This window comes from Microbulbifer sp. 2205BS26-8, assembly GCF_030731025.1.
Taxonomy (GTDB): Bacteria; Pseudomonadota; Gammaproteobacteria; order Pseudomonadales; family Cellvibrionaceae; genus Microbulbifer; species Microbulbifer spongiae.
Genome location: NZ_JAVAMR010000021.1, coordinates 1 through 57671 on the forward strand (window position 1 = coordinate 1; position 57671 = coordinate 57671).

Below are 57671 nucleotides of genomic sequence, written 5' to 3' on the forward strand. Positions count from 1 at the left end.
TGCGATGAAGTGGCATTTACCTACAGTGCCAGCCGCGGACGCGCGCATATCGAAAAAATACTCATATACGGATTTTACCGGAACCCTGCTGAGCGACGGCTACGCCGCCTATGCACGCTTTGCCGAAGAGAATGCCAACATCACCCACGCCCAGTGTTGGGTACACAGCCGCCGTTACTTTATTGATGCGGAACAGCAAGAGCCGCAGGCGGTACGTTACGCACTAGACCATATTGCCCGTCTGTACAAGATCGAAGAAGAGATTGCTGAATCAAACCTCACTGGCGACAAGAAATGTGTATATTAAGGCGACCGGCGATTTGTGAGGGATTGTTCTATGTCCGCGTTGGCCGGCGAGGCTGCAACGCGGTTTACTCTACGGCTATTACAAATCAGTCTGTAAATTGTACAGCTACAATCTGCGGTCTATCGGCAGAGCATCCTCCATTCCAGATTGCAAGCCTCACCGGTCTGCCCGCAATATATGCGGATAGCAACATCGAACGCGCTATATCTGATGAATCTGAAGGCAAATGGTAGCTGGTAGTATTGGAACAATCTGCGGGATTAGTGAGACTACTTTGATCGGTTGCAAGCATTACACCATCACTGGCTGTCCAATTTTGCAGAAAGTTCATTTTAACCTGTCCAGTCCACTCGTTAGCGAGCGCACTGGTCGGAAAGGCTAGTGCTATTGCGGCTATAAGACGGAAGATCGAAGATTTAGACATTTTATTTACCTTTTTTTTCACTATTTTTTTGCGCCTGCAAGCAGGTTCCTACAAGGTTTTTGGCAACCTAGCAGACTGTTTATTTGCAATCAAGCGAATTGACAAAGGCGCAGTTGTGTTTAAGTGGACCCCATTCCCGACTGTCGGGTAAACATTCGTTACGGGGTAGAGATCCTCGGCCACCCGATTAGCTCCTTAGGTTAATCATAAACCCTGATTCCTCTTATTACAGCTTTATCAACATTGCTACAGGTATCAGAGGTCAACCAAACCACAGATTTTCCGCTGATCATTGCAGACATGGCTAGGCTCATTATTAAGTCGCGGTTGGTCATATCATTTGAAACTTCGACAGATGATTTATCTGTGCAGGTAGTGGCATTGCCAATATCCGGGGAGAAATATATCCAAGTTCTGTTATCTTGCGCCACAATACTCGTAATTTTTGTTCCAACGCTGGTTCCTGCTATAGCTGCTTGTGCAGCTATAATTTGTGCAATGAATATACACATTGACACCTTCTTAAAAATCATAGTGATACATACCTCCATTAAGTTAAGACCCAGATTCAACTTCGCGGATTCAGGTAATAAATGCAATTTCATTATGCAGCGAGTAAATCCATTCTCTGCCCCATAAAATGAACTGAATCCGCGTGCATTCGACTTCACCGTCTGTATTCGGGATTCACTTCAATAAAAAAACTGATAAGGCGGATAAGCAATCCGTAACATCCGTATAACTAGAGCTATAGATTGAGATGCGATTCCCAGATACTAGCGCCGTAGTCGCCAGAGTGAATGATCGTTCAAATGATCCTGTAGTCCCAATTAAACTTTTATCAAATTTCACCTTTCCAGAACATTGATCATCAGTTGCATCAGTGTAATAAACCCAAAAGGCATCTTGCCCACTCGAGGTTGATGTAATTTTTGTTACGGTTGCGGTTTTTGCTACATATCCGTGATCAGAAAATGCCTGAGATGAGAAGAATCCTGTAGAAATCGCGAGCACAAAGAATATTGCGGTAGTATATTTTTTCATTAGGGCCTGTCCTTTTCGATAAGTAGATATTTCGATAGCTTGCTAGTTTGTTTCACATGACTCCAGATAGGTCTTACTTTCAAACATCGCATAAGGTACAATGGCCGCTCCATAATGATACAGCATAATATCGTTGTCATACCAACTAATCAGCCCACCCTTATTAAATACTGAATCGTCACAGACTACATCCTTACCGGTATAAAAAAGTTCAACCCACGCTTCGGCAAAAATTGGCCTGGTACCCTGATAGTAAAGCACTTCCGGATTATAGTAATTACAAACGGTAACATCATAAACTGTCTTGGTTGCTGATAGTGAGCCACAGTTTACTTGCGTACGATCTGGACCAATCTTTATTGGTATAGTAATATTTTTGTTTACTATTAGGACATATTTTTCAGATTCAGCTAGGGCTTTGGCGCTAAAACAGAATATGGTAATTATTGTAGCTATAAAAAAACGTAAAAACATACTATCTTCCTCGGCATTTTCTCTGTTCTTAGGTCAGGAAAGACACTGATTTCTCTCAAGCGTAACTGTGTGTGCGCCACTTCGCTCTAGAGCTGACGTCGGTGCCCTCACGTTGCTTGACAAAGAGCCAATTAGCTAAAACCGACTATTTTGCAAGGCAAGCAAGTCTGCCTCACAAGTGCCATCATTTGAATACGCCCTAATTTTTTTCTGCGCCATATAAGCCGCCAGTGCAATACTTAGCATTTGATTTAGCGCCTCTTCGGAGCGCAGTGAGTGGCGTAATGTCGCAACACCATTGCATCCCTCGTTCTGGTGAGTAGCATCTGCCGAAAAGACAATTTTTGTAACTTTGCCATCTGATTGGTCATAGACCTTGATACCCTTCACAGTGCCAAACGCAATATCATCAGCTAAGCTATTCGCCGCAAACAGTGAAAACAGAAATAGCCATATTTTTTTCATATACCATCCCCTTAGCCAGAAAACCTATTAGCCCTTTGTATATTTACGCGAATAGCTTGAGCTGACGTCTTCACGTTGTTTTACGAAGAACTTTAACATATCAAAACCACGTTACATTTTGAAATAATGTCAGAGCAGCAATAGCAATAGCAATAGCAATAGCAACCATAGCAGTAGGTATTTTACGCCAAATATAAAATATTAGCCAAAGGCGCGTTTGAATTTTGGCATCAACAATTAGTAAGCAGTTCCGAACTCACCTTCCTATATTCATTAAATTTGTACGATCGAACAATTGTAGTGGCATAGTGAATTTGACCACCTGACTTTAAGTGATAATATCCCTCACGACGAAGTTCAGGTGAATAAATGACCGGTTCAAAAAGAAGAGTTAGCCCAACAAGAGGACACGTTGTGAAAGTCCCATAAAGCCACTTAAAGACCGGAGCCGGGAGGGGCTTTTATAAAACTGCTTTTTTGAATGCCTCTAGGGCCTTGTCAAAACTGTAGAAACCTTCGAGCGCTTGATGCTTCTGATCCGCCACAAATTGCGCCTTGTGAAGGATCAACGCATCTGGAAAATCCAGCGCCTTGCCACGCACAGGCTTTGCTTCTTCATAATCTATTAATGCAGACCACACCACTTGGTTGTCCTCAAACAGAAATGCCCCGTCACCAACCAGCCCCCGTACAACTTCGCAGAGTGAAGATTCAGGGAGTGCAGCGAGTAGAGCCCGACGCAGAGCAGGGATTCGCGAGGCGATCTCTCTTATATCGGTATTGATGTTTTATATCTAATACTGTTTAGTATTTGACATAACCTGTTGGAGCAACTTAAATATGTCCACTATCGAAAAACTGGACTTCAGGCCCCTTCATGGCAATTCCAAAACCTGTTTCGCTGTATCCAACCTATGCTGAACTCAAGAATTTCAGCTTCAATGACTACGCAGATCTTCAAGAGTTTTTGCAATCTGGTGATTCCTGGTGGATGTCTCACTGGCGCTGGGGACAGGAATTCCTGAGCTACACGGGCCGCAACAAGTCCGAGCATACCTTTACACGTTTCCGCAATGAAACCGAACGCTTCTTAGCGTGGGTATTCCTGGTTAAATGCACACCTATGGAGCGACTGCGCAAGGCCGACATCCTAGAATACGCAGATTTCTGCTGGCAACCGCCAGTATCCTGGATCTGCTTGGCTAATCATGAAAAATTCCTGGTCAATAACGGACAGTATATACAGAACCCTTCCTGGGCTCCGTTTAGGCTCAAACAGCCGAAAAGGAGTAACAACTCAGGCCCCAAGCCAGACAAAAAAAAATACAAGCCATCACAGCAAACCTTAGTAGCGATGTTTACTGCAATCATTGCTTTCTATAGGTACTTAATGAACGAGGAGTTCCTGTACGGAAACCCCGCACAGATCGCTAAACCGGATTGTCGCCATTTCATCAAGGATGCTCAGGTCAAAGAGATTCGACGACTGACCTCAGATCAGTGGCAATATGTATTCAACGTTGTAATGACCATGGCCGAGGAAAATCCAATCTATGAGCGAAGTCTATTCGTAATTTGTACCCTAAAGACATTGTTTCTGCGAATTTCGGAATTGTCTGAACGCCCCCAATGGACTCCGATCATGAGCCACTTTTGGCAAGACTCAGATGGTAGTTGGTGGCTAAAAATCTTCGGTAAAGGTCGGAAATTGCGCGATATTACCGTTCCAGACAGTTTTATCCCCTTCCTGAAGCGCTACCGTTCCTATAGAAACTTAAGTCCACTGCCAGCATCAGGAGAAAATCAACCTATCGTTGAGAAAATTCGTGGACGAGGCGGCATGACATCCAGGCAACTTAACCGGATAGTTCAGCAAGTTTTTGATCGTGCCTATGATGAAATGCGGCGAATGGAGAATGAAGACAAGGCACACAGGTTAAAAGTAGCTTCTACTCATTGGTTAAGACACACTGGCGCTAGTATGGAGATCGAACGTGGCCGCGCTCTCAAAGATCTATCTGAGGACTTGGGGCACTCTAGCATGGCCACTACCGATACTATTTATGTCCACACAGAAAGCCAGGTTCGAGCAGAAAGTGGAAAAGAGCGTGATGTGAAGTGAGTTCATAATAGCACTACACCAAAATATCCCCACTAGCTGGGATTGAAGCTGCCGGGGTTTCATCGAGCTATCGCCTCGCTACGCTCGTTGCTGACCTACAGCAACGGCGTAACGAACCTGGCCTACGGCTAGAACCCTTACACCGTCACTTGCAGGTGAAATTTCTTTACAACTACAATAAAACAGCTTTTTTCAATGACTCTAGTGCTTTGTCAAAACTGTAGAAACCTTCGAGCGCTTGATGCTTCTGACCCGCCACAAATTGCGCCTTGTGAAGGATCAACGCATCTGGAAAAGCTGTCTTGCCAATGGGGTCCACTTAACTGAACTACTACAAATTACAACAGGCTCAAAGTTTGATGCCTTACCCCTTTGCCAAGAAAATCATCTAAGCTGACCGCATTACATTCAGCAGGATCTGTAGGTAATGGCAACTCTACATAACTCTTATGTACTGATTTGTAATTTACATTCCATATCTGGCCTGAGACACTCACATAGTTGTTATTAAAATATCTTGAAAATTTACCTAAGCTTCTACCGAACATAGCTAAGTCTGCATCGTATGAAAAGCTACCAACAAAGTCTATATACGTATTTCCGTAACGCTTGTCGACAGTATAAATAAGTGCAGAGTAAGGCAGTATAGTTTCATCAAGCACTTCTCTTACAGTGGTAGTGCTAGATGTAGTTGAAGAGGTGGATTTGGATATATCAACAACTCTAGTTTTGCTACCGCCTCCTTCTATAGAAAAGGTTTTAAGCTCCAATTTAGCATTGAGGCTAGCATTATCAGTAGTAGTAACTGTGTCGGAAACACTTATAGTGTTGCTCTCATTAACGGTTACAGAGACTTCCTGATTTATATTTTTCGGTAGAGACGTACAATTTTTTACTGAGTAGTATTCATACTGAACAGTTTCTGGTATTTCTGGTTCCTTTATTTCAGAGTAGACAACATCAGGATTATATAGCTTTATATTCGATATTCCATCCACATTCACTCCTAGTAACAAATGAGTGAAACACGCAATCCTACGAGGCACATCCCCAGAAATACTTTCACAGGCTGCATTTGCCGCTTTCGTATAGGGATGGTTTTCATTGCCTTTTGTGTCATAAATTCTTGACTTCATCACCTCATCCAGTTTAATTTCATCTGCATTAGCACCACCATGGTAAGCTAGAAAAGAAGCCGCTATTAGACCCCATCCAATATTTTTGTTTTTCATATTCAAATTACACTCCATTTTCAACAAGGTTATTTCTAGATTAGTGTGAAGTTATTTCTGGCTCCATGTTCAGATTTCTGTAGTGTTACATTTGAAATAATATCAGTGCAGCAATTGCAATAGCAACCATAGCAGGAGGGATTTTACGCCAAATATAAAATATTGCCAAAGGCGCGTTTGAATTTTGGCATCAACAATTAGTAAGCAGTTCCGAACTCACCTTCCTATATTCATTAAATTTGTACGATCGAACAATTGTAGTGGCATAGTAAATTTGACCACCTGACTTTAAGTGATAATATCCCTCACGACGAAGTTCAGGTGAATAAATGACCGGTTCAAAAAGAAGAGTTAGCCCAACAAGAGGACACGTTGTGAAAGTCCCATAAAGCCCCTTAAAGACCGGAGCCGGGAGGGTCTTTTATAAAACTGCTTTTTTGAATGCCTCTAGGGCCTTGTCAAAACTGTAGAAACCTTCGAGCGCTTGATGCTTCTGACCCGCCACAAATTGCGCCTTGTGAAGGATCAACGCATCTGGAAAATCCAGCGCCTTGCCACGCACAGGCTTTGCTTCTTCATAATCTATTAATGCAGACCACACCACTTGGTTGTCCTCAAACAGAAATGCCCCGTCACCAACCAGCCCCCGTACAACTTCGCAGATGGCAGCCTTATCCAATTGGTAGCGTTTGCCGGTGAGCGTCCACACGGTTTCTGTCAATACAACATCAGTAATCAGCACCGGGCGCTGTGTTTCAATCAATGTTTTGGCTTTGCGGAATTGCCTGGCGTCGTCGGCCAGCAGGTAACGCAATAGCACGTTGGTATCTATGGCGATCACTCGAAATGCCCCTGCCGCGATTGTTTGTCACTGACAGCGCTATTCGCTTTGGTGCCCTTGAGCATACCAGCCGCAGCCCCTGCTTTTTTCTTGATGATATTGAACTGGTTGCCGTGGCGCAGGATTTCCACCTCATCCCCTGGATGAATATCTAACTCATCACAACCGGAGGCGGGCAATGTAATTTGGCGCTTGGCGCTTACTCTAGGCATATAAAACCCTCTTTACTATTTGGCAGTTGTAAAGATACCGCATTTCTTTACTTTTTGCAACAAGTAAAGAAAAAAGCACATTACTGGCGGCATATCCCTCATTTGTCTTGTTATGTATCAATATGTATGTATAATACAGCATACAAATACATACAAAAGAGAATGAAATGAAGATAAAGCCTGAAATCCGCGACCGTATCCTAAATGCAGCCAGGGAATTGGTAGCTGAAGGCGTCGAAACCCCGACCAATGATCAGGTTCGGGAAAAAATGGGGAAGGGCTCGCTGACTCATATCAGCCCGGTAATGCGGGAGTGGAAAGAGCAGCGGAAAACCGAAATTGCTGCCGCATTGGAAATGCCGGCAGAGTTGAAGCGGGTTGTTGAAACCTCACTCGCTCAAATTTGGACTGCCGCTAGTAAACTGGCTAATGCGGGTATCGAGAAATTGCGAGAAGATGCGCAATCCAAAATTGATACAGCGGAGCAGGAGCTGGTAGAGGCTCTGTCTGAGGTGTCTCGTTTGGAGGCCGAGATAGAAAGCCTGAAATCAAAATCATTAGAGTGTGAACAAAAGGGTGAGGTGGTTGAAAAACAATTATCTAAATTGACCACGGAAAACTCCGCTCTGCACGCTCGCGTAGACGACCGATCTATACAGGTCGAAAACCTGAAATCCGAGTTGAAAGAAGCACGCGCAGATAATAAGGCTTTGCAAAAGGAGCTTATTGCAATAGCTAAGGGCAAGAACAGCAAATCGAAAAATAACTAAATGAGAGGCGACAGGAAAATGGCAACTGCACGCGAAGCGCTCAAGAGTGAATTAACCAAAACTGGAGATAAGACAGTGAGCATCAAAGCCTTTTACGTTGTTTGCCGCCAAGACGAAAGCGGGCTGTATGGCAGCGAGTTTGTAGTCTTGCAATCTAAAAAGCCGGTTTTTAATCAGGAAAAAGCGGAAATCTTGTGTCAGCTCTGCGCACGTGAAGGCAATATGGATGAACGCTACGCAGTATTCCGCGCGAACAATTCCGGTCTAAAAATGGTTGGCACGTCAATACGGGGCGCAAAAGAAATCTGAAATCCACGCCCCGGCGGTGCCGGGGCTCAATCTGGAGACGGCTTGAGAAAAGTTTGACCGTTTACCGGGCAGGCAGACTTTGTAGCACCAGATGCAGAGTTAAAAATTTCCCTCGATGAGTAATAATCTCTTGACGCTTAGGACATAATGTCCTAATATACTAATTGAAGGCCGGGCATTTCGCCAAGGTCAAAACCGGATAAAACCGATGATTGATAAGAATAGTTTCTCTCAGATCGATATTGAACATCGCGGCGAGAGTATCCAGGTCGAGCAAAATCGTATTGGATTTGAATACCATGGCCGCGCAGCGAGCTACACAGGCTATCTGAGCATCAGCGCACGAGACGGCATCCCGAATAAGACAGTTCTGATTTCGTTAGTTCAGGCGCGTATAGAGGCGTTTCTGCAAGCCCCCTACCTGATCGGCAAGTATGACCACAATTCGTGGCGGGAGATTAGTAAAAACTTGACTACAGGCGCACCGCAAATCCGGTTGCCCCATTGGCACACTGGCGAGCTGTTGGCCGAGCTGGAGCGACAGGGGTTTGTCCTGGTCGATAGGCCAAATCTCTTTTTGGATGCTCCAGCACACTTAGACCAGTGTACTCTACAGGCCCTGGTAAAGCCTCTCCTGGAGCCAGGTAGCCGGGCCACGCCAGAAGTTGAGTTGGCACAAATGATGGCCCTATCAGCGGCACAACAAGGGGAAGCACATAAGCAAATATCGCTTTTTTAAGAAAAAGTCCCCTTGATGGATAGGACATTATGTCCCATAATGTTAATCGAAGGTCGGGCATATATTGGTGGGAATATGGAAATTTTCATAGCAGCTTTATTTTTCTTATTTATTGGTGTGATTGTCATTGCAATCCGTGGGAAGATTGCAGAAAGAAGACTACAGAAATGTATTGATAACGGTAAGGTTCTTTATAACGGAAAATCAATCGAACTCTCGGAGGGTTTAAGCCAGTATGAAAAGCAGCGCTTAGAGATTGAGCGATTGTTGTATCTCAAATACTCAAAGCTTATGACTGGGGTGTTCAAACTTTACAACAAGAATTCTCAATATTAAGGTTTTGATCGGTAAGGTAAAGCCAAACAAAGGGAGATTGAAGTATGGGATTTCGTACGTGGTCATTATCTCTAACCATTTTTTGCTTTGTGCTTGCTATCTTTATTTCTCTCATGAGAAATGACATCGAGCATTGGAGCTTTTCTGAAAAATTGATAATGACGGCACTGATTTTAGGGTTTCCCTTGTTGTCTCTATGGAAGATGGGAAGAATCGTGACCGCAGATAAATAGTGTGGCCTTTATGAAGCGTGATGATCGAAATATTTACGAAATCTTTTATGCACTTGAAAAATATGATAGGTTGCCTCCAAAGGGACATTCATTTTTTGCTTTTACAACAAGAGTGCTTACCCCGATACTATTTGCGCTTGCTTTGCTTTTTAGTAAAGGTGAATCTTTGTCTGTTAGCTATGCTGTATTCCTACTTCTTACATTAATAGTAATTGGCGTTGCTTGGGCGATATATCATGATCTAACTGGTAGACTCTAGATCTAATGTGAGAATCAAAGCCCAGACAAATCGTCAACTTCGATATCAAAGAGTTGCGAAGCTTGATTTATCAAAACATTGTGAGGAATAGGTTCAAGTATGATTCGGAAAAAATGTCTCCGACCGGGGGAAACATGGGAACAGCCCACAGGTGAGGAAGTGCGAGAAGTGCTGCGCCTGGCGGGACTTACCGGCAGTCAGGCAGCCAAGAAGCTCGGTTTAAAAAACCAGGGTGGCCGAACGATCAGACGTTGGGTTGCCGAGGAAACACCGATCCCCTACCCGTCCTGGGCGTTACTATGCAGTTTCGCCGGTTTAGGGACAATCTGGGAAAATGAGGATTAAAAGACAAACGCCAGTGAGCTTTCTATGGATAAGAAATTACTTTTTCAATGCAAGAGATACATAACTCAGTTCGTATTTGATACCGCCGCTCTGGAAGATTCACCATTCACGTTGCCAGAGGTACAAACTCTGCTAGACGGAATTACCATTGGCGGGCATACCCTGAGCGAACAGAATTTGGTGCTAAACCAGAAGGCGAGCTGGAAGAAGCTATTTGGCTTGATTGAGTCCGAACGCTTTGCGGTGACAAAAGAGGTAGCGTGCAGTCTTCAAGACTTGGTTGCCAAAGAAGAGGCCCTGGAGTGGGGATGCTTTAGAACTGGAAATATACGTATATCTGGTACTGAGTATACTCCGCCGAAGCCTGAAAACCTGGATGCCAGATGGAACGAAATGGTAGGCAAGGTCGCGACGATCAAAGACACCAAGACACGTGCTTGTTCCCTGTTCTTACAGATGGCCCGCAACCAATTTTTTTGGGATGGAAACAAGCGTACCGGTCGGCTGATGATGAATGGTGTTCTATTGTCTGAGGGGATTTCACCTATTTTGGTGCCGGCAAAAGAAAAACTTGAATTCAATACCAAAATGATTCGATTCTACGATAGTGGAAATGAATCAGAGATGATCAATTTTTTAATGAAACACTACATAAAGTTTGACTAAAGATGAAAGCAAAGGAAGGGTATCGCGATGAACACTGTCAGAAAATATCTAAAGACATTAAATACAATAGACCTGTTGTCATGTTTCATTGTAGTAGCAGTTGCTAGTTTATTCATTGCTATAGTAACGGGCAATGGTAGTTTTAAAACTCTTATCAATGTACTTATTGGTACTGTAATCACGTTATTTATTGTGGCGCGAAGACGTGTAAAAAAATTAGAGAATTGCCAGTAGCGGGTGAATATTTAGATCAAAAAACCCACCTACTGCGGTGGTGCCAAGGTTCCGGCATGGCCGGGTTCATGCACCACCGCAGTAAGTCAGCAACGAGCGAAGCGAGGCGATAGCCAATTGCCTCGTAAGAGCATTAGTTTCCTGTTTTCGTGTATTGTATCGCCGGGGCAAAGCCCTGCGCGGCAGCCTGAGCAATCAACGCCTCTCCTGCGGCCCGATCCCCTTCAATGACTGCCATGCGACCTTTCGTATAGATAGCCTCCGGCAATCCCTTCAATACCAATGCCGGCAACCGACCCTTTTCCTCAGCGTAAAAATGCTGGACCAACCACAGCGCCGCTGCATCCTGCCCACTATCCGCCAGCTCTGTCATTTGTGGGCGCAACTGGTAATTCCGCTCATAAATGGATAGTGCTTTTATACCCACCAAAAACAGCACTAGGATTAACAGTGCCAGCAGGATATTCCTGCTGCGTTTTTCGGTAATTACTGTCCGAATTTCCCCGTTATCCAGGTGGCTGATAATCGTAAACACCGGTTGGTTTGCGCTGTGCATAACGCCCTCCCCTCGCATTTGTCCCCCTAAGCCTCGATAGGCAGCCGAAACGGCGTCCCCGCGCCGTGGTGGCTAATATCCGCACTCAGTACCCGCAGGTAGACGTCAGTGGAGCGCATGTCCGTATGGCCCAGGAGCCGCCGCACCTGGTCCGGCGTCTTGCCGTGGATCAGGTGGTTGATTGCATAGCTGTGCCGCAACGTGTGTGGATTGATTGTCAACGGCAGGGCCGGTTGTACTCGCCGGCCTGCACTGTTGATTCGGTGGCGAATCGCATGGCGCGAGAGCTGGCCAAACAACAGCTCGCGTCTTTTGATTTTTTGGGTTTTGATATAGCGCCTCAGTGTCTCGATGAACGGGCCATCACCCAGGCCGATCATACGCCGAGGGGGGCGATTTTTTTTCGGTGTGCGGTTTTTCAATATCGGCAGCTTCACACAAGGGTCTATATTACCCTCCAGTTGAAAATCCTCTGGCCGCAGCATCAACATCTCGGACACCCGCGCCCCCGTTACCCATAGGGTATAGGCGGCCAGGTGCGTAGTGCCGTCCTCGATGGACGACAGCAGGCGCTCCACCTCCGGCAGCACCAGGTAATTAAAATCCGGATCGTTCGGCATATCCCGCAACAGGAACTCGCGCCGGGCAATCAGTTGGTTCCAATCCACCACCACCCGCTGCATCACGCCGGGCGCGCTGGTTGGCACAGTCACGTTATAGCTGGGGTACTTATCCATGGGCGGCCCTCCGCTGGAATAACCGCTGGAATACGGGCCTTTTTTCTGCCTGATGATACTCCAGTGGTATGCGCCGGTTGATCCGCTCCAGGAGCTGCCGCGCACGCTCGCATTGCACCCAAGCGCCGTCCGCCAAGTCGGTTGCCGTAGCCAGCTCCAGGGCCTGGCCCTGCAATGCCCACAGCTCCGGCACGTTCAAATCCGGCCTCAGTCGCGCCTCCAGTTTTTTGGTTTCCGCCTCCACCTGATCCATATCGCAGACCAATAGATAGCCCTCGCAAAATGCCTCGTAAACAGCGGTGATTTGCTCTTTATGGCCGAGCTTCCAGGGCTCCCAATACGCAATAGGTTTCTCGACGCCGGTTGCGTATCTATTACGCATAGTCTGTCCTCCACTGATCTGAGCAATCGCCCCGTGCTGACCGCAGCCGGTCCAGCAGGTGACACCGATTGTTAATATCTCGCTGTTGCACCAGCAACCCCTCAGCGGCCTCCAGAATAAACTGTAACGACTCCAATTCCGCGATGGTGAACAACAGTAGGCGCTGGCTAGCTGGGCGTTTGTGGATTTCATCCAGGCGGCGGGATTGGTCCATTAATTGTGCTGCCAGCTCCGTTTCCGGAACTGTGCGGCTCCCCTCCAGGAGCAGCGGGGTCAATATGATTTCCAGGGCCAGGTCATCGAGGGTGGTTGGCGCCAGCATATAAACCCCGCCGCTGCCGCTGTCGAGCTGGAATCCCAGATCCCGTAGTGCGCTCAACACCTGGCCACTGTGCCGGTCCGGAATGCGGACAGTGCGCGCGCCGCTAATGGTGCAAAACGCCACCTCCCGCTCCAGGTAGCTATTTTTTCGCTGTGGGGCCTGGATCTCGCCCCCGAAGCGGTCGATCTCCAGGGTTTCCACCGGCATCTTTTCCATCTGTACAGATTGCATCAAAACCTCCTGTGTTCGCGCAGATATGCGGGAATTGTGCATATCTGCGCGGTTTGCGGCTCCCGTAATGCAGCGATCGGAGGCCCCCCGCGGCGACCCGCTGGAGGTCCCGGAGGCCTCCGGGACCTCCAGCTGGTAACTGTTTCTAACTATCTGATATCAATACAAAAATTCATTTTGGCGTCAATCCGCTGTTACAGCCTGTCGGTGCCGGTAAGGCGCCCATGAGGCCCCCGCGCAAAGATGGCATATCTGCGCGGATTGGAGGAAAAACCAATGATCAGGAATCACGACCAATTTCATTCATAAGGCGAGCTGCGACCTTACTGGCTGTTTCCTGGAAAGCCATCCTTATTTGGCCACGCGATGATAAAAATGGAAAATAATACAAGTATTCCATGTGCGATCAGTACGAATTGCCAGCCAGGAAGGCTGTATCCCAGCGCGACAACTATTAAAGCGCCGATAAAGGAAATTACTATAAAAAATCCGGTCCACTGTAATGACCCCCAATGTTTTATTCCCATTATGTTTAACGGCATATTTAACCCCTCCTTTTAGTCGTTTCACTTTTCAAATATCCTATGCCAACCAAAACAACATGCTTCACCAGTGACCACAAACCCAGAAATATTGATAGATTAACGGCAGAATAAAAAATATATATCCAATAAAAAGAACCTTACCGATGCCTTTCTTATTTGAATCTACCTGCTTGATAAATATGACGGGACCAATAATCCATAGCATCGCACCAACAAAAAACCATGCAACGAATATATAGTCAATATATTCGACCCATTCTGCTCGACTACTGTATGATCCAGAGTTGTATGATTCAAGGATACAAGCTTCTATTTCTGATGGAACCATAAACCATCCAGCAATGAAGCATAAAACTGCATATATCAATAAATAATTATATTTTTTAAAGCAAACATCTCGAAGGCTAAGAAAAAATTTACTTATTGATTTTGTAACTTCTGCCAGATCTATATCCACTGTTATTCCTTTCCATTGATCAATTGATGTAGCTCAGGGCCTTACAGCGAAAAAGCGCTCTCTTAGAAACCAATAGAGCCGCTTCAAGACTCAACACAGCACCGAAAACTCCAAAATAAATATTGGATGGTGGTTTCCAACACCAAATGAGTCCAGTCCAGCACAAAGCCGGAAAAAGAAGAACAACCAACGTCGTTGGTTTACTGAAACCTTGATTTGCACATCCTACCCTTAACAGAGTCATGCTTATACTTAATACTATTGCCAGGTAGATATAAAATTCCATACTTTCACCCTTTACTCGTTAATGCCAGATCTATATCCACTGTTATGTCCTATTTTGCTTAGGAAAAAAGAGCCTTTCCAGGGAAAGGCTAAACAAGGGCGCTGCGACGTATTCCATTTCTCCTCTGTGTACCGGTATTATTCATCCCAAGAATTTTTCATTGTGCTTACGACCACGAAACCGAAACCGTGTCAAATTGCCCCGTATCCAGGAGAGGCGCTGTGGTTCTGTGCGTGTGCCTTTCACCGGAGCCAGATACACCCGCTGACCTTTCCCGTAAAACACCAGGCTCCAGCTTACCCAGTGCAGTAGGTTACGCTCCAGTCTGGCCACACGAGTGGTCAGTACGATTTCCCCAGAGCGCGCTCTAAAGCCGGCCAGTAGGCTCCCGGAGTGTTTTTCTCGCAGTTGAGTGAGTTCCTGGTCAAGCGCCCGATAATCCATTAGAAGACGCCAGGTTCAGGTCAATGATTATTTTTTCACACTGATTCAGCATCGCTTCGAGACAAACTGATTGCTGTTTGTTGACATCCTCCCTGCCCTAAAGGACGAGGATTCCTACAGCTAGACGGCGATGCCCCGCCGCAAGAATGTTCTTTGCCGCGTTGATATCGCGGTGGTGCTCAGCTCCGCACTCTGAGCAAGTCCATTCTCTTTTTCGCAAACCTGTCCTACCCTTCGGACTGCTATCGGGAATAGTCCCGCAGCACGAACAGGTTTGGGTGGAGTAGACTTCGTTGATTTCTTCAAAAGCCACGCCTGCGTGATCGCACTTGTATTCCAGCATGGTTTTGAGGGAGCCCCAGCCCGCATCTAAAACGGACTTGGCCATCTTGGTCTTGGTCAGGGCCTGGCTCGATACGTTACCAACGAAGATTGCCGCATTCTCATTGACGAGTTTGCGGCTGTATTTGTGCAGGGTATCTTGCCTGCGGTTTCTGATTTTGGCGTGTACAGCCTTTACGCGCCGCTTGTTTCTGGCTCTTTGGGCAATACCCAGCTTGGCCTCCAATTTGCGGTATTCACGGCCTTTAACGCCCTCGCCGTTGGAATCGGTAGCTGACTCCTTGCAACCGAGGTCAATGCCTACTGAAGCTTTACCTGCTGATTTCTCGGTTTCGACCGATACAACAACATTGAAATACCAGCGGCCCCTGGCGTCCTCGTTGAAGCTGGCAGAGCGGAACTTGTATTGGCTCAGGCCAAAGGAGTCCCAAACGGAAAAGAAACAGCCGTTGTGGAGGACCTGCCCATTCTTCCACTTGGCTGCGCCGGTGTTCACCGGAACCCAGCCAAGGGAGCGGCGAACACCGCCAGACTTGCGCCAGTTGAGTCGAGCTTTCTTGAACTGCTTTCTGCGGATGACGTACTCAGAAGCCACACACTGGAGCGTCTGGCTATGCAGGCCAAGTTCTTTGCCTGCGCCTTTGGTGTAGGGGTGCAGATCATAGGCAGACAAAAACTGTCCCCGCTCTTTGATTGAACGAGAGCTGAGTTCGTTGATGTAGTTCCAGACAAAATTTACAGAGCGAGCCATCTGATTGAGCTGCTTTGCATGTTTGTCCTTGACTCGAACTTTCAGCGTTTTTGTCTTCTGCATAGTCTCCTCAATCAATGTCATCAAACAGTATGTGCAAAAGTAAAGAGCACCACATTAGTCGGCTATCGCCGACGCGCTTACATCCCTGCACTAGAAGTACGGGGTTTGCCGCACAATCCGATCAAGGAATGTGTTGGTAGTTTCCATCGTCATCCCTGGTGCCACCTCCATTTGTTTGAAATTGCTGCTGGCACAGGTTAAACAATGCTTGGTTGTTTCGATACTGCCCACAATTAAAAGCCGAACCATTGTATTTTGATACTTGGAATTGACAATTAATATAATTGCTGCCATTCAGATTGTTACAAGTGGCCGCTGGAAGATTTGCAGATCTTGTATTGGCATTGCCAGTTGATTGACAATTCATATCTCTATTTTTACATTTTGGAGGATCTTCCCAAAATCCAAGAGTAGCCAGATATATTGCAAAATCTCTTTGCACTTTTACACATTCTGAATGTGAGGCAGGAATAAAAATACCAACGGAACACATTAATGCTTCACATACTAATTGTTCATCGCTGTCAATATCACATGCGGAAGCGCTGCCAACTATAAATGCACTAATGATTGTATATATGACTGTATTTTTCATATATTAACTCCTTTGCTATTGGAATGAGAGATTACAGGTGCGTTAAGAGAAAAGTCCCTAATGCTTGTTTTGTGAAAATCCTTTTCAAGCGTCTGCGATAGAGCGCTGTCCTCACCTAGCAAAGTGCGCACAGACATTAGCAGGCTGCTGAAAAAGTCCCTTTAACGAAATTTTTACCTTAACTCTTATAAAACCAGAAAATTCAGAGCCTACAAAACAAGTGTTTTTTTGATTCTAAAACTTCAAGATGATGATGCTTTAATTCAAAATCCGAGTTTTTCAGCAGCCTGCTAGTATCACGAAGTTAAAACTGGCTTGGGTGATCCTGACGACGGAGGTATTTTCTCAGTTATATTGGGTTGTAATTGTCGGGAAAATACATTCATGAAATTGCTATAAAATAACACGTTAGCAGTTCCGGGTAGCCGCAAATGGGAATCCAGAATAGGGGAAGATGCTGGCAGAAGACCTCAGAAACTTTCGGATGCTCTCCCTGGAATACTCTGGATTCCAATCAAGTCAACAACGGTTAGCCACCTAAGCGCGCGCAAACCGGTCGAGTTTTTCAAAAAGTTTCCGGCCTGAAAAAGCGCAACAGATTACACACACTTTACTAAAATAGGTCCCATGGCAACACACTGTACTAAGGCTTAGCACCAATCGTTATCTTCGTGCCAGCCCTGCCCATCAGACGTATTTCCTGATTAATGGACGCAGCCCGTAAAATTTCTCTTACTGGTATAATGCAAAAATTTGTGAGACACACACTATGGTCAGATTTAGCAGGGCAGAAGGGTTTGAAAGGGAAAAGTCTCAATAGGCCTGCGATTATTCTCAACCGCCCAAAAACCTTATCCATTAAACGGGTAACCCAGGCAACAGGGGGTTCCACCAAGTAAATAGACCGTAAGCCCGCTACGCATGGTTAGATGTCTACCTGGGGGGTGTTCATTGCGGCACAAACCCCGCTGTCGACAGCAAATCGGTGTGCGCCTTTGCAATAGCCGCAGTGCCACACACTGAACGATAGAATTGACAGATAACAGCGAAGTGATCAACCGAGGCCTCACAGGAAATAGCTGCACACACGCGAGGCGTTTAGACCCCGCTGGGCTGGAGCACCGTTACTTTTCCAGCAGCAAACCACATTCCCGGTGCTCTTCCCCCTTGGTGGGGTCAAAGTACACATCGTTATCCGGCAGCTCATTGTCGTAGACATAGCCTTCCACATCCACTTCCCTCAAATGGAACATCGGCGCCACGCGGATGGTGCCGTGATTGCCCAGGGTGAAAATGTCCAGGTTTTTGCGATGTGCGTTCTGGTCGTGGCGGATACCGTTCAACCAAACATCCGGTTTCAATTCCCCCATGGCACGATTAAACGGCTCCAGTTTTACCGTGCGTGAAAAAAAGTCGTGCTCGGGAGTGTCCAGCGGGGGGATACCGCCATACACGGCATGGTAATGGGCCGCTGACATCTTCGGGGCATAGGTGCGCAGATTCAGATTAAACTTGCTTACTACAGATTCTATATGGCGGTAGGTCTCCGGCGTGTTATAGCCGTGGTCTACCCAGATCACCGGAATATCCGGTTTTTCTCTGGTCACCAGGTGTAAAAAAGCCACTGCCAGCGGGCGAAAATTGGTAAACACCACCGGGTTTTGCGCACGCTCCATGGTAAATCGCATGATCTCGTTGGGCTTCTCTCCGGCGAAATCGCGGTTCAATGCGTCCAAATCGGCGCCGTGATGGAAGAATGGGTCAGAAGCCGCATGCAGGGAATTGGCGGAAGCGTTACGTCCCATAAAAATCAGTGCACAGAAAAACTAGGATGGAAGGCATGTTACCCAGTTCCTTATCTATATAGAAACAATAAAAAGAATTGAAGTAATAATTTTCAGTTATAAGCAATTCACCGCCGCGCAACGGGCATGTCCTGCCCCACTATCCCCGCAGTGTGCTGCAGCGCATCAGAATCAGCGGCTGTCCGTATTCCGCACAGTAGCAGCGCCCGGTTTCCACAAAGCCGTACCTCTGCAGGAAATAACGTGTGCGCAAGTTCTCCCTCAGCACCCGGGTCTGCAGTTGGGTTTTCCCCTGCCCGGCGGCAGCTACCAGGCTTGCACCGATACCGCAACCGGCAAACAGGGGGCTGACACACAGGTGGGCAAGCCGGTCTTGATCCAGAACAGTGATAAAGGCTTCGGCGACCGCCGGGTGACGGCCGGTAAACACCAGGCACAGACCGGCGCGTCGGCACTCACAGCGAAACTGGCGCACCCTATTTAGCCAGAAGGCTCGGGGCAGGGAGGGGTGTGAGCTGACCGCAGCGTGCAACCACAGCTGTTCCAGCCGGTCCAGCTCTTTGAATTCTGCCTTCCTAATCACGGGCGGCGCTCCCGAGACAAATACACAGGCACAATCCTAATCAGGGCAAAGTACGGCCCCTACAAAATGTTCTCCCAATCGGGCGGAAACCATCCGAAACGGGAAAATCCACCAGTGACACCAAAGGGCATAAAAAAATAACTGTTGAACCTCAAATCAATGGTAAAATGTAATCATTCTTATTAACAAATAAAACATTATTAACTTTAGTCACTCCCTGGAGGGTCCATGACACTTTTCCCCCGCTCGCCACTGGCATTTGCCCTGGCGGCATTGACGGCTATGCCGAGTCTGGCCGAAGAGCGCCTGGAGACTGTTTCGGTCATCGGCGATCCCGAATCCATCTCCAGCCTGCCGGGTTCAGCACACCTGATCGACACCGACGAGCTGGCCAAGTTTGAATTTGTGGATATCAACCGCATACTGCGCTCGGTGCCGGGTGTCTACCTGCTGGAAGAGGATGGTTACGGCTTGCGGCCGAACATCGGGATTCGCGGCGCCCAGGGGGGGCGCTCCGGCAAGATCTCTCTGATGGAAGATGGCGTGTTGATTGCGCCCGCACCTTATTCAGCCCCCGAGGCCTACTATTTCCCCAGCGCCGGCCGTCTGGATGCCATCGAGGTGCTGAAGGGCCCCGCTGCCCTGCTCTACGGCCCATTCACGGTGGGCGGCGCCGTGAATATGCTCAGCACACCAATCCCAGAAAGCCCTGTAGGCATGGTACAGCTCGAAGCCGGCGAGTATGGCGAGGCTCGCCTGCACAGCTATTACGGCACCAGCACCGAAAACACCGGCTGGCTGCTGGAAACCCAGCAACAGTATGCAGATGGTTTCCGCAGCATCGATCGCGCCGGCAGCGCGGATATTGCCAAAGAGGATTACCTGCTCAAGGGCCACCTGCGCTCCGATGCGGATGCGACCTATCGCCAACAACTGGATATCAAACTGCAGTACTCCGAAGAGGAGTCCGGCATGAGCTACCTGGGACTGAGTGATGCCGACTTAAACGACGGTCCCAACCGCCGCTACGGCATCAGCGCCCTGGATGAAATGCAGAACCGTCACAGCACCGTGCAGCTGAACCACAGCATTCAGCTGGACGAGGACTTCACGCTGCATACCCAGGCCTACTACAACAAGTTCAAGCGCGACTGGTTTAAGGTGGGCCTCGGAGACCTGATTGAGGAGGCGAATAGCGATGACGAAACTGTAGCTGCCAGTGCGCAAGCGATACTCAATGGGCAGCAGGATTACCTCGGTTTCGGTATCAAGCACAACAACCGTGAATACGAGTCCAAGGGTATCCAGGTGAGCGCCGACTGGCTGTTCGATACCGGCTCCATCAACCACGAATTGACCCTAGGTTTACGACGGCATTGGGATGAGGTGGACAGATACCAGCCCGTGGAGATCTATGACCAGATTAATGGTCAATTGGTATTTGATCGCGTTGAACTCCCCAGCCCTAGTAATAACCGTATTGAAGAGGCCGATGCCACCTCCTTCTTTATCTCCGACGATATCCAGTTGGGCAATAAACTGACCCTGACGGCGGTACTGCGTTATGAGGATTTGGAAACCCAGCAACAGCGCTATAACGATGCGCAGCGTACAGAGAAAGGCAGTTACCGCTCAAACCAAGTAGATGAGTGGCTGCCGGGGCTGGGGTTGGTGTATCAGGTCAGCGAGCAGTGGGGCCTGTTGGCGGGTGTGCATCGCGGTTTCGCCCCGCCCGGTGCCGGTGCTAAAAATGGCCAGGGTCCCGAGTTATCCACCAACTATGAGTGGGGTGCACGCTTTGATAACGGCACCCTCGCCGCCGAGCTGATCGCCTTCTATAGCGACTATGAGAATGCAGTGCAGAACTGCTCTGTGGCCGTATCCTGCCCCAATGGAGCCGAAAGTGGCACCTTTCAACTCGGTGAGGCGGAAATCAAGGGCCTGGAAGCTGCCTTGGGCAGCGAGTGGGTGCTCGCAAACGGCTGGACCCTGCCAGTGCGTGCCACCTACACCTACACTGATGCGGAGGTCACCGAAGACCAGGACTCGCTCTGCAATGGGGACCCCCTCTGCGATGTGAACCCTGAGGAACTCCTGCTGGCCGGCGATAACCTGGTATACCTGCCAGAAAATGTCTTCGCGGTATCTGCGGGCCTGGACAGTGGCGCCGCCTGGCGCCTGAACCTCACCGCAGCCTATCAGGATGAGATGTGTGTCAACACCCGCTGTAACCGCGGCGGTGCCAACCAGTTCGATTACACCGAGTCCCTGTGGGTGGTGGATGCCGCCGCACACTACGATTTCAGCGCCGACCTGACCGGTTACCTGAAAGTGGATAACCTGTTTGACGAGCAGGTGATTATCAGCCGCAGCCCGGAAGGCGCCCGCGCCAACCGGCCGCGCGCGGCCACTGTGGGGATCAAGTACATCTTCTGAATCACTTTGGCCAAATACCGCCGCCGTTAAGTCATTATTGTAGTTATATACCGCATCTCGCTACAGTAGCTTAACGGCCAGGTCGCTTCTCCTCCGAACCGGATGCGCACTTGCAACGCACTAGCTATTCGTTAAATCGCTGGTGAATGACACTCAGTTTAAGAGAGGGCGACTTCCATATATTTCAGGCTTACACTTCAGGTAATGATTGGCTTCTGGATAGCATCAACATGATCGTTTACGAACCGGGGCGGTACCATATGGATGACGATCAACGGTCTGAGAGATGACAAAATATGTACAAGCAATAGCTCTTATAAAATCGGCACCTTGCAATTTGGCAGAACTTTGGTACCGATTTTACTGCACTCACTATCCAACGCGTTTATGTTGCCTACCAAACAGTACTAGAGAAGGGATTGAAACCAGATTCACTTTGTAACAATAAGGCTATTTGTCAAATACTATACGGACGTTTGTCGTAAGTATAAGTATGTCTATTTCTCTATAGTCGGTTTTTTCATGTCTGGGCCCAACACAACGGTTTAGGCGGGGTTTTATAAGCAGGTATTTTTTCTAAGAAGGTCTGTCAACGAATACCTAATGACCCCAATCGATGTGCAGCAATTTGGGAGAGTGCCCTCAAAACACGTTGGATTTGAACAGGTTCCCTCATGCCGGTGGTCTTTCTGGGATAAAGACTTTAACCCTGATTTCTTGAAAATTGTCGCTGTATTTAAACCGAGAGCGATTGTCAGTCATTGTAAAAAAATACCGGCGCAGACAAAAAAGTCTTTGCCGGTATTCGGAAATGATAAAGTAGCCCAATGGCGGGGCAAGTTATCCTCTCACTGGGTGTTGACCATCACTTCAGTTTCTGCGAAGACCTGCGCGCCATTGCCGTGGTTCAGGATGCCGAGGGCACGGGTATTGGGCGCAAGCCCCATCCACTCAAGCGCGATAGTGCCGCTGCTATTCAGTTGCGCCTGGCCCGGTGCAATCAACTGGGTATTGCCACTGTCACCGGTCAGGTTGAAATTAAACAGCGTGAAAGGCGTTGCGCCTGCTGCAGAATCGTAGTCATCGACAAACGCGGCGTATTCCCCGGGCGCGGGGTTGAGTATGGTCACGGACTCGGTAGAGGTTTCAGAACCGCTGCTGCCCACTTCCGGGAAATCGGGAGCCGGCCCAAACACCCGTAAATCCAGATCATCACTGCCGCTGCCATCGCCTACATCGGCATCGAACAGGGCTATGCGGGCCAGATTCGTTCCTTCTGGCACGTCGAAGAAGATCAATTGGGAACCGCCGTCCTCTACACTGCCGGGATTGGCCACGCCTTCTGCCAGGCCGTTTACCGTCACCTGGTAGTCGCCGTTATAGCCGAACCGCACATCCAGATTGAGGATGCCGTCGGTACCTTCAGCGGCGACCTGTGTTGGTGCCGACAAGGCTACCGGACGGACGGCGACAGGGCTGCGCACATGGTAGCGGGTGCCCACTGATTGCCAGCTCAGGTCGCCGAAAGCCCACTTGTTCATTGCAGCGTTCTCAGTGACTGTGAAAGTAACCTCAAACTCCGCGCTTTCCCCCTCTCTTAATCGCAGCACGCGCGGATGTACCTGTACCTCGACACCAACTGGCGCATTAACCGAGACCCAGTACCACTTTGAGCCGCGGGATACGCTGGTGACACGGCGTTTTACGGTCTGGGTTCCCACCAGTGCACCAATACCGATAGAGGGCAGGTTCAGGTCACTGCTGTCAATGGAATAACCCAGATTAACCAGGTTGTCACAGGTCGTGCGCTCGACAATTTGCGGCTGATTTTCAGCGCCGCATAAAAACGCCAGGTAGTCATTAAAACCGGCGTCGTAAACCAGGCCGGGCTGGAGAGCGGAAGAGGGTGCGATGGCGCCGGCACCGATATCGAACGGATCTGCCATTTCCGGGCCGAATGTTTTGCGCAAGTCGGTGCGGGCCGTACTCATTAGCGCGGACTTGGCCATTGCCGGAGACCAGTCCGGGTGGGCCTGTTTCAGCAGCGCCATCACACCGGCCACATGGGGGCTGGCCATGGAAGTACCACTCAGGCGTCCAAACAGGCTGCCACCGCTTAGCGTCGGCGAAATACCGGCGAGAATGCCAACACCCGGTGCCGCCACATCCGGCTTGATAATATCCGGCGCGCCGGCATTGTAGCCCCGGGAGGAAAAGCTGGCGATACGGTCTTCGCGGGAAATCTGCAGTGCGGGGTCCAGTATGCCACTGACGCCTTCACTGCCCGCAATCAGTTCGCCATCCGCATAGCGGATCATCACGCCGGGAATACGCGTGTCCGGCGCGGACATGGCAATCGGATCAAAGCGATCCACCGCCGTGCCATCGTTGTATACGACGATCGCAACCGCACCGGCGTCCGCCACATTATTGTACTTGTCCGTGAAGGAGCAGCCCCCGCGTTTTACCAGGGCGATTTTGCCTGCCATAACCGCGCTGTTATCGAGTGCAGCGCAAGCTTCGAGCGGCACACTGACGAGGACAGGTGCCGACAGCAGCCCAGCGTCCTGCATGGAGACGGGGCCACTGCCCTCCAGAGCATCGTAAGTTCCGGCGATAGGCGCTGGTGAATCCACGCGCAATGCCGTACCAAAGCGTTGGTCATCCTCAGCGGCAGCCACTGCAGTGATCCAGGGAACGCCGGAAGGTGTGCCGATGGTGGCGACACCAGGGCCCCCGTTACCGGCGGAAGTGGCAACGAAAACACCCGCCTCCGCAGCAAACAGGTATGCGATATCGTCCGCACCGGTGAAGTTGGTGCTGCCGCCACCTACAGAGTAGTTGATCACGTCCACGCCATCGGCCACGGCCTCGTCAATAGCCGCCATAGCGTCCGCCGAGGAGCAGCCGCTGTCGTCCGGGTTCGGCGCATCCCAGCATACCTTGTACACGGCAACCCTTGCCCGCGGCGCCATGCCGGTAAGGGTTTCCCCATCCGGTGTCACCACACCGTAGTTGCCGGCGGCGGTGGTGGCGGTGTGGGTGCCGTGCCCGTCGGCATCCCGCGCAGAGAGGAATTCGTAGTCCGCCAGTGTACCCGTGGAGCGGAAGGCGTCGGAAAAGGACTTGGCCTTGATCAGTTTGTTGTTACAGGTGAAAGCAGCGTCGTTGGGGTTGAATGCGGTATTGCCAAAATCACAGCCCTCACCAACAAAGGATTCGGGCACAGGCCCGTAGGGAATAGAAGCGCCGCGGTTGCCTTGGCGGGGCGTGGGGATGTCGGCAAGGCTGAGATGCTCGGGGTGAATACCGCTATCGATCACACCGACAACCACATTTTCACCGGTTATCCCCCAGAGCCAGGGGCTGGGTATACGGGTCAGGCCGAGAAAGTCCGCAGTGGAATCTGTATGGGGTTTGAGCAGACGATCTTCCCATACGCCCTTGACCTCAGTGTGGCTGCGCAACGCCTCGGCTTCTTTTTTGCTCATTACCGCCGCGAAACCGTTAAAGGCCGTATCGTACTCATGCACCTTGCGCACACTGGGCATGGAGGACAGCACCCGCTCACGGCGCGACTTGAGGAACCCGGCATAGTGTCGGTAGCTGCCGCTGCGCCGGTCAAGCCTGCGCTGCAAAGCGGATTTCACCGCGGACGATCCGGGGGCGGCGCCGCTGTACGAGGATAGCGGTTCACCATTTAGTTGAACGATATAAACCTTTCTGTGCTTTTCGGCATTGGCAGCGGGTTTGCCACTGCCCGTTTCAGCGAAACTGCTGCCCGAAATGAGCAGTCCGGTCATGAGCGCGAAAATTATCGTTTTTTTCATTGAAAAGTTCCTTTTATGTTTTTACGCAGGCGGGAAAATAGCGGCTGGCAGGGTAATCTCTGTAACGCTGCGGCACACACTGTATTTTCAGTGCCGCGCAACAGGGCCCTCTTCGAAACGCCGCGCCCATCCATGGTCTGTCAGAAATAGCGGTTGCAATGGTGGACTTGCCCGTCCCATTACCAGCTTTTAAAGGAATGTCGTCTACAACTCAACGTGTTGGCACACAATTTATTGTGTAGTAATGGGTGCGGCGGAAAGGGCAGGGAGAGAAAGATAAGCAAGTCATGTATGTGCAAATCGACCGGTTCAAGGCGCAGCCGGAAACCTGTTTGCGTCCTCCACACACCCGTCCAACAAAAATTGAGCAAACTGCGCCAAGTCCGCAAATAGAACCGTGTTCTCAAGGTGTGGATTGGAATGCGCCATTATCTTTTTCAACGTGCGTTCCCCCTCACCGGATTTAAGCAGTACCGGCTTGCAGCCTTTTGCCAGCGCCAACTGCAAATCCTCGAGCTTATCCCCGAGCAGATAGCATCCGTACAAACTGGTATCGAACTCCGCCTCTATCGCTTCGAGTAATCCCGGTTTGGGTTTACGGCAACGGCAGTGGTCCTCCGGGCCGTGGGGGCAGTAAAAGATCGCGGCGATCTCACCGCCGGCATCCTCCACCAGCGCGCGCAACCTGGTATGTATGGCCTCCAGGTCATCGAGATCAAACCGACCGAGGGTCAGACCGCTCTGGTTGGTGGCAATCACCAGCTGGTAACCGGCGCGACTGAGCGCAGCCAGGGCTTCGATACTGCCGGGCAGGGGCTGCCACTCATCGGCAGATCTGACGCAGGTGTCGGGGGCTTCGTTGATAACCCCATCGCGCCCGAGAATGATCATTGGCATGGCTGATACGCCCTGTTGGTTTGAAGCGAAGCAGAAGCCGGGGCTCCTATAGGGGTTATTTGGCCGGTGCCAGCAGGGAAATATCGGCAACTTGCAGAAACAGTGCCCGCAGCTGGGCCAGCAGGGCCAGGCGGTTCTCGCGCAGTCGCTCGTCGTCGCTCATCACCATCACACGGTCAAAGAAAGTGTCTACGGTTTCCCGCAAACCCGCCAGGCCAGCGAGACCCTCGGCGAAGTGCGCATCGCTGTACAGTGGCTCCACCTCAGCTCGGGCCACCTGCACAGCGGCGTACAGGGCCTTCTCCGCCTCTTCCTGCAACAGGGCCTCGTCGATAGTTTCGGGCAAGGCGGTGTCAAGCTTGGCGAGGATATTGGAAACACGCTTGTTGGCGGCAGCCAGGGCACCGGACTCCGGCAGCTGGCTGAAGGCGTTGACCGCGTGCACACGGTTGTCGATATCCAGTGGGCGCGACAAATTGCGTGCGGCCACCGACATAAACACCTCGGCGGCGATACCTTCGTCTTCATAACGGGCGCGAAAGCGCTCCAACACATACTGCAGGGCCTGCTCCACAACCCTGTCATACTCCCCCAGGGCAGTGCGCGGATAATTGTCGCGAGCCAGCTCCAGCAGTTGGCGCAGATCCAAGTCGAGACGCTTTTCCACCAGAATGCGGATAATGCCGAGGCTGGCGCGGCGCAGGGCGAAGGGATCACGGGAGCCGCTGGGAGGCTGGCCGATGCCGAAGATGCCCACCAGAGTATCCAGGCGATCCGCCAGGGCGATCACGGTACCGGTCTCACTGGCGGGCAGCTCGTCACCGGCGAACTTCGGCATGTACTGTTCATACATGGCCTTGGCCACATCCAGCGGCTCGCCATCGTTTTCCGCGTAATAGTAACCCGCGATACCCTGCATATCGGCGAATTCAAACACCATCTCGGTAACCAGGTCCGACTTGCACAGGCGCCCGGCGCGTTCGGCCCAGTTGCTGTGGGCACCCACCTGTTCAGCGATGACACGCGCCAGAGCGGAGACCCGCTCGGTCTTGTCGTAGACACTGCCCAGATGTTGCTGGAACACAATCTGGCGCAATTTCTCCCGACGAGACTCCAGACTGGTCTGTTTGTCGGTCTCGAAGAAAAAGGCGGCATCTGCCAGTCGCGGGCGGATGACGCGCTCATTGCCGTGGATCACCTGGGCGGCATCCTGGCTCTCGATATTGGACACGGTGATAAAGAAAGGCAGCAATTGGCCATCTTCATTCACCACGTGGAAATACTTCTGGTGCGCCTTCATGGAGGAGATCAGGGCTTCTGCGGGCACTTCCAGAAAGCGCTCCTCGAAGCGGCCGGTGAGGGCGACAGGCCATTCCACCAGCGCAGTCACTTCGTCGAGCAGATCGTCGTCAATTACCGCTTCACCATTAACGTTATTGGCCTCGGCAATCACCTGGACACGAATGGCTTCGCGGCGCTCGGCGAAGTCCGCCATTACGTAGCCGGGCTCGCGCAGAACCTGCGCATAATCGTGGGCGGAGTGGATCTCCAGCGCGCGATTGCAGTGGAAGCGATGACCACGGCTGGTATTACCGGCTTTTAAGCCGAGCACTTCGCCATCTACCACCTTGTTGCCAAATAGCATGACGAGCCAGTGCACCGGACGCACGAACTCCTCGCGGCGCGCACCCCAGCGCATACGCTTGGGAATAGGCAGTTGAGCCAACGCTTTCTCGACAATGCCCGCCAACAAGGATTCAGTTTCAGCGCCTTTCTGCTCGCTGATAAAAGCCAGGCGCTCGCCTTTGTCAGTCTCTTTGCGTCCCAGCTCTTCAACGGTCACGTCGTTGCTGCGGGCGAAACCCTCAGCGGCTTTACTGGGCTTACCCTCTTTATCGAAGGCGACTTTGACGGCCGGGCCCAGCTTTTCAATTTGCTTGTCTTGCTGCTTGTCTGCCAAGCCGAACACCGCTACTGCCAGGCGGCGCGGAGCTGCGTAGGCTTTAACCTCGCCAAAAGACAACTCGGCGCCCTTGAGACCTTGGGTAATACCATCGGCGAAAGCGTTCATCAATTTGTGCAACGCCCTGGGTGGCAGCTCTTCGGTGCCCAGCTCTACCAGAAAATCCTGAGCCATTACTGCTTCTCCTCTTGCTCGATGTCTTCCGCCAAAATATCTGCCCGCAAGGCATCATCTGCCATGGGGAAGCCTAAGGCGCGGCGCGCATCGTAGTAAGCCTGTGCCACGGCGCGGGCCAGGGTGCGTACACGCAGGATATAGCGCTGGCGTTCGGTCACTGAGATGGCGTGGCGTGCATCCAGCAGGTTAAAGGCGTGGGAGGCCTTCATGACTTGCTCGTAAGCGGGCAACGGCAGGCCCAGTTCAATCAGGCGCGCACTTTCGCGTTCACAGTGATCGAAGGTGGCGAACAGGAACTCTACGTCGGCATGTTCAAAGTTATAGTGGGACATCTCCACTTCGTTCTGGTGGAAAACATCGCCGTAGGTGACGGGGCTGCCACCTGGGTTGCGGGTCCACACCAAGTCGTAGATGGATTCCACGCCCTGCAAGTACATAGCGATACGCTCGAGACCATAGGTGATCTCGCCGGTGACCGGGAAGCACTCCAGACCACCTACCTGCTGGAAATAGGTAAACTGGGTCACTTCCATACCGTTTAGCCACACTTCCCAGCCGAGACCCCAGGCGCCCAGGGTCGGGGACTCCCAGTTGTCCTCCACAAAGCGGATATCGTGGATGGCCGGGTCCACCCCCATGGTGCGCAGGCTGTCGAGGTACAGTTCCTGGATATTGTCCGGGGACGGTTTCAACACTACCTGGTATTGGTAGTAGTGCTGCAAGCGGTTGGGGTTTTCGCCATAGCGGCCGTCGGTGGGGCGGCGACACGGCTGTACATAGGCTGCATTCCAGTTTTCCGGACCCACGGCGCGCAGGAAGGTCGCCGGATGAAAAGTGCCGGCACCCACTTCCATATCCAGAGGCTGTAGAATGACGCACCCCTGGCGCGCCCAATAATCCTGCAGGGCAAAAGCAAGTCCCTGAAAGGTACTGAGATCGTATTGCTTGGACACCGTTATCTCCGGATCAGTATCAGCTGTGGGCAAAGGGACGCAATTATAGCGGCAGCAGCTCTCGCGCTTAAAGCACTGTGGCCGTGCCGGGCAGTTTGACCAGCTGTGTCTGGTCTCTTGGCCGTTTGCTGCGGCGTTTGGTATAGGAAGTGAGTGCAGTGGATATTAAGGGGTACCTCGCGGCAGGTGTACTAAAAATGGTGGGCAGACTGCCACTGAAATGGTCGCGGCGCTTGGGGCGCTGCGCCGGCGGACTGGCGGTGCTGTTTCGCACAGAGGGCCTGCGCCGGAGTCGTATCAACCTGCGGCTCTGCTACCCGGCCATGGACACTGGAAAACGGGAGCAACTGGCTCGCGAGAGTGTGGTGAGCACTGCTATGACCGGCTGCGAAATGGCGAGCCTCTGGCATCACTCCTGGGCTGTCAATAAAAACACCATCCTGGGGGTGCGCAATCTGCAGTTGCTGTCACAAGGCAACGAGGATGGTCGCGGTACACTGGTGCTGATGCCGCATACGGGCAACTGGGAGATTTTCGGTATCTTCCTGGCGTCTTTGAGACCCTCCTTGGCGCTGTATGCACCCCCAAAAATTGCCGCCCTGGATTCGATTATCCGCACTGGCCGTGAGCAAACCGGCGCCCAGATGGTACCCACCAATGTTCACGGCGTGCGCGCCCTGCTCAAGTGCCTGAAGGCCGGCCATATCGCCATGGTGCTGCCGGACCAGGAGCCGGATATGGGCGGCGACTTCGCCCCCTTTTTCGGTCGTCCGGCACTCACCATGACCCTGGCCCACAACCTGCTAAAACGCACCCAGTGTCACTGTGTATTCGGCTTTGGCATGCGGGTGGAGGCAGGCTTCGAACTGGTTTTCCTGCCCGCGGAGAAAGCGATCTACAGTGACGAGCAGAAGGTTTCCCTGGCGGCCATGAATCGCGGCGTGGAGGCCTGTATTGCCGCAGCACCGGAACAGTACCAGTGGGAATACAAACGCTTTCGCAAACAGCCACAGGGCAAAAGCACCGTCTACCGCAAGAAACAGTAGGCCCCGTGAGGGCACCTTTGCTTGTACGCAGCAGCCCGCTCAGGCTCCGTGACGAAATGCCACAATCACCGGCATGCGCGCCGCGCGCCAGGCGGGGAAAAAACCACTGATAAAGCCGATGACCAACGCCAGTATGGCTCCTTGCAGAAACAGCTCCGGCGACATCTCAAAACTGAAAACCACCTGGGTAAAGCTACCCCCCAGAGTGGAGGTGTTGAGACCGTCAAAGAAAACATACGCAGCGAGGGAACCGAGGAGGCCGCCGGCGACCGCCAGCACCATGGCCTCGGCAACCGTGCCGCAGAAGGCGGAAAAACTGCTGAAACCCAGCGCGCGCAGAGTGGCGATCTCCCTGGCCCGGTCCGCCACTGAGGTGTACATGGTGTTGAGCGCGCCGGCCAGGGCACCGAGGGCCATAATGGCACTGACAATCCAGCCGAAAATGGCAATGTACTGCAATTGTTTTCCCTGGCTGGCGAAATAATCGCGTTCGGTCTGAATCTCCAGATTCAGGCGCGGTTCCCGTTCGAGGGTTTTCTGTAGCGGCCCAAGGTCTCCGTCATTGTCCAGCTTCACGCGGATTGACTGATAGCTGTTGCCGCGGTTGTAATGGCTCTGGATAATATTGATATCCGCCCACAGCTCGCTTTCAAAAATATTGCCTTCAGTGGCAAACACACCCACCACAGTCCACAGGTTTTTGCCAAAACGCACTGACCTGCCGATCTCGAAGCCATCGAACTCCCGCAGTACCCCCGCGCCGACAACCAACTCGTTGGTACCCGGGGTAAACAGGCGCCCTTCTACCAAACGCATATTGGTACGCATATCCATACCGGCTGTATTGAGCCCGCGCAGGGGGATATTGGCCTCGGTTCCGCTGGACTTCTTGATGCCATCCACAATCACGTAAAGCTCTGGTGAAATCAACGGACCGCCGGTGCCCCGAGCGACACCGGCAGATGCGCCAATCAGGTTGACCTGATCCTGAAGAATCACCGAATTGAGTTCGGTTGAAGAGCCCTCGCGCATCAGGATGGCGATCTGGCTGGAACCGGCACCGCGCATGGTCTCCTCGAAACCCTTGGCCATGGCGAGAAACGCCAGCAATATTGCCACCACCACTGCCGAAGCCAACACCATGGCCAGCGACATCCAAAGGCGACGGCGCAAACTGCCGAGATTCATCAGGGTTACCGAGACAATTTGTGCAATAAGAGAACCCATTCTTTTTCCTCCTCGTCGAAGCCTCGCTGTCATTCCCGATATAACAGGGGTCGCAACAGGCTGAAGATCAGACGGATTATTGTTGGCGGTTAAATGCCGTGGCGATATTCACACGCAGCGCATTAAAAGCCGGCAGCAGCCCGGTGACGAGGCCGAGCAGCAGCATAAATACCAGTGCCTGCAAGGCCACATTGCCATCTAAAATCAGGCTGGGTAAAAATTGTGTAAGGAAGGTTTTCCCCACCTCAACCAGGAACCAGGCGGCCGCCAGCCCGGAGAGGCCGCCAATCAGTGCAATCAGCATAGACTCGGATAAAACCATGCGAAAAATTCTCGTGCTGGAAAATCCCAGGGTTTTCAGTACGGCAATTTCTCCGGTGCGCTCGCGAATGGACAGCGCCATGATATTGCCAACCACAACAAGAATGGTGAAAAACGCGGTAAAGACCACCGAGAAAATGATCAGGCCGATATTACCAATCTGCTCGATAAAAGCTGTATTAAAGGCTTCTTCCGTGCTGGTGTCGGTTTCATTCTGGGAATTGGCAAAGGTGTCGTCGATCACCTTCGCCACCTTTTCATTCAGCGACGGATCGTCGGTGGTAAGTGCCATCCAGCCAATCCAATCACCGCCAAATGTCTGGGTTTCCATAAAATACTGGTAGTGAAACAGCATATGTCGGGTATCGTACTGTTCAGTATTTCCTTTAAAAATACCAGAGATGATAAATTCCCAGGTATAGCCACCGCCCTTATGGGTAAAAATATTCGAGGAAACCGGAATTCTGTCGCCAATTTTCCAGCCATACATCTCCGCCAGTTTTTCCCCCACCAAAGCTCCCTGACGGTTGTTGAACCAGGCCTGTTTCTGCGCCTCGGGAATAATAACCTCACCGTAGACGCGCAGATAGGATTCAGGCTCCACCGCCATAGAGACAATTTGTTTGGCCGGTTCCTGATAGTAGCCACCAAACCAGTTCAGATGGGTGACGTCCTTCACACCTGCCACCGCGGCGACTTTCTGGTAGTAGGCAATGGGCAGGGATTTGGTAAAGTTGATTCGGTTAAACACCACCAGGCGGTTGTCTGCAGAGAGTTCCACGCCGGAATTGAGTGCACTTTTCAAGCTGGTGACCGCACCAAAGATCAAAAACGCAATAAAGATGGCAAAACAGGTGAGGAACAGCCGTAGTGGCTTCCTCGTCATGTTTTTGTAAATTAAGTAGAGATCGTTCATGCCACCATTTCCCTCTGCACAAACTGTCCTTTGTCGAGATGCAGGGTGCGCTTGGCGTATTTGGCCGCAGCCGGGTCGTGGGTGACCATGACGATGGTCTTGCCGTGATCTCGATTTAACAGCTGCAGCATTTCCAGGATCTCATCGGCGGTGCCGCGGTCCAGGTCGCCGGTGGGTTCGTCACACAGTATCAGCTTGGGGTCCGAGACGATGGCACGAGCAATAGCCACCCGCTGCTGCTGGCCACCGGACATTTCGCCGGGCATATGTTTGGTGCGGTCACTCAAGCCTACCAGAGCCAGCGCCGTTTCCACATTTTTGCGACGCCGGGTCTTGGGCAGTTTTGTCAACAGCAGTGGCAATTCCACATTGCGTTGCGCATTCAGCATCGGCATCAAATTGTAAAATTGGAAAATAAAGCCGATATTTTCCGCGCGCCAGCGGGTCAGAGCACTCTCACTGAGGGAGTCAATGCGAGTACCATCAAACCAAATCTCGCCGCCACTGGGTTGATCCACACCACCGAGCATATTCAGCAGGGTAGTTTTGCCGGAACCGGAGGGCCCCATAATTGCGACAAAATCCCCTTGTGCAATGCCCATATTCAGGTTGTCAAAAATAGAAATTTTTTCTTTGCCTTTAACAAAGCTTTTGCTGATGCCTCTCAATTGAAACAGCACATCTTCTGACATCTCCATTACCCTCGTGAAAGAAAGAATCTACTCCGGGGAGTGCATCTCGAAACTAGAGCGCAGCTTCCCCCCCGGCCAAAAATCCGACTTTGACCCCCATATCCGGCAGGATGCGCGGATCTTTACTGTCTATGCCAATACGCACTCGCACTGTAGCCTTGGCGCGATCGGCAGTTGGAATAATAGCGATCACCGTGGCTGGAATATCCCATGCCGGGTAGGCATCCAGATTGGCATTTACCCGCTGCCCCGCAGAAACGCGACCAATAAAAGCCTCGTTGACGTCTACCTCAATTTCCAGGGAGTTCATGTCCACGATGGTGCAGATGCCCGTGCGGGTGAAGCCACCTCCGGCTGAGCTGGGTGCGACAATTTCGCCGGGTTGCGCATTTTTTTGTGTAACGATACCGGCGAAGGGCGCGCGGATAATATGGTCCTCCAGCCGCTCACGCTGTCGCTGAGCCTCCAGTTTGGCCACCTCGATATTGGCACTTGCGCTTTTCAAATCCGCCAGCAAACTATCGGCACTGGCTTCGCTCTGGGTCAACTGCGCTTGACTGGAGTAGTTTTTGTCGCGCAGGCCGGCAAAGCGCCGGTACTGTCGCTGCGCCTCTCTCAGTCTGGCCTGAATGCTGGCCTCCTGAGCCTGCTGTACCTGGATCTGGGCCAGGGCAAAATCCAGACTGACCCGTGCCTTGGCATCGTCCAGCCTTGCCAGTACTTGCCCCGCCTGTACCCGCATCCCCTCCTCCACATCCACACTGGTGATCAACCCCATGACCTCGGCGGAAACTGTAGCCATGCGGCGCGCGGTGATATAGCCGGAGGCATTGAGCACGGTTTCCATTCGTTCACGCTTGGCAGCGACTGGCGTCGGGGCAGTGGCATCTGCAGGAATACTTTGCACAGGTGCGACCACGGGCTGGTTACCGGCCAGGAGGCCGGCGCCGGCAAATCCCATGATTAAGCCGACGAGGGTGCCCACGGAGACCGCCAACAGGGTTTTTCGGCGCAATGAAGGCGTCTCTGGAAGCGTATTCCGGTCAATCTTCAACTGATTGAGCAACTCATTGGTGCTTCTACTCATACTGCCTGTTTCTTATCGCTTTTATCTGGACAAGGCTACTGTGACAGAAGTCTTCAGATTTTGCCACGTGCTGCTGCGTGGCGAAAGGCATTCGCCTCAGTGACGCCAGAAAGCGGGGGTCAGCAGGATCAGCAGGGTGAAAATTTCCAGTCGTCCCATCAGCATCGCGAGAATAAGAAACCACTTGGCCACTTCGTTTACGGAGCCATAGTGGGCAGCGGCATCCCCCAGGGCCGGGCCAATATTATTCAGGCAGGATGCCACTGTGGTGAGCGAGGTGACAAAGTCCTCACCGGTGGCGATCACGATAATGGCGAGAACGAAAAAGGACAGGACATAGACAGCAAAAAAGCCCCATACGGCATCCGTGACCCGACTCGGGACTAGCTTGCGGTTAATCTTGATGGGAATCACCGCATTGGTATGCACCAGCCGGTTCAACTCGCGTAGGCCGGACTTCATAATCAACATACCCCGCACTGCCTTAATCCCGCCCGAAGTGGAGCCGGCGCAAGCCCCAAGCACTCCAAGCAGTAATAGCGCATAGGGCAGAAACACGGGCCAAGCGGAAAAATTCTCCGAGGAGAAGCCGGCGGTGGTGCTGATGGAGACCACTTGGAAAAAGCCGTGTAACAGGCTTTGGTCCAGAGAGAAAATATCCAGATACCAGAGGTAACAGCTGATCAGAAACGCAGCACTGACAACCACCAGGATATAGAAACGGAATTCTGAGTCACGCCAATAGTGTTTCAGTGTTTTGTTGTTGAAAGCGTAAAAGTGCAGGCCGAAATTGATTGCTGCGGTGAGCATAAACACAATGCAGATCAGCATGATCGCGTGGTTGTTGGCGTAAAAGCCCATACTGGCATCGTGCGTGGAAAAACCGCCGTTGGCCACGGTGGAAAAAGCATGGCCAACGGCATCAAACACACTCATACCCGCAATCCAGTAGCCGATGCCACACAGGACCGTGAGGATGACATAAATCACTATCATTGCACGGGCTGTCTCAGCGATTCGCGGTGTGAGTTTGGTGTCTTTTACCGGCCCGGGAATTTCCGCCTTATACAGCTGCATACCACCGATACCCAGCATGGGCAGGATTGCCAGTGCAATGACAATCACGCCAATGCCGCCAAACCACTGTAACTGCTGGCGGTAGTAAAGGATGGCCGGGGGCAGGGAATCCAGGCCGGTGATCACTGTGGCGCCGGTGGTGGTGAGTCCGGAGATGGACTCGAAAATCGAATCGGTCACGCTGAGGTCCGGTTGCGGACTGATAATCAGGGGCAGAGCGCCGAAACTGCCGAGGATCAACCAGAACAGGGAGGTCACCACAAAGCCATCGCGGGTACGCAGGTCCTCGCGCAGATCGTAGACCGGCAACCACATAAACAGGCCGGTAATCAGGGTGATCACAAAGGCCGCCACAAAGGCACTGTGGGTATCGTCTCCATACCACAGCGATACGAAGAACGGCGGCAGCAGTGTCAGACTGAACACTGTCAGGAGAATTCCGAAAACTCGCGCAATTACCGCAATCCGCATTGATGCCTGTCAGCCTGTTAACTGTTGCTGTGATCAGATAGACGGTGGACTCGGTGGCTACCGGATCGATAAAAACCCCAGTGACTTAGAAAAAACTGAAGCCTACCTGGAACAATTGTTCCACATGGCGTGTATGGCGACGGTCCACCAAAAATACGATCACGTGGTCGTCACTTTCTACGATCACATCATCGTGGGCCATCAGTACTTCACTGCCATTTTCTGTCTTGCGCACGATGGCACCGATAGAAGCACCCTCGGGCAGGTCGATATCCTCGATTTTACGCCCCACCACTTTGGAAGTGCGCTCATCGCCATGGGCAATCACCTCAATCGCCTCGGCAGCCCCTCGGCGCAGGGAGTGCACATTGACCATGTCGCCGCGCCGGACATGGGTCAGCAGGCGGCCAATGGTGTTTTGCTGTGGTGAAATCGCGATATCAATTTCACCGCCCTGCACTAAGTCCACATAGGCGCGGTTGTTGATCAGGGTCATCACTTTGCGTGCGCCCAGGCGCTTGGCCAGTAGGGATGACATGATGTTCGCCTCATCGTCGTTGGTGAGAGCCAGGAAAACATCCGTATCCTCGATATTCTCCTCCAGCAGTAGATCCTGATCCGAGGCACTGCCGTGGAGAATAATGGTGTGGGACAGCTCTTCGGACAAAAATATACAGCGCCCATGGCTCTGCTCGATAATTTTTACTGAATAGCGGTTTTCGAGTCTGGAGGCCAGGCGCAGGCCGATATTGCCGCCACCGGCGATCACCACCCGCTTGTACCCGTGTTCCAGTCGGCGCAGTTCACTCATGACCGCACGAATATCGGCACGCGCGGCGATAAAGAACACCTCGTCGCCGGCCTCGATCACCGTATCCCCCTGGGGGATAATGGGCCGGTTGCGCCGGTAGATCGCGGCCACCCGGGTATCTACCTTGGGCATATGTTCGCGCAGATAACGCAACTGGTGGCCCACCAGCGGGCCGCCCTGAATGGCCAGCACCGTAACCAGTTGTACGCGGCCGTCGGCAAAATCCAGCACCTGCAGCGCGCCCGGGTGCTCCATCAGGCGCGCAATATAATCTGAAACCAGCTGCTCGGGGCTGATCAGTACATCGATGGGGATAGCCTCCTTAGTAAACAGCTGTGGGTAGCGCAGGTAGGAGGAGGCACGCACCCGCGCAATTTTTGTCGGTACGCGAAACAGAGAGTGCGCTATTTGGCAGGCCGCCATATTGGTCTCATCGTTATTGGTGACCGCAACCAGGATATCGGTATCCTCTATGCCGGCATCCATCAGCACATCCGGGTGCGAGGCATGACCCACGACCACGCCGATATCAATGCGGTCCCGCAACTCGCGCAGGGTTTTCTCGTCGCTGTCCACCAGGACAATATCATTGCGCTCGGAGGCCAGGGCCTCAGCCAGTGAGCCGCCCACTTGGCCGGCGCCGAGAATAACAATCTTCATATCGCATGAAACTCACGGCTAGCGCCGCTCTTATTCGGCTTTGCTCAACAGAGCGTAGTAGAAACCGTCACCACCACCGGTTTGGGGCAAGCACTGAATACCCGTCGCCTGCTTTTCGCCCCAGAGACAGCCGTTGAACAGTTCCGGCGTATTGTCGCTCGCATCCTCGGTCTCCGCAATGAAGGGGGAGGTCACTTCACTGTTTTCGCTGGGCAGTATGGAGCAGGTTGCGTAAAGGAGGCTGCCTCCGGGTTTGAGCAGCGGCCATATGGCCCGCAGCAATTTCCCCTGCAACTGTGCCAGTGCGGGGATGTCCCCATCCCGTCGCAACAGTTTGATATCCGGGTTGCGCCGGATCACGCCGGTGGCGGAACAGGGCGCGTCCAGCAGTATGCGGTCGTATGGCCGCCCATCCCACCAGGCACTGGGCCGCGTCGCGTCGGCGCAGATCATCTGCGCATCCAGTCCACAGCGACCAAAATTCTCCGCCACACGGTCGAGGCGCTCCCTTTCGATATCCAGTACGCTCAGTTTAATCGAGGGCTGCTGCTCCAGCAGGTGGCAACTTTTGCCCCCCGGTGCCGCACAGGCATCCAACACCCGCTCACCCACAAGGGGCGCGAGCAGCGGGGCTGCCAACTGCGCAGACTCGTCCTGCACGCTCACCAGCCCCTCGGCAAATCCCGGCAGATCGCTCACTGGCACCGGTGCGCTCAGGACAATACCCACAGGCGAGACGGCACAGGGCCCGGCACACAGACCTGTTGCTGTGCATTGCTGCAGATAGTTTTCGCGGGAAATTTTTCCGGTGTTCACCCGCAGGGTCATTGGCGGATTGGTATTGTTGGCTCGAAGGATGTCCGAAGCCTGCTGAGGCCAAGCAGCCTTGATCCGCTGCAGCAACCAGCTGGGGTGTAAGGCACTGAACTGCGGGTTGCCACAGAGCTTGCGTTGCAGCTGTTCACGATTGCGCAGGGCATTGCGCAACACACCATTGACCAGCCCCGCAGCGCGATCGAGTCCGAGGCTGCGCGCAGCATTGACTGTGGCGGAAATGGCGGCGTGATCGGGGATACGGGTATACTCCAATTGGTACAATCCCAGCAGGATCAGTGCGCTGACCAGGGTATCCCGGGGATTTTTGTGCAGCACTTTGGCAGCCACCAACTGCAGGCGCGGAGCAGTGCGCGCGCAACCGTAGCAGAATTCGCACAGCAGGGCGCGGTCCCGGTGTGCAACCCGGCCCTCGGCTTTCGGTAACAGCCGCGCCAGGGAGCCGCGCGCTTCCAACAGGGTAGCGACGACCCGGGCCGCCTCGGCGCGCACATCGTTGTTCATGGCTGTCCCAATTGTGTGCCGGGCGCGAACTGTTGCCGGTGGCCTTTTAAAATTTCCCCTGCGGGCAGCACCTTTTTGCCAGGCAGTTGCAGCAGTTGCAGGCGCAGAGCCTGGTGGCCGCAGGCGACGAGAATGCCCTCATCATCACTGGCGATGATCGTACCGGGGCGCTTGTTTTGGTCGCTGCGTTCGACCTCGGCGCTGTAGATACGCAGGCGCTGCGCACCTTTGTCGTCCCGAAAGGTGCTCCAGCAGACAGGAAAGGGGTTGAAGGCGCGGATTTGCCGCTGTAATTCCTGCGCGGGACGCTGCCAGTCGAGATAGGCTTCCTGCTTGCTGATCTTGTTGGCGTAACTCGCTGCGCTATCGTCCTGTGGCTGGGGTTGTGCACTGCCGCTGTTGAGCTGCGCCAGGGCCTCGAGCAGTGCGGGGCCACCGAGTCCGGCAAGTCTGTCGTGCAGGCTGCCGCCGGTATCTGCTTCCCCAATTACACAGCGGCGCTCCACCAGAACCGGGCCTGTGTCCAGGCCGGCCTCCATTTGCATAATGGCCACACCGCTCTCGCTGTCCCCGGCCTCCACCGCACGCTGAATAGGGGCGGCACCGCGCCAGCGGGGCAACAGCGAAGCGTGCACATTCAGGCAACCCAAACGCGGGGTAGCCAGTACTTTCTGGGGCAGGATCAGTCCGTAAGCCACCACGACCATGATATCGGCCCCCATCTCCGCCAGAACCCGCTGGGTTGCCCTGTCGCGCAGGCTCGGCGGTTGGTAGACGGGAATATTGTGCGAGAGCGCCAGCAGTTTGACGGGGCTTGCGAGCAACTTCTTGCCGCGCCCGGCGGGCCTGTCCGGCTGGGTATAGACAGCGATGACTGTATGCTCACTGTGGAGCAGGGCTTGCAGGTGCACGGCGGCAAAATCCGGCGTACCGGCGAAAATAATACGCACTGGCTGGCTCTCGGTTACGGTGTCAAGGCAGGCCGGCGGGAACGGCCAAGGGCTGTATCAGGCGCGCCGACGCTGGGCTTTTTCCAGCTTGGTGCGGATGCGGTTGCGTTTGAGTGGGGAGATGTAATCCACAAACAGCTTGCCGTCCAGATGGTCGACCTCATGCTGGATACACACGGCCAGCAAACCCTCTACTTCCAGGGCAAAGGGATCGCCATTGCGATCCAATGCCTTCACGCGCACCTTGCGCGGGCGCTCGACCGTCTCGAAAAATCCGGGCACCGACAGGCAACCTTCATCGTACTGATGGATTTCCCGGTCCAGCACCTCAATCTCGGGGTTGATAAACGCCAGAGGATCGCTGCCATCCTCGGAAATATCCACTACGATGAGGCGTTCGCGCACATTGACCTGGATGGCCGCGAGGCCTATGCCGGGCGCCGCATACATGGTCTCAAACATATTGTCGAGGAGTTCGCGGTGTGCGTCGGTGACCTCAGCGATAGGTTTGGCAATTTCGCGCAGGCGCGGATCGGGAAATTCCAATATCTCGAGTTTAGCCATAACACCTGTGACAAACTTCTAGTACTCGTTGAATGTGCGCTGATAACATTATGATCGCGCTCACTATTTACCGGGTGGCCCCAATTTCTGCTGGCGCCCTGCACCCGGGTCCAGCCACTTTTCCGAGGGAGAGCGGCCCGGCGCTGAGAATTATAGCGATAAAGAGCATAGGAATGCTTCCATGAAACAAATTATCCTCGCCGCCGTCTCGTTGTTGACGGTTACCCACGGCGCCCAGGCCAAGGAGCAGGTACGCCTGAATCCCGACCGCCCGGATGCCTATGTGGTACAGAAGGGCGATACCCTCTGGGATATCTCCAGTGAATTCCTTGTACAGCCCTGGTACTGGCCGGAGATCTGGCAGGTTAACCCGCAAGTGGAAAACCCCCACCTGATCTACCCCGGTGACGGTCTGCGCCTGGTTTATGTCGACGGACAGCCACAGTTGCAGTTGCAGCGGGGCCCGCGCGCCTATCAGCTGTCGCCGGGGGTGGATGGCAATCGCCTGGTGCCGCAGATTCGCCGGGAGGCGGTGGGGGATGCGATCCCGGCGATTCCCCTGGATGCGATCAATGCCTTCCTGTCTCGCACCCGCATCGTCGAACCGGATGCGTTCGAGGGCACACCCTATATTGTGTCCGGCTCTGACAACCATATCCTCATGGGAGCGGGCGATACCATCTATGCACGCGGCGAATTCGATGCACCCCTGGCATCCTATGGTCTCTATCGCCCCGGGCCTGTCTATGTGGACCCGGTCAGCAGGGAACCCCTAGGCCGCCAGGCACTGGGTGTGGGTGAGGTCGACCTGTTGCAATTGGCCCCGGATACCCTGCCCGGCTTTTCCGTAGCCACCCTGGGTGTTGCCAAAACCGCTCGCGAGATCCGCCTGGAGGATCGTCTGATGCCCGTCGAAGAACGCGCAATCGATGCGCTCTTCCACCCCAGTGCGCCAGCAGTGGATGTGGATGGCCTGATTGTGGGCGTGGACGAAGGTGTTACCCAGATCGGCAAGCTCGATGTGGTACTTCTCAATTTAGGCGACCGCGATGGCATGGTTGCGGGCGATGTGCTGGCGGTGTACAAGCGCGGCGCACTGGTGCGGGACCGCCTGGCAGGGGACAGTGTGAAATTGCCCGACGAGCGCGCCGGCGAGATGATGATCTTCCGCACCTTCGAAAAGATGAGCCTCGCCCTGATTCTCGAAGCGGACCGCCCTCTCGCAGTGATGGACCTGGTGCGCAACCCCTGACCGGGCACGGACTAAATACCCCGGTGGACTCGGCTGTTTGGTCCACCCTAGACTCAAAATTAGCGTAGGGTACGCGTCATGGATGGGTTAACTGCCTGCATGGCCCTGCTGCGCCTGGAGGGCATCGGCCCCAGCCGTTACTGGCGGTTGGTCGAGCACTTCGGCAACCCCCTCGCGGCCCTGCGGCAAGTTCCCAGCGCTCTCCTGGATACGTTGCCCGTCCGCGCACAATCCCAGTGGCGCGAATTTTCCCGCCTGGATGCACGGAGTGCACTGGTCGCCTGGGCTGAAGAAGAGCGCGAGCGCTGTGCAGATAGCGGGGTGCAGCTTCTGTGGCACGGTGACCCCGGCTACCCGGCCCTGCTCACCGAGATCTCCCGACCGCCGCCGGTCCTCTATATCCGGGGTGCACACAGGGCCCTGGGTTTGCCCCAGATTGCCATTGTGGGTGCGCGCCGAGCCACGACCACAGGGCTGGATAATGCCTGCGCCTTCGCCGCGGAGTTGGCCCGGGCCGGATTTGCTATTACTTCCGGATTGGCGCTGGGCGTCGATGCGGCGGCGCACCGGGGAGCTTTGCGGGGAGGTGGAACCACATTGGCCGTGCTCGGCAGCGGCGTGGATCGTATCTACCCACGGCACAACCGGTCCCTTGCCGAGGATATTCTCGTCAACGGCGGTGCACTGATCAGCGAGCTGCCTCTCGGCAGCAACGCCGAAGCCAAAAACTTCCCCCGCCGAAACCGCATCATTAGCGGGCTCTCTATGGGCGTGTTGCTCACTGAGGCAGCCCTGCACTCCGGCTCCCTGATCACCGCGCGCCTGGCTCTGGAGCAAAACCGTGAAGTTTTCGCCATCCCCGGTTCCATTCACAACCCCATGGCGCGGGGTTGCCACCAATTGATCAAGACAGGGGCGACACTGGTGGAAACCAGTGCAGAGATTGCCACCCAGCTGGGTGGGTTACTGGCCGAGCCCGCGACGGAAACAGTCCCCGAAGCACTCCCAGACCGGCGCCAGCAGGCGCTGGTGGATGCCCTTACCGGTGGGCTTCGCAGCATAGAACAACTGGCTCTGGATACCGGGCAAAATCCCGGGGAACTGATGGGGCTGTTGCTGCAAATGGAGCTGGATGGACTGCTGGAACCATTGCCGGGTGGCTATCAACTGACAGCCCGCGGTGCCACATACTGTCACTTGGTAGCATCTACGCCCATGGCAGAGTAAGAAGCCAGGCCAGTCGAGCCCACACAGGGCCCACCAACATGCAATGGCCCTTAAACCGGCAGCCTTACCCAGCAGATAAACTAACAAGCACAATCTGGACCAATGCACCAGTGTCGGGCAGGCGTAAGATCGATCCTTCTGTCTCATGCAGGCTCCCGTTATCTACCCGACAGTCTCACGGTTTTCTAGAAGATTTTTCCACCATCAAACTATCGGCACAACTTCACAGGGCTATTTGTGCTTCCTTTTAAAAAAATCAATGGCAGGACATTTGGGAATACAGTCCATTACGCACACTGTACAATCTGTTTGTCAGATAATACTCTGACCAGAAATGGAACTGGATCTCAGTTATCTCAAGCGAAGACACGCGCCACCAACGTATTGAGCCGAATTTAATATTTCTTGCATAACATTTTCAAAGGATTGAAGAAATCAACTCCTACCATCAACAGTTGGGAGAAAACAAATCAACCTCTATCGTCCTGTCAGTAAAAGAAAGAATTTGTCTCGGCATTGGATCAATTAAAAATTTCCTGGCCAATTTAGATGAACAACAACTTCCGGTCGGAATGATATGAATTAATCACCTAATTAGAGATGGTCACGCGATTTCACCGATTGCCCACGCCTCTGATTTTATAGCATTCAATATCTACCTCGTTGATGAGCGCAACAAGAATGCGCCAGGACTTGACATTAGCTGCGAGCTTTCTTGATGGCCACTCTTTGGATCACAGTCGCTTGTTAGGTTGCTCAGCCCATAGTAAATTTTCTGCAGTTACAGCCTTCCATAAGGTTAAAATTGCTTTATTATCATTACTTCAGTTGGATCTACCCTCCAAGAGTGCACGCATCCTATTCTGGCATTTATTCCAAGTGCCCAAGTGGATTTTCAAAATAGGGTCTGTTTTAAGCAGTAACCAGGTAAATTTATGAGAAGGTCAATTCAAAAAATAATACTGTTCTTTACTATGGCAGTCGGATTGGCAGCCTGCACAGTTCATCCCTCTATTGTTGAGCAGATTCCACCACAAAAATTTTCGGAGGAGACATTACTCTCTGGGGTGGTAATTCTAGGTCGTCCTGTTCTAGAAAAAGATCTGCCAGATATCGACATACTGGCAATCAATCAAGATCTGCGTTTACTCCTTGAGTCGGTAACCGGGGCCACTAAAACTGCTCGTCTTGATGCCCTATTGAAAAGGTTACAGGATCGGAATTTCTCACTATTATACGATGCCGACGCGACCTTGAGTGCTTCCAAAGTCTTTGTAGAACAGCGCGGAAACTGCATGGCATTTAGTACCCTTATGGTTGCGATGGTACGCGAGTTGGGGATAAACGCTCAATTTAATGAGGTACTTGTTCCCACAAGTTGGCATCTCGAGAATCAACAGACATTTGTCTACCAGCACATCAATGTTATTGCAGATCTCGGCATCGAACAGCGAACTCTGGATTTCAACTTTGTGAATTACAGTCCAATCTATCGGCAGATAACCTTAAAAGACAGTGATGCATTCGCCAGATTTTACAGCAATTTATCGATGGATTTTCTCTCTGATCGGAAATATTCGGATGCATTTTTGTATATTCGCAAAGCTTTAGCATTGTCCCCACAGTCGGCGGACCTCTGGAATAATCTTGGGGCAATCTATCGAGCTGCCGGTCACCTAGATCACGCAGCAAGCGCCTATAGGGCTTCCCTTGCTATAGATAGCACCAATACGATGGCTTTGTAATTTGGAGAGGATACTCACAAAACAGGGGGACTGGCAGTCGACAAACATTATTTCCGAGCATCTACAACGCTATCGGGAGCAAAATCCCTACTATTGGTACGGGAGTGCCCTGGCTGCCTACAGGCAGGGACACTATGAACTCGCTACCGATGATATCAAAGCAGCAATCTCCCTGGAAAAGAATGACCCCAGATTCCACTTCCTTCTAGGATTGTTACATTTCCAGTCGGGAAGTCACGGCTACCGGGGGAACTTCCAACAGGCTCTGTCCCTATCTGCAGCTGATGGGGATCAAGAGCGTTATCGGCAAAAGCTGGAAATTCTGGGCCTGGACGACATACGGCCGTCGAGCCGGCACAAAGCAACGGATTTTTGGTATAGAAGAAATTTGTGGTGGTGGCTCAACCGGTAGAAGACAATCCCGCACCAAGCTCTGTTTGGAGAACGCTAGGTGGGCTCAGGTTTTGCCGCTGGCAGATTTTTGATTTAGGTAACGAAATCTCAAAAAGCAACAACTTGTGCCCCGCCGCGCAATCCGCTAGATTGCCGCGCTCCCCCCACTTCAACAGTAAAGAGAGTTGCAATGAGCAAGCCTTTTGTAGCGATCCTGATGGGTTCCGACTCCGATCTGCCCGTGATGGAGGCCGCTTTCGGCGTTTTGGACAAGTTTGATATTCCCTTTGAGGTAAAAGTCACCTCAGCCCACCGCACACCGGAAGCCACCCACAACTACGTGACCGACGCCGACAAGCGCGGCTGCGCCGTTTTTATCTGCGCCGCCGGCATGGCCGCTCACCTGGCTGGCGCAGTTTCCGCCACCACACTCAAACCGGTGATTGGCGTGCCGATCAACGCTTCCCTGGACGGCCTGGATGCGCTGCTGTCAACCGTACAGATGCCGGGCGGGATTCCGGTGGCAACGGTGGCAATCGGCAAAGCCGGGGCCAAGAATGCCGCTTATCTGGCGGCACAGATCATCGGCACAAGCGATGCAACAATGCACCGGAAGCTGGTCGATGAACGCCGCGCGAACGCTGAAGCCATCGTCGCCAGGGATGCCCAGCTGCAACAAGACCTGCAGCAGCGCAAGACCAAGTGATCCCGGCGCGGCCATGACCTATTCCCCCTTTGCTGTCGCACAGGCCGCCCGCACCCTGGCAGCAGGGGGTGTTATTGCCCACCCCACTGAATCCGTGTGGGGCCTCGCCTGTGATCCCTATAATTTACAGGCGGTGAAGCGTTTGCTGCGCCTGAAGCGCCGACCGCTGGAAAAAGGATTGATTCTGGTTTCCGGTGAAATGAACAGCTTTGGCAATTTCCTGACGGCGCTCAGCGATGATCAGCGGCGACAATTGCGCGATACCTGGCCGGGCCCCGTGACTTGGCTGGTGCCACATTTCAATCGCATACCTTACTGGATCTGCGGCGCCCACGCGTCAGTGGCACTGCGCTGCACCAGCCATCCATTTACCGCGGCGTTAACACACGCCTTTGGCGGCGCTATTGTATCCACCTCTGCCAACCCGATGGGATGTCAGCCGGCCCGGCAAAAGTATCAGGTGCTGCGCTACTTTGGCGATGCCCTCGATTTTGTCGGTGGTGGCGCTACCGGTGGCCACAGCGCGCCCAGTGAGATCCGAGACCTGCTCAGCGGCAGGGTAATGAGACCCGGCGCTTGATCGCCCAACAGCTACCCGGTGTGTGTCTATGAACGAAATCAATACCAAGACCGTCAAATCCTACCTGCACGAGCTGCAGGACCGTATTTGCAATGCCCTTGGACGGGAGGATGGCCACGGGTTTCACGAGGATACCTGGGAGAGGCCCGAAGGGGGCGGTGGCCGAACTCGCGTGCTGGAAGAGGGCAATCTGATAGAAAAGGGCGGTGTCAACTTTTCCCATGTCTATGGCGATGGCCTGCCACCCTCTGCCACAGCCAGCCGCCCCGAACTGGCCGGCTGCACTTATGAAGCCATGGGCGTTTCCCTGGTGATCCATCCGCACAATCCCTATGTGCCTACCAGCCATGCCAACGTGCGCCTGTTCGTCGCCAGAAAATCCGGTTCCGCGCCAATCTGGTGGTTTGGCGGAGGCTATGATCTGACGCCCTATTACGGTTTTGAAGAGGATGCTGTGCACTGGCATAGCACCGCAAAGCAGGCCTGTGAACCGTTTGGACAGGAGATCTACCCCCGCTTCAAGCAGTGGTGCGACCAGTATTTCTACCTGAAACACCGCGCTGAAGCGCGCGGCGTGGGCGGGCTCTTTTACGATGACTTCAACGAGGGTGGTTTCGATAACGCCTTCGCACTGACGCGCGCCGTGGGCGACAGTTACCTGGAGGCCTACCTGCCGATCGTGCAGAGGCGCAGGACCGCAAGCTACGGCGAGCGGGAGCGGGATTTCCAACTGTACCGCCGCGGTCGCTATGTGGAGTTCAATCTGGTCTTCGATCGCGGCACGCTGTTTGGATTGCAAAGCGGCGGGCGCACCGAGTCGATCCTGATGTCACTGCCGTCACTGGTGCGCTGGAAGTACGCCTGGCAACCGGAACCAGGCTCCGCTGAGGAAAAACTTTATACTGACTTTCTACCCCACAGGGACTGGGTCTGACCATAGAATGAGCCACAACGGAGGCGCACCGTGCACCAGGCGCGACTGGAAAATATCAACGCCCTGTTTCTCGACTACCGGCGTCATTTCGAAACCGGCAATGCGGAGGAGATCGCGGACTTTTACCGGTTTCCCCTGCACTACTATCGCGAAAATGGTGACAAGCTGGTTATCCACCGCAGCGCTTTTGTGCAGCAGGTGCATAAGTTGCTGTCGGCCTATCGCCGTCTGGCCGTCAACCAGATCCTGGGCACGGTCACGGAGGTGCTGGCGCTGAATAACTTCAGCAGTCTCGCCAGTGTGCGCTGGACATTACTGCACCAGCAGGACGATACCCGGACAGGTGAACTCTACAGCTCCCAGACCCGCTACCTGATTACGGAAACACCACCGAGTCTGAAGGTTGACGGGCTGTTCATTGTCGATGAAAGTGCCAAAATCCGCGAGGCGGTAAGAGCCCGCAAGAGGCCACTGCTGTGAGCGATCGCTACGCCGTGGTAGGCAACCCTATAGCGCATTCCCTGTCCCCGCACATTCACTGCGCCTTTGCTGAGCAAACCGGTGAAGACCTACTCTACAGCAAACTCCTGGCGCCGTTGGACGCATTCGCGGAATGTGCGCGCACGTTTTTTACCGAAGGGGGGTGCGGCCTCAATATCACACTGCCTTTCAAACTCGAAGCCCTCGATCTGGCCGATCAACTCACCGACCGTGCCGCAGCGGCTGGGGCGGTCAATACCCTGCTCTGCCAAGAGGATGGCCGGTTGCTCGGCGACAACACCGATGGCGCAGGACTGGTCGCCGATCTCTGCCGCAACTTAGGCTGGGGGATTCGCGATAAACGGGTTTTGCTCATAGGTGCCGGCGGGGCCGCGCGCGGGGCCTTGCTGCCTTTGCTGGCCGAGCAGCCAGCGCACCTGCACCTGGCCAACCGCACTGCGATCAAAGCCGAGCAACTGGCAGATGATTTCTCCCGCTACGGCGACCTGAGTGGTGGGGGATTACAGGGGCTGCGCAGTCGCTTCGATCTGGTGATCAATGCCACCGCCGCCAGCCTGGACAATACACTGCCCACCCTACCGGAACAGCTCTTCACCGCCGGGGGCAAAGCCTACGACATGGTGTATGCTGCCGGGCCCACGCCTTTTGTACACTGGGCCCGCACCCAGGGGGTGCCGGCAAGCGATGGCCTGGGTATGCTGGTGGGTCAGGCTGCAGAATCGTTTTATCTGTGGCGCGGAGTGTATCCACAGGTCGCGCCGGTTTTAACGCAGTTGCGCCGGGAACTGGGTAAGAAAAAGAATTAGAGGACCTTGTTTGTGCGGGAATTTGTACGCAATCTCTCCCTGTGTTTCGCTGTGGGCTGTTTTGGCGGTCTCTGCTATGCACTGGGACTCTGGGCCATGGGACACTATGGCTTTACCCATTGGCTGGGGGTAGACCTGGCTCCACGCCTGAGCAGCACCTATTTGTACCAGCGCATTGTATGGGGCGGCCTCTGCGGCCTGCTGTTTATGCTGCCCTGGCGCAGTGCCTGGCTGTTGCGGGGCACCGCGCTTTCGCTGGTACCTGCGGGTTTACTGTTGCTGTATCTGCTGCCTCAGCGAGGCTATGACTACGGTGCCTTTATGCTGGGATACATGACCCCGGTGGTGATTGTGCTCGCCTGCGCCCTTGGCGGCATTGCAGCCTCTGCACTGCTGCGCCTGCAGGGAAAATAGAAACGACAAGCCCAGTCTACAACACCAGCCCCCTTCAGCAAAGCTGATATCACTCACCCCCTGCGTCTGTGTCACCGCGGGCACGTGCGCGCTTGTTGCAAGTCACGACACGCGCGCAAGAATGGATAGCCGTGATCTCTCCGGCGAATCCTTTTTTGCATCCGCACATTAGCGCACTTGCTTACGGTTTGTGTACCGTTTCTGCCCGGTCCGGCAAACGGGCCAAGCAGAAACAGGGCTTTACCTAAGCGGGATACAAACTGTTGTCCGGTATGTTGGTTTAAACATTAACCAAAGAATCTTTCCGCAAAGCCGCGCTCGCTGCAAAGGTTCACGGTCGAAACCTTTCAAACCCGGGGCGGGCAGGTAAAAACCGGGGCAGTGTTTGGGAAAAGTTTTTCACAAGCTGTTTACAACGTTGTCACACAGGGCTAATGTGTTGCGACAACGTTGTCACAACCCGAAAGTACGGTAGCCAACGTGGCCTATAAGAATAACTTTCAGAGGGATTTACCGTGAAAATACTCAGCTCTAGCATTCGCAACCTTACCGGCGGCCGCAGCCGCCTGCTGCACAGCTCGCTGACTGTCCTCGCCCTGTCCGGCGTGGTCGGCACACTCCACGCACAGGAGACGGCACTGGAAGAAGTGGTTGTCACCGGCATCCGCGCCAGCATCACGGAATCGGTGAACGCCAAGCGCAGCGCCAACGCCATCGTTGACGCCATTACGGCCGAAGACCTGGGCAAGTTCCCGGACAAGAATGTGGCGGATTCCCTGTCCCGGATTACCGGTGTTTCCGTAACCCGCGGCTTCGGTGAAGGTGAAAAAATTGCCGTGCGGGGTACCTCTCCGAATCAGAACCGCACGCTCCTGAACGGTGCTGCCGTGGCCTCTGCCGATTGGTTTATTCTGGACAATCCCTCCCGCGCATTTAATTACACCCTGCTGCCCTCAACCATCGTATCCGCCCTGGAAGTCTACAAAACACCCCAGGCCAGCATCCAGGAGGGCTCCCTGGGGGGCACGGTGATGCTGCGTACCCGGCGACCCCTCGACATGGCTCAGAACACCGGCGCCCTTCAGGTGCAGGGACAGTACTCGGAAACCTCGGAGGAATGGGACCCCAGCATCAGCGCGCTGTACTCCTGGAAAAACGACGCCGAGAATCTGGGCTTCAATATTTCCCTGACCCGGCAGGACCGCACGCTACTGCGCGAAGGCACCGAGGTGCTGGGTTTCGAAAACCAGGATTTCGGCCGCGGCGCCCTGTGGGTGCCACGGGCGCTCGGCGATGCCTATTTCGAGCAGGCCCGTGAGAGGGAGACGGTGCTGTTCACCGGCCAGTGGCGCCCCTCGGACAACGGCCAGTTTACCCTGACCTACCTGGACTCCGGCCTGGATGCCGACAATTCCAACTACAACCGCTACGAGTGGCTGAATGGCAACAACGGCGGCACCATTGATCCCGCCACCGCGGTAGTGACCGGCAGCGGGGTCATCGCCGGTGAAGTGGCGAACAGCTTCGCCGAATACTATGTGATCGATCGCGTATCCTACTCTGAAACCGGATCGCTGGATCTGCACTACGAGCACAACTTCGAGCAACTCACCCTGCACGCCCGCCTCGGCCACACCGAGGCCGAGGGCGGCACCGCCCGGGATCGCCACTACGGCTGGGGCGCTTCCCTCGATCGCACCGAATTCAATGGCCTGAGCCACACCCCCTACCTGAACGGACAGGTTGAAAGCGATGCGCAGTTGGGTGCACGCGGACTTGGTTGGATGCATGAAAACGCCCGTGTGATGGATGACGACGAAAATTACGCCAGCATCAACATTGACTTTGCCCTCGACACGGGGGTGTTCAACAGCCTCAAGAGCGGCCTGCTGTACCGCGATCACAACAAGGGCCAGATGATGACCCTGACCCGATTCCACTGGCTCAGCGACGCCATGCACGCCGACGGCATTACCACTTACGAAGGTGGGGATGAGGCTGGCTGGGACCGCTGGTTGTACGGCAACCTGGATGCAGGCCTGCTCGGCAACTACACCCGCAACGCTTCCGGGGCGCCCTATCCGCTAATGGATATCAGTGCGGCGCAGAGCGCGATCTTCCCAGCAGGGGCTTACGAAAACGCGGTGACGGTGCTCAACCTGCCGGAGAATTGGAATGTGGAGGAAGAGATACTGGCCGCCTATGTGCAGGCGGATTTCGAGGGCGAGGGTTTCCGCGGTAACCTCGGCCTGCGTATGGTGCAAACCCGGGTCGGGTCCAGCGGTTATAACCTGCAAGGTGACCCCCTGGCAGCGGCCATTGACATGGTGGGCGGCTACGATCTGCTCGTAGCACTGGTTGACCCGGCAACCGAGGAGTTCAATGTCCGCCGGGAAACCCTGGAACACGACTACACTGAAATCCTGCCAAGTGCCAATGTGGCCTTTGACATCACCGAGAACCACATCCTGCGCCTCTCCGCGGCCCGTGTTATGGCGCGCCCCGACTACATCACCATCGCGAACCAGGAATCGGCCAACCTGGATACCCAGGTCGGCCGCCGCGGCAACCCGCAACTGGAACCGGAAACCGCCAACCAGTTCGATCTGGCCTGGGAGTGGTACTTTACCGAGGGCGCGGTGCTGGCCGCCACTTACTTCCAGAAGGATATTGCGGACTCGGTGATCAACAGCACCTCGGTGGACTTTCGCTTCGACGAGCGACTCGGCGAGGATATCCCTGTGCTGTTTATTCAGCCGGTTAACGGCAAGGGCGCCAAGGTTTCCGGTATCGAGCTGAGCTACCAGCAAAACTTCGGCAACTTCGGTGTCATTGCCAACTACACCTATACCGATGCGAACAGCCGCGATACGCGCGATCCTGTCAACAATCCCGGCTCCGGCCTGATCCCGGGCCAGTCCGAAAACATGGCTAACCTGACTGGCTTTTATGAGAACGACTGGATCAGCGCGCGCCTGGCCTACAACTTCCGCACCCAGTGGTACGATGGCCTGTCCGAGTTCGGTTCCGAGGCCTACATCGACGATTACGGTCAGTGGGATGCCAGCATCACCGTCTCTCCCTGGGAAAAATGGGACTTTGTGCTGGAGGCCATCAACCTGACCAGTGAGGAACTCGCCTACTACCACATCGACCAGGAGCGCGAGGCCCGCCGGTACGACAATGGTACGCGCGTGCTTCTAGGAGCAAACTACCACTTCTGAGGTCTCGCCTGGGTGCCGGGCACTGCGCAGGCACCCGGCGAAAAGTCATAGCCAGAGGATTACCCTGATCCCTGTCTGGTTCGACCTGTCCCGCTAGAGGTATGGCGGTCTTTTTCAGAGGAGTGAACATGTACACCGGGATGGAGACTGAGTCCTTTCTTTACCTGGGTATTGACGGTGGCGGCAGCAAGTGCCGGGCACGGATCGCCGGTGCCGGCAGGGAAGGCGTGGGTGTGGCGGGCCCGGCCAATCCCTTCCAAAACCTTGCCCGGGCCTGTGAATCAATTCAACAGGCCGCAGAGCTGGCGCTGGCCGATGCCGGCCTGCCAGCGAATACGCTGGGCAGGCTCGTGGCCGGGGCCGGGCTGGCCGGTGTGAATATTCCCCATGTGCGCGAGCAGCTGCTGGCCTGGCGACACCCCTTTTCCGCACTGTATCTGACCGACGACATCCAAATTGCCTTTCTCGGTGCCCACGCCGGAGCCGAAGGCGCGGTGATTGTCGCGGGAACCGGTTCCGTGGGTTACTCCAGCCTGAATGGCGGCCTCAGCATCGGGGCCCACGGTTTTCCCTTCGCTGACAAGGGCTCCGGCGCATGGTTGGGTTTGAAGGCACTGGAGGCGGCACTGCTGGCACTGGATGCCCTCGGTCCAGCCACAGCCCTGCTGCCGGCCCTGGAAGAGGAGCTGCAGGCCCGCGGCCTGGATCTGGTGGGTGCCATGGCAGGCGCGGGCCAGCGGGAATACGGGCGCCTGGCACCCCGGGTACTGGCGGTTGCTGAAGCGGGAGATGCGGTTGCCGTGGCCATCGTCAGGGAGGGCGTGGACTATCTGGAGCAGATAGCGGAACGCTTTCTGGCCAGGGGCCACAGCCACCTTTGCCTGCTGGGGGGGCTGGCAGACCACCTGTTGCCCTGGCTGGGGGAAAAGACACTGCAGTGCCTGCAGCCGCCGCGGGGGCAGCCTGACGAAGGCGCCCTGCTGTACGCCCGGCAGTGTCACGGCGCCACCTTCACAGGACGGGCCATACGGGGCGGTTAAGCGATGCAGCAGAGTGTGTTAAGTGGCATTGACTGGTTGGTAATCCTGCTGTTGCTGGGCTTCTCCCTGGGGATCGGCCTGCTGGTGCGCGATCGCGCGGGCGCGGATGGCCTGGAGGGGTTTTTTGTGGCCGGGCGCCGTATGCGCTGGTGGTTTTTGGGTACCTCCATCGTCGCAACCACCTTTGCCTCCGATACCCCGCTGGCGATCACCGGCTGGATCGCCCAGTACGGCATCGCGGGCAACTGGTTCTGGTGGGGCGGGGCTGCCGGTTCGATTGCGATAACAGTATTTTTTGCCCGTATCTGGCGCAGCTCCGGCGTGGTCACGGACGCGGAGATCGCCGAACTGCGCTACGGTGGAAAACAAGCCGCTGCACTGCGCACTGTAAAGGCCGGGGTTAACGCCACCTTCGTCAACTGCGTTATCCTCGGCTGGGTCTTCGCGGGCATGGGCAAGATCTCCGAACCCTTTATGGACTGGCAGGCCCTGCTGGGCACGGGACTGTATTCCGCCTTTGCCAATCTGTATCCGGAAGCGCTGCTGTTCCACTCTATCGACAATACCATCACCATTTTGCTGCTGCTGTTTGTCACCCTGTTTTATACCACCCTGGGAGGACTGCGGGCAGTCATGGTCACCGATCTGGTGCAGTTCGTGCTCGCCATGGGAATGTCGATTCTTATTGCATTTCTGGCGGTCGATCACCTCGGGGGCCTGGAAGCCATGTGGTCTGGCCTGGCGGAGAGGTACCCGGCGGACTCGGGTGACGCCGGCTTCCTGCCCGCACAGCGGATTGCTTCCTTTGCCCCGGCCTTCGGCGAAGGCGTTGTCGGTGCCCTCGGTATCCCGTTTTCGGCCTTCGTACTGACATTGGGTGTGATGTGGTGGACCTCCGGCCAGGTAGACGGTTCGGGCTATATCTCCCAGCGCCTGTACAGCGCCGAGGATGGGGATCAGGCGGAGAAAGGCGCCCTGTGGTATGCGTTCGCCAATTTCCTGCTCCGCTCCTGGCCCTGGGCGATCGCCGGGGTGGCCGCCCTGGTGATTTACCCCCGCGTGGAGATCGGCCAGCTGGCGGAGGAATTCACCGTCTGCGCCGCAGACAACAGCCAGTGCACCGTGCAGATGGAACAGTGCATCACTGATCGCTATCGCTGCGACATCCCCGGTTATACCCTGCTGACTACCTATACAGAGCGCGTTGCGCAGGCCGGTGGCGAAACCGTGCAGCACACGGTTTACCAGGAGGACCGAGAAAGCGGCTACCCTGCACTGATGCGTGACCTGCTACCCGCCGGCCTCCTGGGCCTGGCGCTGGCCTCACTGATGGCGGCCTTCATGTCCACCGTTTCCACCCATATCAACTGGGGTGCCTCCTATATTGCCAATGATTTCTACAAGCGATTGCTCGACCCCTCGGCCAGTGACCGGAGGCTGACCTGGGTCAGCCGCTTCGCCACCCTGGGGATTGCCGGTCTCAGCGCCTGGATCGCCACCTTTGTCGACAATATCGGTGCCATGTGGGAGCTCTGGGGCGGCATGATGGCGGGTCTGGGGCTGCCGCACCTGATGCGCTGGTTTTGGTGGCGCGCCAATGCCTGGACAGAGATTTCCGGTATGCTGACGGGACTGATCCTGGCCTGCTGGAATTTTCTCGCGGGGCGCGGGGGTGGCTTTGCTGCAGACCAGATGTCCATCCTGCCGGGCTGGATGGCGAGCCACCCGATTCACGTGATCTGCTGGATTTCCCTCGCCGCGGCACTGGTCTCGGTGATCACAACCCTGCTGACGCCCCCGGTTGAGGCGGCCCGCATCCGGGCGTTCGCCGCGCGGGTGAAACCCCTCGGTTTTTGGCGCGGATACAATGTCGGGCAGCAGCAGCCGGTGCGCGGCTTCTGGCTGTCTGCCCTGTGCTGGCTCCTGGGGACCGCCTCCCTGTATGCCGGGATGTTTGGGGTGGGGTACCTGCTGCGGCTGGAGCCGGCAACCGGCGTTGCCCTGTTACTGGCCTGCGCACTGCTGTTGTGGGCGACCCTGCGCGGTTTGTCCCTGATCGGCACTGACCGCGCAGGGTTGCAGCGGACGAAAGGCGATGCGGCGCTGCTCCAGTAGCGGCTGGTGGAGTTTTACCCGCGCGTAAAAGTCGGGCCAGTCCTTGCGGCTGGCGGGGCTCCAGGCGGTTTCCGCGCTCGCCAGCAGGCGCGGGAACAGCATGTATTCCAGCCTGTCAGCGCTGCTGAGCAGTTCACTCCAGAGTTGCGCCTGTACGCCCAACAGGTCGCCGGCACTTTCATCCGGTTCAAAGCGGTAGCAGGTTTCGAGATCCGTCGTGCCGGCCCAGTGCAGTCCCGGTTCCGTCACGGCACTGCTCCAGGCCAGGTCGTGATAGGTATGGGGGGCGGGGCAGGCGATCACCGGGTAGCCGAGTGCGCGCATACGCGCCGTGCTGGCGGGTTCCGTCCAGGCACAGATGATCGCGGACTTCTCCAGCTTGCAACCCTCCGCGGCTTCTTCCCAACCGATCAGGGTTCGACCGCTGCGCGCCAGTCGCTGCTGGGCGTAACTGAGCAGATAGCCTTGCAGTTGGCGCGCAGTGCGGTAGCCCGCCTGTACCATCAAAGCCTTGCAGGCGGGAGACCTCAGCCATACGCCCTCGGGCACCTCGTCGGCGCCCATATGCACCCAGGGGCCCGGGAACAGCGCGCACACTTCCGCCAGCACGGTGTCCAGGAAGGTGTAGGTACCCGGGAGCCCCGGGTTTAGCACATTGTCGCGATAGTACTGCACAGAGCAATAGCTGGAGCGGTCCTCCGTTTCCGCCAGCAGCTCCGGCAGGGCGCGAATGGCTGCCCGTGAGTGTCCGGGAATATCGATCTCGGGAATCACGGTGATATTCAGGGCTGCCGCATGGGCGACAATATCGCGCACTGCCTGCCGGCTGTAGTAACCGCCGTAGCGCCCCGGACCGCTGCCGAACTGCGGTTCCAGCACTTCGTCGTGGCCGCGCCAGGCACCGATGTCCGTAAGAGCCGGGTAGGCCCCGATTTCAAGGCGCCAGGCCTCGTCATCAGTGAGGTGCCAGTGAAAGCGGTTGAGTTTGTAGCTGGCCATGGCATCCAGCAATTTGCGGATTTCTTCGACACTGTGAAAGTGGCGCGCGCAGTCGAGCATAAATCCCCGGTGGCGGTAGCGCGGTGCATCCTCAATCACACAACAGGGCAGGTGAGTGCCCGATGCGAGCAGTTGTACCAGGGATACAGCGCCATAGAAAAAGCCCGCGGCATCCGATGCGGAAAGGGTTACCTCTTTTGGGCCTACTGTCAGGCGGTAGGCTTCCAAGGGGCATTCCTGTAATAACAACCGCAGTGGTGTGACTTCACTGAGATCCCTGGCCGAGGTGGACAGTGGGTGTGCTTGCCCGAGATATCGCAGGGCCAGATCTCCCAGGCTACCCGCCTCGGATACCACCAGGAATGTCCCGGCCAGAGGCAATACCCCTTCGCGGCGGTCGAAGTGGCGGGGCACAGGGATCAATGGACAAACCGGTGTCACCGCGGGCGGGGACTTTTCCGGGGATACTGGAGCAGTGTGTGGCGGGACGAGAAAATCGTGGGCAACGACCCGAACCGCGGTGACTCCATCATCGCCGGCGACATAAAGCCCCCTGGGCAGATCGCTCAACCGCTGCAGGCTGCCTGCCGGCATACGGATAAACAGGGTGCTGCCCTGCGGTACTACAGGGGCAATGATTACATGGCTGCCCACCTGCCGCAGCAACCGCGTGCCCGGTCCCGCCGTTACCGCGTGTAGCAGGTCCAGGTGCAGTGTCCAGTTGCGCGGCAACGGCTTTGCCGCATAGGCCAGCGAGATACGCAGGAGCTGGGTATCGCTCCCGTCCTCAGCCAGGTGTAGTTCCGCGCCAATCGCCCTGTCAGATTCAGGCATGGCTGCGCGCCTTCAGGCGTGCCAGCAGGGCTTGGTTTTCCGCCTCGATATGCAGGAAGAAGTCCGGGTCGGACAAAGCGCCGGCCGCCGCCCGGTCAACAATGACCACAGTTGCAGGGTGCATTTGCAGGGCCGAGGCCGGGCACCAGGCGGACACGGGCCCCTCCACCATGGCCTTGATGGCTGAAGCCTTGCTTTCTCCGGTGGCCAGCAGCACCACCAGACGCGCCTCCATGATGGTGCCGATACCCATGGTGATGGACAGGTGCGGCTGAGGTTCGCCCGCGGCGAAGAAGCGCGCGTTGTCGTCGATGGTTTCCCGGGTCAGGGTTTTTACCCGAGTGCGGGAAGTCAGGCAGGAAGTCGGTTCATTG

At 54.3% G+C, this 57671-nt stretch carries 56 protein-coding genes (1 of these 56 running past the window's edge); 24 read left to right on the plus strand and 32 right to left on the minus strand.

Going from position 1 to position 57671, the window contains the following annotated elements:
* Positions 1-307: transposase (locus Q5Y71_RS08780; RefSeq protein ID WP_306041705.1), on the plus strand; the 307-nt coding region annotated here is incomplete at its 5' end.
* A 624-nt stretch (positions 308-931) separates the two neighbouring features.
* Here the strand turns inward: Q5Y71_RS08780 and Q5Y71_RS08785 are convergent.
* The 5 genes from Q5Y71_RS08785 to Q5Y71_RS08805 form a co-directional block, all read right to left on the minus strand.
* A complete protein-coding gene (locus Q5Y71_RS08785; protein WP_306041707.1) occupies positions 932-1264 on the minus strand; it encodes a hypothetical protein in 333 nt (110 codons plus the stop codon).
* A 154-nt stretch (positions 1265-1418) separates the two neighbouring features.
* Positions 1419-1775: a DUF5992 family protein gene (locus Q5Y71_RS08790; RefSeq protein WP_306041708.1), complete on the minus strand. Its 357-nt coding sequence runs from the start codon at positions 1773-1775 to the stop codon at positions 1419-1421.
* 42 nt (positions 1776-1817) lie between these two features.
* On the minus strand, positions 1818-2249 hold the full coding sequence (locus Q5Y71_RS08795) for a hypothetical protein (protein ID WP_306041709.1): 432 nt from the start codon (positions 2247-2249) through the stop codon (positions 1818-1820).
* A 135-nt stretch (positions 2250-2384) separates the two neighbouring features.
* Positions 2385-2714, minus strand: a complete 330-nt coding sequence (locus Q5Y71_RS08800) for a hypothetical protein (RefSeq protein ID WP_306041710.1) — start codon at positions 2712-2714, stop codon at positions 2385-2387.
* Positions 2715-3175: 461 nt separating this feature from the next.
* Positions 3176-3355 carry a hypothetical protein gene (locus tag Q5Y71_RS08805; RefSeq protein WP_306041711.1) on the minus strand — a complete coding sequence of 60 codons (180 nt, stop codon included), beginning with the start codon at positions 3353-3355 and terminating at the stop codon, positions 3176-3178.
* A gap of 236 nt (positions 3356-3591) precedes the next feature.
* On the opposite strand from Q5Y71_RS08805, the gene Q5Y71_RS08810 reads away from it, so the two are divergent.
* Positions 3592-4836: a tyrosine-type recombinase/integrase gene (locus tag Q5Y71_RS08810; protein WP_306041712.1), complete on the plus strand. Its 1245-nt coding sequence runs from the start codon at positions 3592-3594 to the stop codon at positions 4834-4836.
* A gap of 338 nt (positions 4837-5174) precedes the next feature.
* Here the strand turns inward: Q5Y71_RS08810 and Q5Y71_RS08815 are convergent, their stop codons facing one another.
* The 3 genes from Q5Y71_RS08815 to Q5Y71_RS08825 form a co-directional block, all read right to left on the minus strand.
* On the minus strand, positions 5175-6074 hold the full coding sequence (locus Q5Y71_RS08815) for a hypothetical protein (RefSeq protein WP_306041713.1): 900 nt from the start codon (positions 6072-6074) through the stop codon (positions 5175-5177).
* A 415-nt stretch (positions 6075-6489) separates the two neighbouring features.
* Positions 6490-6909 (minus strand): PIN domain-containing protein, encoded by a 420-nt coding sequence (locus Q5Y71_RS08820; RefSeq protein WP_306041714.1) that lies wholly within the window; start codon positions 6907-6909, stop codon positions 6490-6492.
* A complete protein-coding gene (locus Q5Y71_RS08825) occupies positions 6906-7121 on the minus strand; it encodes an AbrB/MazE/SpoVT family DNA-binding domain-containing protein (protein WP_306041715.1) in 216 nt (71 codons plus the stop codon). Before Q5Y71_RS08825 ends, Q5Y71_RS08820 begins: the two co-directional genes overlap by 4 nt.
* 167 nt (positions 7122-7288) lie before the next feature.
* Between Q5Y71_RS08825 and Q5Y71_RS08830 the strand changes: the two genes are divergently transcribed.
* From Q5Y71_RS08830 to Q5Y71_RS08860, 7 genes are all read left to right on the plus strand, one after another.
* Complete coding sequence (locus Q5Y71_RS08830) at positions 7289-7891, plus strand: DNA-binding protein (RefSeq protein ID WP_306041716.1); 603 nt, start codon at positions 7289-7291, stop codon at positions 7889-7891.
* Between the two features lie 18 nt (positions 7892-7909).
* Positions 7910-8200 carry a hypothetical protein gene (locus Q5Y71_RS08835; RefSeq protein ID WP_306041717.1) on the plus strand — a complete coding sequence of 97 codons (291 nt, stop codon included), beginning with the start codon at positions 7910-7912 and terminating at the stop codon, positions 8198-8200.
* 208 nt (positions 8201-8408) lie between these two features.
* On the plus strand, positions 8409-8939 hold the full coding sequence (locus tag Q5Y71_RS08840; RefSeq protein WP_306041718.1) for a hypothetical protein: 531 nt from the start codon (positions 8409-8411) through the stop codon (positions 8937-8939).
* A 75-nt stretch (positions 8940-9014) separates the two neighbouring features.
* Positions 9015-9275, plus strand: coding sequence for a hypothetical protein (locus Q5Y71_RS08845; protein ID WP_306041720.1), 261 nt, complete (start codon positions 9015-9017; stop codon positions 9273-9275).
* Positions 9276-9518: 243 nt separating this feature from the next.
* Complete coding sequence (locus Q5Y71_RS08850; protein WP_306041722.1) at positions 9519-9767, plus strand: hypothetical protein; 249 nt, start codon at positions 9519-9521, stop codon at positions 9765-9767.
* A gap of 99 nt (positions 9768-9866) precedes the next feature.
* A complete protein-coding gene (locus Q5Y71_RS08855; protein ID WP_306041723.1) occupies positions 9867-10112 on the plus strand; it encodes a transcriptional regulator in 246 nt (81 codons plus the stop codon).
* Between the two features lie 24 nt (positions 10113-10136).
* The gene (locus tag Q5Y71_RS08860) at positions 10137-10778 is read left to right on the plus strand and encodes a Fic family protein (protein ID WP_306041724.1); all 642 of its coding nucleotides are present in this window, start codon (positions 10137-10139) and stop codon (positions 10776-10778) included.
* 367 nt (positions 10779-11145) lie between these two features.
* Here the strand turns inward: Q5Y71_RS08860 and Q5Y71_RS08865 are convergent, their stop codons facing one another.
* From Q5Y71_RS08865 to Q5Y71_RS08905, 9 genes are all read right to left on the minus strand, one after another.
* Positions 11146-11568, minus strand: coding sequence for a hypothetical protein (locus tag Q5Y71_RS08865; RefSeq protein WP_306041726.1), 423 nt, complete (start codon positions 11566-11568; stop codon positions 11146-11148).
* Between the two features lie 26 nt (positions 11569-11594).
* Positions 11595-12305, minus strand: a complete 711-nt coding sequence (locus Q5Y71_RS08870) for a site-specific integrase (RefSeq protein WP_306041727.1) — start codon at positions 12303-12305, stop codon at positions 11595-11597.
* A complete protein-coding gene (locus Q5Y71_RS08875) occupies positions 12298-12687 on the minus strand; it encodes a hypothetical protein (RefSeq protein ID WP_306041728.1) in 390 nt (129 codons plus the stop codon). The genes Q5Y71_RS08870 and Q5Y71_RS08875 overlap by 8 nt, the downstream gene beginning before the upstream one ends.
* On the minus strand, positions 12680-13240 hold the full coding sequence (locus Q5Y71_RS08880; RefSeq protein WP_306041729.1) for a hypothetical protein: 561 nt from the start codon (positions 13238-13240) through the stop codon (positions 12680-12682). The genes Q5Y71_RS08875 and Q5Y71_RS08880 overlap by 8 nt, the downstream gene beginning before the upstream one ends.
* Positions 13241-13846: 606 nt before the next feature.
* Entirely contained in the window at positions 13847-14242 is a 396-nt protein-coding gene (locus Q5Y71_RS08885; RefSeq protein WP_306041731.1) for a hypothetical protein, read from the minus strand.
* Positions 14243-15069: 827 nt separating this feature from the next.
* Positions 15070-16128 carry a transposase gene (locus tag Q5Y71_RS08890; RefSeq protein ID WP_306041732.1) on the minus strand — a complete coding sequence of 353 codons (1059 nt, stop codon included), beginning with the start codon at positions 16126-16128 and terminating at the stop codon, positions 15070-15072.
* Positions 16129-16249: 121 nt separating this feature from the next.
* The gene (locus Q5Y71_RS08895; protein ID WP_306041733.1) at positions 16250-16723 is read right to left on the minus strand and encodes a hypothetical protein; all 474 of its coding nucleotides are present in this window, start codon (positions 16721-16723) and stop codon (positions 16250-16252) included.
* A 1124-nt stretch (positions 16724-17847) separates the two neighbouring features.
* A complete protein-coding gene (locus Q5Y71_RS08900) occupies positions 17848-18528 on the minus strand; it encodes a phosphoadenosine phosphosulfate reductase family protein (protein WP_306041734.1) in 681 nt (226 codons plus the stop codon).
* A 139-nt stretch (positions 18529-18667) separates the two neighbouring features.
* On the minus strand, positions 18668-19111 hold the full coding sequence (locus Q5Y71_RS08905; RefSeq protein WP_306041735.1) for a GNAT family N-acetyltransferase: 444 nt from the start codon (positions 19109-19111) through the stop codon (positions 18668-18670).
* 228 nt (positions 19112-19339) lie between these two features.
* On the opposite strand from Q5Y71_RS08905, the gene Q5Y71_RS08910 reads away from it, so the two are divergent.
* A complete protein-coding gene (locus tag Q5Y71_RS08910; protein ID WP_306041736.1) occupies positions 19340-21547 on the plus strand; it encodes a TonB-dependent receptor domain-containing protein in 2208 nt (735 codons plus the stop codon).
* Between the two features lie 848 nt (positions 21548-22395).
* Here the strand turns inward: Q5Y71_RS08910 and Q5Y71_RS08915 are convergent.
* The 4 genes from Q5Y71_RS08915 to glyQ form a co-directional block, all read right to left on the minus strand.
* Positions 22396-25377, minus strand: coding sequence for a S8 family serine peptidase (locus tag Q5Y71_RS08915; RefSeq protein ID WP_306041737.1), 2982 nt, complete (start codon positions 25375-25377; stop codon positions 22396-22398).
* A gap of 309 nt (positions 25378-25686) precedes the next feature.
* Entirely contained in the window at positions 25687-26274 is a 588-nt protein-coding gene (gene gmhB, locus Q5Y71_RS08920; protein ID WP_306041738.1) for a D-glycero-beta-D-manno-heptose 1,7-bisphosphate 7-phosphatase, read from the minus strand.
* A 55-nt stretch (positions 26275-26329) separates the two neighbouring features.
* Positions 26330-28411, minus strand: a complete 2082-nt coding sequence (glyS, locus tag Q5Y71_RS08925; RefSeq protein ID WP_306041739.1) for a glycine--tRNA ligase subunit beta — start codon at positions 28409-28411, stop codon at positions 26330-26332.
* Positions 28411-29367, minus strand: a complete 957-nt coding sequence (gene glyQ / locus Q5Y71_RS08930; RefSeq protein WP_306041740.1) for a glycine--tRNA ligase subunit alpha — start codon at positions 29365-29367, stop codon at positions 28411-28413. The genes glyS and glyQ overlap by 1 nt, the downstream gene beginning before the upstream one ends.
* A gap of 158 nt (positions 29368-29525) precedes the next feature.
* Here glyQ and Q5Y71_RS08935 point away from each other — a divergent pair, with 158 nt between their 5' ends.
* Positions 29526-30413 (plus strand): lysophospholipid acyltransferase family protein, encoded by an 888-nt coding sequence (locus Q5Y71_RS08935; RefSeq protein ID WP_306041742.1) that lies wholly within the window; start codon positions 29526-29528, stop codon positions 30411-30413.
* Between the two features lie 39 nt (positions 30414-30452).
* On the opposite strand, the gene Q5Y71_RS08940 is transcribed toward Q5Y71_RS08935, so the two are convergent.
* From Q5Y71_RS08940 to def, 9 genes are all read right to left on the minus strand, one after another.
* A complete protein-coding gene (locus Q5Y71_RS08940; protein WP_306041744.1) occupies positions 30453-31640 on the minus strand; it encodes an FtsX-like permease family protein in 1188 nt (395 codons plus the stop codon).
* A gap of 76 nt (positions 31641-31716) precedes the next feature.
* Positions 31717-32877 (minus strand): ABC transporter permease, encoded by a 1161-nt coding sequence (locus tag Q5Y71_RS08945; RefSeq protein WP_306041747.1) that lies wholly within the window; start codon positions 32875-32877, stop codon positions 31717-31719.
* A complete protein-coding gene (locus Q5Y71_RS08950; RefSeq protein WP_306041749.1) occupies positions 32874-33569 on the minus strand; it encodes an ABC transporter ATP-binding protein in 696 nt (231 codons plus the stop codon). The genes Q5Y71_RS08945 and Q5Y71_RS08950 overlap by 4 nt, the downstream gene beginning before the upstream one ends.
* 52 nt (positions 33570-33621) lie before the next feature.
* Positions 33622-34656 carry an efflux RND transporter periplasmic adaptor subunit gene (locus Q5Y71_RS08955; RefSeq protein ID WP_306041750.1) on the minus strand — a complete coding sequence of 345 codons (1035 nt, stop codon included), beginning with the start codon at positions 34654-34656 and terminating at the stop codon, positions 33622-33624.
* A 96-nt stretch (positions 34657-34752) separates the two neighbouring features.
* The gene (locus Q5Y71_RS08960; protein WP_301415741.1) at positions 34753-36204 is read right to left on the minus strand and encodes a TrkH family potassium uptake protein; all 1452 of its coding nucleotides are present in this window, start codon (positions 36202-36204) and stop codon (positions 34753-34755) included.
* A gap of 85 nt (positions 36205-36289) precedes the next feature.
* Complete coding sequence (gene trkA, locus Q5Y71_RS08965) at positions 36290-37675, minus strand: Trk system potassium transporter TrkA (RefSeq protein ID WP_301415740.1); 1386 nt, start codon at positions 37673-37675, stop codon at positions 36290-36292.
* A 30-nt stretch (positions 37676-37705) separates the two neighbouring features.
* A complete protein-coding gene (gene rsmB / locus Q5Y71_RS08970) occupies positions 37706-39013 on the minus strand; it encodes a 16S rRNA (cytosine(967)-C(5))-methyltransferase RsmB (RefSeq protein WP_306041752.1) in 1308 nt (435 codons plus the stop codon).
* A complete protein-coding gene (gene fmt / locus Q5Y71_RS08975) occupies positions 39010-39963 on the minus strand; it encodes a methionyl-tRNA formyltransferase (protein ID WP_306041753.1) in 954 nt (317 codons plus the stop codon). Before fmt ends, rsmB begins: the two co-directional genes overlap by 4 nt.
* Positions 39964-40020: 57 nt before the next feature.
* On the minus strand, positions 40021-40527 hold the full coding sequence (gene def / locus Q5Y71_RS08980) for a peptide deformylase (RefSeq protein WP_306041754.1): 507 nt from the start codon (positions 40525-40527) through the stop codon (positions 40021-40023).
* Positions 40528-40708: 181 nt separating this feature from the next.
* Here def and Q5Y71_RS08985 point away from each other — a divergent pair, with 181 nt between their 5' ends.
* The 13 genes from Q5Y71_RS08985 to Q5Y71_RS09045 all read left to right on the plus strand — a co-directional run bounded on the left by Q5Y71_RS08985 (position 40709) and on the right by Q5Y71_RS09045 (position 55464).
* Positions 40709-41779 (plus strand): LysM peptidoglycan-binding domain-containing protein, encoded by a 1071-nt coding sequence (locus Q5Y71_RS08985; protein ID WP_306041756.1) that lies wholly within the window; start codon positions 40709-40711, stop codon positions 41777-41779.
* Positions 41780-41857: 78 nt separating this feature from the next.
* Complete coding sequence (gene dprA, locus Q5Y71_RS08990) at positions 41858-43006, plus strand: DNA-processing protein DprA (RefSeq protein ID WP_306041758.1); 1149 nt, start codon at positions 41858-41860, stop codon at positions 43004-43006.
* A gap of 935 nt (positions 43007-43941) precedes the next feature.
* Complete coding sequence (locus Q5Y71_RS08995) at positions 43942-44751, plus strand: transglutaminase family protein (RefSeq protein WP_306041759.1); 810 nt, start codon at positions 43942-43944, stop codon at positions 44749-44751.
* Position 44752: 1 nt separating this feature from the next.
* The gene (locus Q5Y71_RS09000) at positions 44753-45163 is read left to right on the plus strand and encodes a hypothetical protein (RefSeq protein WP_306041760.1); all 411 of its coding nucleotides are present in this window, start codon (positions 44753-44755) and stop codon (positions 45161-45163) included.
* A gap of 171 nt (positions 45164-45334) precedes the next feature.
* The gene (purE, locus tag Q5Y71_RS09005) at positions 45335-45850 is read left to right on the plus strand and encodes a 5-(carboxyamino)imidazole ribonucleotide mutase (protein WP_306041761.1); all 516 of its coding nucleotides are present in this window, start codon (positions 45335-45337) and stop codon (positions 45848-45850) included.
* A gap of 13 nt (positions 45851-45863) precedes the next feature.
* On the plus strand, positions 45864-46430 hold the full coding sequence (locus Q5Y71_RS09010) for an L-threonylcarbamoyladenylate synthase (protein WP_306041762.1): 567 nt from the start codon (positions 45864-45866) through the stop codon (positions 46428-46430).
* A 28-nt stretch (positions 46431-46458) separates the two neighbouring features.
* Positions 46459-47364, plus strand: coding sequence for an oxygen-dependent coproporphyrinogen oxidase (gene hemF / locus Q5Y71_RS09015; RefSeq protein ID WP_306041764.1), 906 nt, complete (start codon positions 46459-46461; stop codon positions 47362-47364).
* Positions 47365-47394: 30 nt separating this feature from the next.
* Positions 47395-47844 carry a hypothetical protein gene (locus tag Q5Y71_RS09020; protein ID WP_306041765.1) on the plus strand — a complete coding sequence of 150 codons (450 nt, stop codon included), beginning with the start codon at positions 47395-47397 and terminating at the stop codon, positions 47842-47844.
* The gene (aroE, locus tag Q5Y71_RS09025) at positions 47841-48671 is read left to right on the plus strand and encodes a shikimate dehydrogenase (protein WP_306041767.1); all 831 of its coding nucleotides are present in this window, start codon (positions 47841-47843) and stop codon (positions 48669-48671) included. The genes Q5Y71_RS09020 and aroE overlap by 4 nt, the downstream gene beginning before the upstream one ends.
* 12 nt (positions 48672-48683) lie before the next feature.
* Positions 48684-49085: a hypothetical protein gene (locus Q5Y71_RS09030; RefSeq protein WP_306041769.1), complete on the plus strand. Its 402-nt coding sequence runs from the start codon at positions 48684-48686 to the stop codon at positions 49083-49085.
* 515 nt (positions 49086-49600) lie between these two features.
* Positions 49601-52309 (plus strand): TonB-dependent receptor, encoded by a 2709-nt coding sequence (locus Q5Y71_RS09035; RefSeq protein ID WP_306041771.1) that lies wholly within the window; start codon positions 49601-49603, stop codon positions 52307-52309.
* A gap of 128 nt (positions 52310-52437) precedes the next feature.
* Positions 52438-53349, plus strand: coding sequence for a BadF/BadG/BcrA/BcrD ATPase family protein (locus tag Q5Y71_RS09040; protein ID WP_306041773.1), 912 nt, complete (start codon positions 52438-52440; stop codon positions 53347-53349).
* Between the two features lie 3 nt (positions 53350-53352).
* Complete coding sequence (locus Q5Y71_RS09045) at positions 53353-55464, plus strand: sodium:solute symporter family protein (RefSeq protein WP_306041775.1); 2112 nt, start codon at positions 53353-53355, stop codon at positions 55462-55464.
* Here Q5Y71_RS09045 and Q5Y71_RS09050 read toward each other — a convergent pair.
* Positions 55354-57297 carry a beta-N-acetylhexosaminidase gene (locus Q5Y71_RS09050; RefSeq protein WP_306041777.1) on the minus strand — a complete coding sequence of 648 codons (1944 nt, stop codon included), beginning with the start codon at positions 57295-57297 and terminating at the stop codon, positions 55354-55356. The genes Q5Y71_RS09045 and Q5Y71_RS09050 overlap by 111 nt on opposite strands.
* Positions 57290-57671 carry the 3' portion of a glucosamine-6-phosphate deaminase gene (gene nagB / locus Q5Y71_RS09055; RefSeq protein WP_306041779.1) on the minus strand. The gene runs 422 nt beyond the window's last position, so only the last 382 of its 804 coding nucleotides appear in the window; the start codon falls outside the window, past its right edge — the gene reads right to left on this strand; the stop codon is at positions 57290-57292. The genes Q5Y71_RS09050 and nagB overlap by 8 nt, the downstream gene beginning before the upstream one ends.

What these genes read in the sequence shown, in the direction of transcription:
- purE (WP_306041761.1), top strand. Translation starts at nt 45,335, where the DNA reads ATGAGCAAGCCTTTTGTAGCGATCCTGATGGGTTCCGACTCCGATCTG.
- Q5Y71_RS08895 (WP_306041733.1), bottom strand. Translation starts at nt 16,723, where the DNA reads ATGAAAAATACAGTCATATATACAATCATTAGTGCATTTATAGTTGGC.
- Q5Y71_RS08800 (WP_306041710.1), bottom strand. Translation starts at nt 2,714, where the DNA reads ATGAAAAAAATATGGCTATTTCTGTTTTCACTGTTTGCGGCGAATAGC.
- Q5Y71_RS08860 (WP_306041724.1), top strand. Translation starts at nt 10,137, where the DNA reads ATGGATAAGAAATTACTTTTTCAATGCAAGAGATACATAACTCAGTTC.
- Q5Y71_RS08810 (WP_306041712.1), top strand. Translation starts at nt 3,592, where the DNA reads ATGGCAATTCCAAAACCTGTTTCGCTGTATCCAACCTATGCTGAACTC.
- Q5Y71_RS08835 (WP_306041717.1), top strand. Translation starts at nt 7,910, where the DNA reads ATGGCAACTGCACGCGAAGCGCTCAAGAGTGAATTAACCAAAACTGGA.
- Q5Y71_RS08910 (WP_306041736.1), top strand. Translation starts at nt 19,340, where the DNA reads ATGACACTTTTCCCCCGCTCGCCACTGGCATTTGCCCTGGCGGCATTG.
- Q5Y71_RS08855 (WP_306041723.1), top strand. Translation starts at nt 9,867, where the DNA reads ATGATTCGGAAAAAATGTCTCCGACCGGGGGAAACATGGGAACAGCCC.
- Q5Y71_RS09045 (WP_306041775.1), top strand. Translation starts at nt 53,353, where the DNA reads ATGCAGCAGAGTGTGTTAAGTGGCATTGACTGGTTGGTAATCCTGCTG.
- trkA (WP_301415740.1), bottom strand. Translation starts at nt 37,675, where the DNA reads ATGAAGATTGTTATTCTCGGCGCCGGCCAAGTGGGCGGCTCACTGGCT.
- Q5Y71_RS09050 (WP_306041777.1), bottom strand. Translation starts at nt 57,297, where the DNA reads ATGCCTGAATCTGACAGGGCGATTGGCGCGGAACTACACCTGGCTGAG.
- Q5Y71_RS08985 (WP_306041756.1), top strand. Translation starts at nt 40,709, where the DNA reads ATGAAACAAATTATCCTCGCCGCCGTCTCGTTGTTGACGGTTACCCAC.
- Q5Y71_RS08890 (WP_306041732.1), bottom strand. Translation starts at nt 16,128, where the DNA reads ATGCAGAAGACAAAAACGCTGAAAGTTCGAGTCAAGGACAAACATGCA.
- Q5Y71_RS08830 (WP_306041716.1), top strand. Translation starts at nt 7,289, where the DNA reads ATGAAGATAAAGCCTGAAATCCGCGACCGTATCCTAAATGCAGCCAGG.
- Q5Y71_RS09010 (WP_306041762.1), top strand. Translation starts at nt 45,864, where the DNA reads ATGACCTATTCCCCCTTTGCTGTCGCACAGGCCGCCCGCACCCTGGCA.
- Q5Y71_RS08875 (WP_306041728.1), bottom strand. Translation starts at nt 12,687, where the DNA reads ATGCGTAATAGATACGCAACCGGCGTCGAGAAACCTATTGCGTATTGG.
- Q5Y71_RS08945 (WP_306041747.1), bottom strand. Translation starts at nt 32,877, where the DNA reads ATGAACGATCTCTACTTAATTTACAAAAACATGACGAGGAAGCCACTA.
- Q5Y71_RS08955 (WP_306041750.1), bottom strand. Translation starts at nt 34,656, where the DNA reads ATGAGTAGAAGCACCAATGAGTTGCTCAATCAGTTGAAGATTGACCGG.
- Q5Y71_RS08840 (WP_306041718.1), top strand. Translation starts at nt 8,409, where the DNA reads ATGATTGATAAGAATAGTTTCTCTCAGATCGATATTGAACATCGCGGC.
- hemF (WP_306041764.1), top strand. Translation starts at nt 46,459, where the DNA reads ATGAACGAAATCAATACCAAGACCGTCAAATCCTACCTGCACGAGCTG.
- Q5Y71_RS08850 (WP_306041722.1), top strand. Translation starts at nt 9,519, where the DNA reads ATGAAGCGTGATGATCGAAATATTTACGAAATCTTTTATGCACTTGAA.
- Q5Y71_RS08950 (WP_306041749.1), bottom strand. Translation starts at nt 33,569, where the DNA reads ATGTCAGAAGATGTGCTGTTTCAATTGAGAGGCATCAGCAAAAGCTTT.
- rsmB (WP_306041752.1), bottom strand. Translation starts at nt 39,013, where the DNA reads ATGAACAACGATGTGCGCGCCGAGGCGGCCCGGGTCGTCGCTACCCTG.
- gmhB (WP_306041738.1), bottom strand. Translation starts at nt 26,274, where the DNA reads ATGCCAATGATCATTCTCGGGCGCGATGGGGTTATCAACGAAGCCCCC.
- Q5Y71_RS08900 (WP_306041734.1), bottom strand. Translation starts at nt 18,528, where the DNA reads ATGGGACGTAACGCTTCCGCCAATTCCCTGCATGCGGCTTCTGACCCA.
- Q5Y71_RS08825 (WP_306041715.1), bottom strand. Translation starts at nt 7,121, where the DNA reads ATGCCTAGAGTAAGCGCCAAGCGCCAAATTACATTGCCCGCCTCCGGT.
- Q5Y71_RS08845 (WP_306041720.1), top strand. Translation starts at nt 9,015, where the DNA reads ATGGAAATTTTCATAGCAGCTTTATTTTTCTTATTTATTGGTGTGATT.
- Q5Y71_RS08870 (WP_306041727.1), bottom strand. Translation starts at nt 12,305, where the DNA reads ATGGATAAGTACCCCAGCTATAACGTGACTGTGCCAACCAGCGCGCCC.
- dprA (WP_306041758.1), top strand. Translation starts at nt 41,858, where the DNA reads ATGGATGGGTTAACTGCCTGCATGGCCCTGCTGCGCCTGGAGGGCATC.
- Q5Y71_RS08995 (WP_306041759.1), top strand. Translation starts at nt 43,942, where the DNA reads ATGAGAAGGTCAATTCAAAAAATAATACTGTTCTTTACTATGGCAGTC.
- Q5Y71_RS08865 (WP_306041726.1), bottom strand. Translation starts at nt 11,568, where the DNA reads ATGCACAGCGCAAACCAACCGGTGTTTACGATTATCAGCCACCTGGAT.
- Q5Y71_RS08790 (WP_306041708.1), bottom strand. Translation starts at nt 1,775, where the DNA reads ATGAAAAAATATACTACCGCAATATTCTTTGTGCTCGCGATTTCTACA.
- Q5Y71_RS09040 (WP_306041773.1), top strand. Translation starts at nt 52,438, where the DNA reads ATGTACACCGGGATGGAGACTGAGTCCTTTCTTTACCTGGGTATTGAC.
- Q5Y71_RS08785 (WP_306041707.1), bottom strand. Translation starts at nt 1,264, where the DNA reads ATGATTTTTAAGAAGGTGTCAATGTGTATATTCATTGCACAAATTATA.
- Q5Y71_RS08960 (WP_301415741.1), bottom strand. Translation starts at nt 36,204, where the DNA reads ATGCGGATTGCGGTAATTGCGCGAGTTTTCGGAATTCTCCTGACAGTG.
- Q5Y71_RS08940 (WP_306041744.1), bottom strand. Translation starts at nt 31,640, where the DNA reads ATGGGTTCTCTTATTGCACAAATTGTCTCGGTAACCCTGATGAATCTC.
- Q5Y71_RS08795 (WP_306041709.1), bottom strand. Translation starts at nt 2,249, where the DNA reads ATGTTTTTACGTTTTTTTATAGCTACAATAATTACCATATTCTGTTTT.
- Q5Y71_RS08915 (WP_306041737.1), bottom strand. Translation starts at nt 25,377, where the DNA reads ATGAAAAAAACGATAATTTTCGCGCTCATGACCGGACTGCTCATTTCG.
- def (WP_306041754.1), bottom strand. Translation starts at nt 40,527, where the DNA reads ATGGCTAAACTCGAGATATTGGAATTTCCCGATCCGCGCCTGCGCGAA.
- glyS (WP_306041739.1), bottom strand. Translation starts at nt 28,411, where the DNA reads ATGGCTCAGGATTTTCTGGTAGAGCTGGGCACCGAAGAGCTGCCACCC.
- Q5Y71_RS08880 (WP_306041729.1), bottom strand. Translation starts at nt 13,240, where the DNA reads ATGCAATCTGTACAGATGGAAAAGATGCCGGTGGAAACCCTGGAGATC.